61 protein-coding genes, 5 tRNA genes, 1 pseudogene and 1 CRISPR repeat array (2 of these 68 running past the window's edge) are annotated in these 57,671 nt (G+C 36.8%); of the genes and pseudogenes, 46 read left to right on the top strand and 21 right to left on the bottom strand.

Annotation, left to right across the window (positions count from 1 at the left end):
• The 3 genes from asnB to DYE60_RS08245 all read left to right on the top strand — a co-directional run.
• Window positions 1-122: the final stretch of an asparagine synthase B gene (gene asnB, locus DYE60_RS08255; RefSeq protein ID WP_115316127.1), read on the top strand. It extends 1,462 nt beyond the left edge of the window; only the last 122 of its 1,584 coding nucleotides appear in the window; its start codon lies off the left edge, out of view; the stop codon is at window positions 120-122.
• 176 nt (window positions 123-298) lie between these two features.
• Window positions 299-1,696 (top strand): nicotinate phosphoribosyltransferase, encoded by a 1,398-nt coding sequence (locus DYE60_RS08250; RefSeq protein WP_115316126.1) that lies wholly within the window; start codon window positions 299-301, stop codon window positions 1,694-1,696.
• A 21-nt stretch (window positions 1,697-1,717) separates the two neighbouring features.
• Window positions 1,718-2,938 carry a DUF711 family protein gene (locus DYE60_RS08245; RefSeq protein WP_115316125.1) on the top strand — a complete coding sequence of 407 codons (1,221 nt, stop codon included), beginning with the start codon at window positions 1,718-1,720 and terminating at the stop codon, window positions 2,936-2,938.
• Between the two features lie 78 nt (window positions 2,939-3,016).
• Here the strand turns inward: DYE60_RS08245 and tehB are convergent, their stop codons facing one another.
• Complete coding sequence (gene tehB, locus DYE60_RS08240; protein ID WP_115316124.1) at window positions 3,017-3,874, bottom strand: SAM-dependent methyltransferase TehB; 858 nt, start codon at window positions 3,872-3,874, stop codon at window positions 3,017-3,019.
• Between the two features lie 258 nt (window positions 3,875-4,132).
• A complete protein-coding gene (locus tag DYE60_RS08235; protein WP_115316452.1) occupies window positions 4,133-4,468 on the bottom strand; it encodes a helix-turn-helix domain-containing protein in 336 nt (111 codons plus the stop codon).
• Between the two features lie 87 nt (window positions 4,469-4,555).
• Here DYE60_RS08235 and DYE60_RS10240 point away from each other — a divergent pair, with 87 nt between their 5' ends.
• The 3 genes from DYE60_RS10240 to DYE60_RS08220 are packed head-to-tail and all read left to right on the top strand — an operon-like array spanning window position 4,556 to window position 5,559.
• Window positions 4,556-4,855, top strand: a complete 300-nt coding sequence (locus DYE60_RS10240; protein ID WP_115316123.1) for a hypothetical protein — start codon at window positions 4,556-4,558, stop codon at window positions 4,853-4,855.
• A 13-nt stretch (window positions 4,856-4,868) separates the two neighbouring features.
• Window positions 4,869-5,240, top strand: coding sequence for an outer membrane protein assembly factor BamE domain-containing protein (bamE, locus tag DYE60_RS08225; protein ID WP_172460393.1), 372 nt, complete (start codon window positions 4,869-4,871; stop codon window positions 5,238-5,240).
• Window positions 5,241-5,250: 10 nt separating this feature from the next.
• Window positions 5,251-5,559, top strand: a complete 309-nt coding sequence (locus tag DYE60_RS08220; protein WP_115316121.1) for a hypothetical protein — start codon at window positions 5,251-5,253, stop codon at window positions 5,557-5,559.
• Between the two features lie 51 nt (window positions 5,560-5,610).
• Here DYE60_RS08220 and hrpA read toward each other — a convergent pair whose 3' ends face one another.
• From hrpA to grpE, 5 genes are all read right to left on the bottom strand, one after another.
• Window positions 5,611-9,534, bottom strand: a complete 3,924-nt coding sequence (gene hrpA, locus DYE60_RS08215) for an ATP-dependent RNA helicase HrpA (RefSeq protein WP_172460392.1) — start codon at window positions 9,532-9,534, stop codon at window positions 5,611-5,613.
• Between the two features lie 248 nt (window positions 9,535-9,782).
• Window positions 9,783-10,220, bottom strand: coding sequence for a transposase (locus DYE60_RS08210; protein WP_245942693.1), 438 nt, complete (start codon window positions 10,218-10,220; stop codon window positions 9,783-9,785).
• Window positions 10,221-10,227: 7 nt separating this feature from the next.
• Window positions 10,228-10,629: a DUF423 domain-containing protein gene (locus tag DYE60_RS08205; RefSeq protein WP_115316120.1), complete on the bottom strand. Its 402-nt coding sequence runs from the start codon at window positions 10,627-10,629 to the stop codon at window positions 10,228-10,230.
• 1 nt (window position 10,630) lies between these two features.
• Window positions 10,631-11,083: a DUF441 domain-containing protein gene (locus tag DYE60_RS08200; protein ID WP_115316119.1), complete on the bottom strand. Its 453-nt coding sequence runs from the start codon at window positions 11,081-11,083 to the stop codon at window positions 10,631-10,633.
• A gap of 61 nt (window positions 11,084-11,144) precedes the next feature.
• Window positions 11,145-11,747 (bottom strand): nucleotide exchange factor GrpE, encoded by a 603-nt coding sequence (gene grpE, locus DYE60_RS08195; protein ID WP_115316118.1) that lies wholly within the window; start codon window positions 11,745-11,747, stop codon window positions 11,145-11,147.
• A 193-nt stretch (window positions 11,748-11,940) separates the two neighbouring features.
• On the opposite strand from grpE, the gene DYE60_RS08190 reads away from it, so the two are divergent.
• Entirely contained in the window at window positions 11,941-13,299 is a 1,359-nt protein-coding gene (locus tag DYE60_RS08190) for an Nramp family divalent metal transporter (protein WP_115316117.1), read from the top strand.
• Window positions 13,300-13,342: 43 nt separating this feature from the next.
• Here the strand turns inward: DYE60_RS08190 and recG are convergent, their stop codons facing one another.
• The 6 genes and pseudogenes from recG to DYE60_RS08160 all read right to left on the bottom strand — a co-directional run.
• Window positions 13,343-15,436: an ATP-dependent DNA helicase RecG gene (gene recG, locus DYE60_RS08185; protein WP_115316116.1), complete on the bottom strand. Its 2,094-nt coding sequence runs from the start codon at window positions 15,434-15,436 to the stop codon at window positions 13,343-13,345.
• A gap of 204 nt (window positions 15,437-15,640) precedes the next feature.
• Window positions 15,641-17,122 carry a C69 family dipeptidase gene (locus DYE60_RS08180; protein WP_115316115.1) on the bottom strand — a complete coding sequence of 494 codons (1,482 nt, stop codon included), beginning with the start codon at window positions 17,120-17,122 and terminating at the stop codon, window positions 15,641-15,643.
• 266 nt (window positions 17,123-17,388) lie between these two features.
• A CRISPR array of direct repeats spans window positions 17,389-19,536; the repeat unit is 36 nt; unit sequence GTTGTAGCTCCCTTTCTCATTTCGCTATGCTACAAT.
• Window positions 19,537-19,704: 168 nt separating this feature from the next.
• Window positions 19,705-20,031 (bottom strand): CRISPR-associated endonuclease Cas2, encoded by a 327-nt coding sequence (cas2, locus tag DYE60_RS08175; RefSeq protein WP_115316114.1) that lies wholly within the window; start codon window positions 20,029-20,031, stop codon window positions 19,705-19,707.
• On the bottom strand, window positions 20,024-20,938 hold the full coding sequence (gene cas1, locus DYE60_RS08170) for a type II CRISPR-associated endonuclease Cas1 (RefSeq protein WP_115316113.1): 915 nt from the start codon (window positions 20,936-20,938) through the stop codon (window positions 20,024-20,026). Before cas1 ends, cas2 begins: the two co-directional genes overlap by 8 nt.
• A gap of 57 nt (window positions 20,939-20,995) precedes the next feature.
• Window positions 20,996-24,175, bottom strand: a complete 3,180-nt coding sequence (gene cas9, locus DYE60_RS08165) for a type II CRISPR RNA-guided endonuclease Cas9 (protein WP_115316112.1) — start codon at window positions 24,173-24,175, stop codon at window positions 20,996-20,998.
• Between the two features lie 217 nt (window positions 24,176-24,392).
• Window positions 24,393-24,782: pseudogene (locus tag DYE60_RS08160) on the bottom strand (YchJ family protein); the annotation flags it as partial.
• A 115-nt stretch (window positions 24,783-24,897) separates the two neighbouring features.
• Here DYE60_RS08160 and prfA point away from each other — a divergent pair.
• On the top strand, window positions 24,898-25,974 hold the full coding sequence (prfA, locus tag DYE60_RS08155; protein WP_172460391.1) for a peptide chain release factor 1: 1,077 nt from the start codon (window positions 24,898-24,900) through the stop codon (window positions 25,972-25,974).
• 184 nt (window positions 25,975-26,158) lie between these two features.
• Here prfA and DYE60_RS08150 read toward each other — a convergent pair whose 3' ends face one another.
• The 3 genes from DYE60_RS08150 to DYE60_RS08140 all read right to left on the bottom strand — a co-directional run bounded on the left by DYE60_RS08150 (window position 26,159) and on the right by DYE60_RS08140 (window position 27,717).
• Entirely contained in the window at window positions 26,159-26,785 is a 627-nt protein-coding gene (locus DYE60_RS08150; RefSeq protein WP_147285454.1) for a TfoX/Sxy family DNA transformation protein, read from the bottom strand.
• 197 nt (window positions 26,786-26,982) lie between these two features.
• Window positions 26,983-27,059: transfer RNA gene (locus DYE60_RS08145), tRNA-Ile, on the bottom strand.
• Window positions 27,060-27,150: 91 nt separating this feature from the next.
• A complete protein-coding gene (locus tag DYE60_RS08140; RefSeq protein ID WP_115316108.1) occupies window positions 27,151-27,717 on the bottom strand; it encodes an elongation factor P hydroxylase in 567 nt (188 codons plus the stop codon).
• 196 nt (window positions 27,718-27,913) lie between these two features.
• On the opposite strand from DYE60_RS08140, the gene DYE60_RS08135 reads away from it, so the two are divergent.
• The 8 genes from DYE60_RS08135 (at window position 27,914) to rlmB (ending at window position 35,818) form a co-directional block, all read left to right on the top strand.
• The gene (locus DYE60_RS08135) at window positions 27,914-28,588 is read left to right on the top strand and encodes a 7-cyano-7-deazaguanine/7-aminomethyl-7-deazaguanine transporter (protein WP_115316107.1); all 675 of its coding nucleotides are present in this window, start codon (window positions 27,914-27,916) and stop codon (window positions 28,586-28,588) included.
• A 171-nt stretch (window positions 28,589-28,759) separates the two neighbouring features.
• Window positions 28,760-29,071 carry a 50S ribosomal protein L21 gene (rplU, locus tag DYE60_RS08130; RefSeq protein WP_115316106.1) on the top strand — a complete coding sequence of 104 codons (312 nt, stop codon included), beginning with the start codon at window positions 28,760-28,762 and terminating at the stop codon, window positions 29,069-29,071.
• A 20-nt stretch (window positions 29,072-29,091) separates the two neighbouring features.
• On the top strand, window positions 29,092-29,349 hold the full coding sequence (rpmA, locus tag DYE60_RS08125; protein ID WP_115316105.1) for a 50S ribosomal protein L27: 258 nt from the start codon (window positions 29,092-29,094) through the stop codon (window positions 29,347-29,349).
• A 70-nt stretch (window positions 29,350-29,419) separates the two neighbouring features.
• Window positions 29,420-30,346 carry a DMT family transporter gene (locus DYE60_RS08120; RefSeq protein WP_115316104.1) on the top strand — a complete coding sequence of 309 codons (927 nt, stop codon included), beginning with the start codon at window positions 29,420-29,422 and terminating at the stop codon, window positions 30,344-30,346.
• Window positions 30,347-30,360: 14 nt separating this feature from the next.
• Complete coding sequence (gene cgtA / locus DYE60_RS08115) at window positions 30,361-31,527, top strand: Obg family GTPase CgtA (RefSeq protein ID WP_115316103.1); 1,167 nt, start codon at window positions 30,361-30,363, stop codon at window positions 31,525-31,527.
• Between the two features lie 275 nt (window positions 31,528-31,802).
• Window positions 31,803-33,113, top strand: a complete 1,311-nt coding sequence (locus DYE60_RS08110; RefSeq protein WP_115316102.1) for a SulP family inorganic anion transporter — start codon at window positions 31,803-31,805, stop codon at window positions 33,111-33,113.
• Window positions 33,114-33,239: 126 nt separating this feature from the next.
• Window positions 33,240-35,081 (top strand): AMP-dependent synthetase/ligase, encoded by a 1,842-nt coding sequence (locus DYE60_RS08105; RefSeq protein WP_115316101.1) that lies wholly within the window; start codon window positions 33,240-33,242, stop codon window positions 35,079-35,081.
• Entirely contained in the window at window positions 35,081-35,818 is a 738-nt protein-coding gene (gene rlmB / locus DYE60_RS08100; protein WP_115316100.1) for a 23S rRNA (guanosine(2251)-2'-O)-methyltransferase RlmB, read from the top strand. The genes DYE60_RS08105 and rlmB overlap by 1 nt, the downstream gene beginning before the upstream one ends.
• 72 nt (window positions 35,819-35,890) lie before the next feature.
• Here the strand turns inward: rlmB and DYE60_RS08095 are convergent, their stop codons facing one another.
• Window positions 35,891-36,568 carry a phosphoribosyltransferase family protein gene (locus tag DYE60_RS08095; RefSeq protein ID WP_115316099.1) on the bottom strand — a complete coding sequence of 226 codons (678 nt, stop codon included), beginning with the start codon at window positions 36,566-36,568 and terminating at the stop codon, window positions 35,891-35,893.
• A 118-nt stretch (window positions 36,569-36,686) separates the two neighbouring features.
• On the opposite strand from DYE60_RS08095, the gene DYE60_RS08090 reads away from it, so the two are divergent.
• Window positions 36,687-37,493, top strand: a complete 807-nt coding sequence (locus DYE60_RS08090) for a Cof-type HAD-IIB family hydrolase (RefSeq protein WP_115316098.1) — start codon at window positions 36,687-36,689, stop codon at window positions 37,491-37,493.
• A 90-nt stretch (window positions 37,494-37,583) separates the two neighbouring features.
• Here the strand turns inward: DYE60_RS08090 and DYE60_RS08085 are convergent, their stop codons facing one another.
• Window positions 37,584-38,315, bottom strand: coding sequence for a glutathione peroxidase (locus DYE60_RS08085; RefSeq protein WP_115316097.1), 732 nt, complete (start codon window positions 38,313-38,315; stop codon window positions 37,584-37,586).
• A 109-nt stretch (window positions 38,316-38,424) separates the two neighbouring features.
• Between DYE60_RS08085 and oxyR the strand changes: the two genes are divergently transcribed.
• The 6 genes from oxyR to xerC all read left to right on the top strand — a co-directional run bounded on the left by oxyR (window position 38,425) and on the right by xerC (window position 44,531).
• Entirely contained in the window at window positions 38,425-39,312 is an 888-nt protein-coding gene (gene oxyR, locus DYE60_RS08080; protein WP_115316096.1) for a DNA-binding transcriptional regulator OxyR, read from the top strand.
• Window positions 39,313-39,353: 41 nt separating this feature from the next.
• On the top strand, window positions 39,354-41,096 hold the full coding sequence (locus tag DYE60_RS08075) for a chloride channel protein (RefSeq protein ID WP_115316095.1): 1,743 nt from the start codon (window positions 39,354-39,356) through the stop codon (window positions 41,094-41,096).
• A gap of 115 nt (window positions 41,097-41,211) precedes the next feature.
• On the top strand, window positions 41,212-41,802 hold the full coding sequence (pth, locus tag DYE60_RS08070; protein ID WP_115316094.1) for an aminoacyl-tRNA hydrolase: 591 nt from the start codon (window positions 41,212-41,214) through the stop codon (window positions 41,800-41,802).
• Window positions 41,803-41,849: 47 nt separating this feature from the next.
• Window positions 41,850-42,941, top strand: a complete 1,092-nt coding sequence (gene ychF / locus DYE60_RS08065) for a redox-regulated ATPase YchF (protein ID WP_115316093.1) — start codon at window positions 41,850-41,852, stop codon at window positions 42,939-42,941.
• A 154-nt stretch (window positions 42,942-43,095) separates the two neighbouring features.
• The gene (locus DYE60_RS10235) at window positions 43,096-43,437 is read left to right on the top strand and encodes a hypothetical protein (RefSeq protein WP_172460390.1); all 342 of its coding nucleotides are present in this window, start codon (window positions 43,096-43,098) and stop codon (window positions 43,435-43,437) included.
• Window positions 43,438-43,616: 179 nt separating this feature from the next.
• Window positions 43,617-44,531 carry a tyrosine recombinase XerC gene (gene xerC / locus DYE60_RS08055; protein WP_115316091.1) on the top strand — a complete coding sequence of 305 codons (915 nt, stop codon included), beginning with the start codon at window positions 43,617-43,619 and terminating at the stop codon, window positions 44,529-44,531.
• A 30-nt stretch (window positions 44,532-44,561) separates the two neighbouring features.
• On the opposite strand, the gene aroQ is transcribed toward xerC, so the two are convergent.
• From aroQ to coaA, 3 genes are read right to left on the bottom strand one after another with little or no spacing between them, the layout of a single operon-like run.
• Window positions 44,562-44,999, bottom strand: coding sequence for a type II 3-dehydroquinate dehydratase (aroQ, locus tag DYE60_RS08050; protein WP_115316090.1), 438 nt, complete (start codon window positions 44,997-44,999; stop codon window positions 44,562-44,564).
• Window position 45,000: 1 nt separating this feature from the next.
• Complete coding sequence (gene prmA / locus DYE60_RS08045; protein ID WP_115316089.1) at window positions 45,001-45,885, bottom strand: 50S ribosomal protein L11 methyltransferase; 885 nt, start codon at window positions 45,883-45,885, stop codon at window positions 45,001-45,003.
• 47 nt (window positions 45,886-45,932) lie between these two features.
• A complete protein-coding gene (gene coaA / locus DYE60_RS08040; RefSeq protein WP_115316088.1) occupies window positions 45,933-46,871 on the bottom strand; it encodes a type I pantothenate kinase in 939 nt (312 codons plus the stop codon).
• A 230-nt stretch (window positions 46,872-47,101) separates the two neighbouring features.
• Here coaA and DYE60_RS08035 point away from each other — a divergent pair.
• The 23 genes from DYE60_RS08035 to rpsD all read left to right on the top strand — a co-directional run.
• Window positions 47,102-47,177 (top strand) — tRNA-Thr (locus DYE60_RS08035).
• 31 nt (window positions 47,178-47,208) lie between these two features.
• Window positions 47,209-47,293 (top strand) — tRNA-Tyr (locus tag DYE60_RS08030).
• 38 nt (window positions 47,294-47,331) lie between these two features.
• Window positions 47,332-47,406 (top strand) — tRNA-Gly (locus DYE60_RS08025).
• A gap of 5 nt (window positions 47,407-47,411) precedes the next feature.
• A tRNA-Thr gene (locus DYE60_RS08020) sits at window positions 47,412-47,487 on the top strand.
• Between the two features lie 116 nt (window positions 47,488-47,603).
• Entirely contained in the window at window positions 47,604-48,788 is a 1,185-nt protein-coding gene (gene tuf / locus DYE60_RS08015) for an elongation factor Tu (RefSeq protein WP_115316087.1), read from the top strand.
• Between the two features lie 188 nt (window positions 48,789-48,976).
• A complete protein-coding gene (radC, locus tag DYE60_RS08010) occupies window positions 48,977-49,642 on the top strand; it encodes a RadC family protein (RefSeq protein WP_115316086.1) in 666 nt (221 codons plus the stop codon).
• Between the two features lie 165 nt (window positions 49,643-49,807).
• Window positions 49,808-50,044 (top strand): 50S ribosomal protein L28, encoded by a 237-nt coding sequence (gene rpmB, locus DYE60_RS08005; RefSeq protein WP_078238985.1) that lies wholly within the window; start codon window positions 49,808-49,810, stop codon window positions 50,042-50,044.
• An 11-nt stretch (window positions 50,045-50,055) separates the two neighbouring features.
• The gene (rpmG, locus tag DYE60_RS08000) at window positions 50,056-50,226 is read left to right on the top strand and encodes a 50S ribosomal protein L33 (RefSeq protein ID WP_090921417.1); all 171 of its coding nucleotides are present in this window, start codon (window positions 50,056-50,058) and stop codon (window positions 50,224-50,226) included.
• Between the two features lie 684 nt (window positions 50,227-50,910).
• Window positions 50,911-51,282 carry a 50S ribosomal protein L14 gene (gene rplN, locus DYE60_RS07995; RefSeq protein WP_115316085.1) on the top strand — a complete coding sequence of 124 codons (372 nt, stop codon included), beginning with the start codon at window positions 50,911-50,913 and terminating at the stop codon, window positions 51,280-51,282.
• Window positions 51,283-51,292: 10 nt separating this feature from the next.
• Window positions 51,293-51,604: a 50S ribosomal protein L24 gene (gene rplX, locus DYE60_RS07990; protein ID WP_115316084.1), complete on the top strand. Its 312-nt coding sequence runs from the start codon at window positions 51,293-51,295 to the stop codon at window positions 51,602-51,604.
• A gap of 17 nt (window positions 51,605-51,621) precedes the next feature.
• Window positions 51,622-52,161, top strand: a complete 540-nt coding sequence (gene rplE, locus DYE60_RS07985; RefSeq protein WP_115316083.1) for a 50S ribosomal protein L5 — start codon at window positions 51,622-51,624, stop codon at window positions 52,159-52,161.
• Between the two features lie 11 nt (window positions 52,162-52,172).
• Complete coding sequence (rpsN, locus tag DYE60_RS07980) at window positions 52,173-52,478, top strand: 30S ribosomal protein S14 (protein ID WP_115316082.1); 306 nt, start codon at window positions 52,173-52,175, stop codon at window positions 52,476-52,478.
• Between the two features lie 36 nt (window positions 52,479-52,514).
• Window positions 52,515-52,907 (top strand): 30S ribosomal protein S8, encoded by a 393-nt coding sequence (gene rpsH / locus DYE60_RS07975; protein ID WP_115316081.1) that lies wholly within the window; start codon window positions 52,515-52,517, stop codon window positions 52,905-52,907.
• 15 nt (window positions 52,908-52,922) lie between these two features.
• Window positions 52,923-53,456, top strand: a complete 534-nt coding sequence (rplF, locus tag DYE60_RS07970) for a 50S ribosomal protein L6 (protein WP_115316080.1) — start codon at window positions 52,923-52,925, stop codon at window positions 53,454-53,456.
• A gap of 12 nt (window positions 53,457-53,468) precedes the next feature.
• Window positions 53,469-53,822 (top strand): 50S ribosomal protein L18, encoded by a 354-nt coding sequence (gene rplR / locus DYE60_RS07965; protein ID WP_115316079.1) that lies wholly within the window; start codon window positions 53,469-53,471, stop codon window positions 53,820-53,822.
• Between the two features lie 14 nt (window positions 53,823-53,836).
• Window positions 53,837-54,337, top strand: a complete 501-nt coding sequence (rpsE, locus tag DYE60_RS07960) for a 30S ribosomal protein S5 (protein ID WP_115316078.1) — start codon at window positions 53,837-53,839, stop codon at window positions 54,335-54,337.
• 6 nt (window positions 54,338-54,343) lie between these two features.
• A complete protein-coding gene (gene rpmD, locus DYE60_RS07955; RefSeq protein ID WP_115316077.1) occupies window positions 54,344-54,523 on the top strand; it encodes a 50S ribosomal protein L30 in 180 nt (59 codons plus the stop codon).
• A 4-nt stretch (window positions 54,524-54,527) separates the two neighbouring features.
• On the top strand, window positions 54,528-54,962 hold the full coding sequence (gene rplO / locus DYE60_RS07950) for a 50S ribosomal protein L15 (protein WP_115316076.1): 435 nt from the start codon (window positions 54,528-54,530) through the stop codon (window positions 54,960-54,962).
• A 3-nt stretch (window positions 54,963-54,965) separates the two neighbouring features.
• Window positions 54,966-56,288, top strand: a complete 1,323-nt coding sequence (secY, locus tag DYE60_RS07945; RefSeq protein WP_115316075.1) for a preprotein translocase subunit SecY — start codon at window positions 54,966-54,968, stop codon at window positions 56,286-56,288.
• A gap of 32 nt (window positions 56,289-56,320) precedes the next feature.
• Window positions 56,321-56,434, top strand: coding sequence for a 50S ribosomal protein L36 (gene rpmJ, locus DYE60_RS07940; RefSeq protein ID WP_090920061.1), 114 nt, complete (start codon window positions 56,321-56,323; stop codon window positions 56,432-56,434).
• 145 nt (window positions 56,435-56,579) lie between these two features.
• On the top strand, window positions 56,580-56,936 hold the full coding sequence (gene rpsM, locus DYE60_RS07935) for a 30S ribosomal protein S13 (RefSeq protein ID WP_115316074.1): 357 nt from the start codon (window positions 56,580-56,582) through the stop codon (window positions 56,934-56,936).
• Window positions 56,937-56,951: 15 nt separating this feature from the next.
• On the top strand, window positions 56,952-57,341 hold the full coding sequence (rpsK, locus tag DYE60_RS07930; protein WP_115316073.1) for a 30S ribosomal protein S11: 390 nt from the start codon (window positions 56,952-56,954) through the stop codon (window positions 57,339-57,341).
• A gap of 28 nt (window positions 57,342-57,369) precedes the next feature.
• Window positions 57,370-57,671 carry the 5' end (the start) of a 30S ribosomal protein S4 gene (rpsD, locus tag DYE60_RS07925; RefSeq protein WP_115316072.1) on the top strand. Its footprint extends 325 nt past the window's final position, so 302 of the gene's 627 nt are visible here — the first part of the coding sequence; it begins with the start codon at window positions 57,370-57,372; its stop codon lies beyond the right edge, outside the window.

Here is a 57,671-nt window from a genome sequence, read left to right as displayed (position 1 = left end):
TCTATCCAGGTCAAGCCGAGTGGATCAAAGATTTCTGGATGCCAAACAAAGAGTGGGAAGGTTGTAATGTTGATGATCCTTCTGCTCGTGTACTGAAAAACTATGGTGACAGTGGTAAGTAAGCGGTCATATTTTTATTAAAAATTACAAATAAATAAAATGATAGAATTCTTCGAATGATTCGGAGGATTCTTTTTTTATATCATTTTCTCGGTAAAACCACATTTTTTATTCCAATTTAGTAAAGTATATGCAACAATATGCGCTATCTTTTCTATTCTTTAATGAGAAATAAAAAATGTACACATCAAATCTAAATAACCTTATCTTAAATACCGACAGTTACAAAGCGTCCCATTGGGTGCAATATCCGCCACAAAGTGAATATGTGTCTAGCTATATTGAATCCCGTAAAAGTGATTTTGATGTAGTCTTTTTTGGGCTACAAGCCTTTATTAAAGAGTATTTGAGTAAACCTGTTACGTTACAAGATATTGAAGAGGCGGAAATTGTTTTTACGGCTCACGGCGAGCCTTTTAATAAGCAGGGCTGGTTAAAAATCGTTGAAAAATATCAAGGTTATTTACCGATAAAAATTGAGGCGATACCAGAAGGAAGTATTATTCCAGCAAGTAATGTGGTATGTCAGATTATCAATACTGATCCTGAATTTTATTGGTTACCAAGCTACTTAGAAACGGCATTATTGCGTGCGATTTGGTATCCAAGCACGGTTGCGAGTATCTCTTATTATTGCAAAAAAATCATCAAACAAGCCCTAGAAAAATCAGCGGATAATTTAGCGAGTTTGCCTTTTAAATTACACGATTTTGGGGCGAGAGGGGCGAGTAGTTTGGAAACTGTCGCACTCGGTGGATTAGCCCATTTAGTTAATTTTAGTGGCACGGATAGCGTGAGTGCATTGCTCGCCGCTCGTCGTTGGTATAACGCAACGGAAATGCCCGCATTTTCTATTCCTGCGGCAGAGCATAGCACGATCACCAGTTGGGGGCGTGAAGGCGAGATTGCCGCTTATCAAAATATGCTCAACCAATTTGGTGGTGAAGGAAAAATCTTTGCGGTGGTATCCGACAGCTATAATTTGTGGGACGTAGTCAGCGAAGTGTGGGGCAGTCAGTTTAAAGAGCAAATTATCAAAATGGGGGGAACCTTAGTGGTTCGTCCTGATAGTGGTAAGCCGACCGAAGTGGTGTGCAAAACCCTTGAAATTTTAGAACAAAAATTCGGTTCAACCTTGAATAGCAAGGGCTACAAAGTGTTGCCTGATTGTATTCGTGTGATTCAAGGAGACGGTATCGATCAGGATTCTTTAAAAGAAATTCTTGATGAAATAATGGCAATGGGATTTAGCGCTGAAAATATTACCTTTGGAATGGGGGGCGGATTGTTGCAAAAAGTCAATCGTGATGTGATGAGCTGGGTAATGAAAACCTCTGCAATTCAAGTGGCAGGCGAGTGGCGAGATGTGTATAAAGATCCGATCACCGCTCATAGCAAGCGTTCTAAAAAAGGGCGTTTGGCACTGATCAAACAGGATAATCAATTTAAAACTATTCGTGAAGAAACCTTGCTAGACGCACAACAAAATTTACTGCAAGCGGTTTATCTAAATGGTAAGCTCTTGATTGAGGAAGAATTTACAACAATTAGAAATCGCACCAGTGCGACACTTTAATTTTTGATACAGGAGCTGATGATGAATTATAAAGATAAATCCCTTTGCCGAGTGCGAACCATTACGCTATTTCTCTCATTAACCAAAGACAAAAACCAATGGCAACAAGCGTTACAACAAGCCAAACAAGAATTTGATCTGCTGATTCCAACCATTCAAAATGCAGGCTATGAAATTCAAACTATTCGTATCGTCACCAATGCCTTTGGAGAATATTTAGATACCACGAGTATTGAAAATGCCAAAGCAGATTTAGGTTATCTGAAACAGTTACTCAATCAGTTAAATGACAGTGGATTGCGTATTCGTTTTGCGATTGGTGAGGCAAAAACCGAGCAAGAAATTCAGTTATTACCGGCACTGATTCAAGACTATGGCGATTTGTGCAATGCTTGCGTGAATGTGCCGTTAGATGAAAATGGTGTGTTGGATAATCGCTTGATCGAGCAATCCGCCCAAGCGGTTAAAATGATTGCTGAAACAACAGAACGTGGCGAAGGTAATTTTAATTTTACAGTGAATTTTAATTGCAAACCTTTCATTCCTTATTTCCCTGCGAGCTATCATTCAAGCAACTTGCCGAATAGCTTTGTGGTTGGTTTTGAAACACCTGATTTATTAGTGGCGGTGTTAGAAAATATTCCAAAAAGTGATCACAATAGTTTCTTTAATGATGCCTATATTCAGCTTTCCGAAGCCTTGCAATATCATATTGATCAAGTATTAAATGCCGTCAATTCGGTTACTTTATCGGGTAATTTTGAATTTGCAGGAATAGATAGTTCCGCTGCTCCATCTAAAAACTGCTCATCAATGGCAACGGTTTATGAATGCTTAAATGTCCCTTATTTCGGGGCAGCGGGAACCGTAGAGGCGTCGGCATTACTTACAAGAGTATTCAAATCTATTAAAAACGTGCCATTAGTTGGATTTTCAGGGCTAATGTTGGCTTTAACCGAAGATACAGGGCTAGCCAAAGGCTCTCAATTAGATCAGTTTGATATCCGAGCATTGCTGACATACAGTGCGGTTTGTGGCATTGGTTTGGATACCGTGCCTGTTTCAGGTAATGCAACCGTTGAGCAACTCTCCGCACTAATGCGAGATACTGGCACAATGGCATTTCGTTTGAATAAGCCTCTGACGGTACGCGTTTTCCCTATTCCAAATGCAAAAGCAGGTGAGATGACGGCATTTGAAAGTGATGATTTGTGTAACAGTAGAATTTTAGCCATTCCATAAAATGATAAAAAACAAGCGGTTATATTTGATCAAAAATTTGCAAAAAATCGATCAAATATAACCGCTTGTTGTTGAATGTTATTTCACTTTTTTGGCTAGCATCGTCGCGAATTGTAAGGAAATACGGTTGCCATTTTCATCAACACGGTGTAATTGCCCCACATTTTCATTATATTTAACTAATTCCCAATCTTGATAATAGGCTTTCAATTCGCCTTCTTTAAACGCAAAAGGAAAGAAAGTGCAAGGATAATTTTCCGTATTCATTGCACACACAATTAAATTATAACCATTGAGATTGGTTTGTTGTTGCATATTTTGGATAATAGCAGGAATGCGATCAGGTTGTAAAAACATCATCACAACAGTTGAAACAATAAAGTCGTAATTATCAGTTAATGAGGCTTGATTGATATCATAAACATCTGTTTTTAAAGATAAATTTTCTTGTTCAATAATGCGATGTAAAAAGTTGATACTTTCCACATTTTGATCAACAGAAGTGACATCAAAACCAAGTAAATTCAAATATAGTGAATTACGCCCACGTCCACAGCCTAAATCCAAGACCTTACCTTTTGGCACAAAATTAACAGCATTTAGCACTTCGGAATGGGTTTTGGTTAAACTATATTTCTTTGCATAAAAATCCTCAGTTTTGCAATAAAAAGCTAACTGGCATTCTAAATCATCAGAAACCGCTTCTACTTTATGCCATTGTTGTGGCGGTACAAAATCTGCTTGATTTTCAGGGGATAAAATTACTGATTTTACTTCCTCACCATTTTCCGTTAGTTCATAAAACTTTAATTCGCCCTTTAAAACGGTTAATTTTGCCCAAGTGCCTTCTTTAGTGTTATGTTGTTCTTGAAACATTTTTGGCAATGAATCTTTATTCCAAACAGGCATTATTTTATAGCAGATTAAATCTTGCATAGTCGTTTTCTCTCTTATAAAAATAAAAATTTATGAGGATATTGTATATGAAACGCACTAAAAAACCCAACTATTTTGGTCGGGTATCTGGCGGAGAAATATTTAATTAAATAATATTATTAACACTAAGATAGATAAAACATTGTAGGGACAAGGTATGCCTTGTCCTTTTTTATATTAACTAAATTCAAAAATTGTGAATCATTCTACATTCGTCAAAGCATACTCTGACACTACAAAACCCTTAAAATGATCTATTTAAGATTTTCGTAATTCTTTTAATAAATCAACAAAAAGTGCTTTTTGTTTTGAGGTAAGTTCTTGCCAATGGCGATCGAGTTCATCGCTGTTCCATTCTGATTTTTCCATACAGCCTGAAAAGAAATAGCTGATAGGTGTTTTTAAAAAATTGGCTATTGCGACCAAATGAGAAAGATTTATTTTATTTGCACCTCTTTCATAGCGAGAAAGCTGTGGCTGTGAAATATCAACATACTCTGATAATCGATCAGCAGAATATCCTAGTTCTTTACGTTTCTGCTGTATTTTTTGTCCAATAAGCCTATCAATTTCTGTTGTAGTCATCTTTGCCATTTTAAAGCCATTTTTAAATTTATGCGTATATTGCATATTTTTTGCTATTTTTAATCTTGACAAAAGAACCATAAAGGCATAAATTTAATGAATATTATTCATTTTTTAATTTTTAGGGTCTATATGAAAGTAAAATTTTATTTATTAACAACTATGCTGTTACTTATAGGGTGTAGTAATGAAACTGGTTATAATCGTTCTAGTCTATTAGAAAAAGGAATGTCAAAACAAGAGGTTATTAATATTCTTGGATATCCAGAAGGACGAAAAAGAGAAGGTAATAAAGGAACTCTTGAAGTTTATGATTACAAAGATATTGATGTTTGTTTTAATGAAAAAGGGGAAGTTAAAGAAGTTGATTCTTATGTTTGGTGTTCAGATGATTAATTTGGAGTTAAAAATGAAAAAATATTTAATAATTTTAATAAGTGCTATTATTTTAAGTGGTTGTACTCTCTCGGCTCCAACTAACTATGAAGATATAGCAAAAACATTAACCATTGGTATGACAAAATCAAAAGTTGTTGAACTATTAGGAGAGCCAACATCAAAAAAAATAGATTTAGATGGCTCAGAAGAATATAGATATAGAAGCGAAGGAAACCAAACGGCAAAAGACATAGGCAATATCTTATTAATACCTACACTTCCTCTAGCTGCTATCGGGATTGTTATTCCTGGGTCGATTAAAAGTGAATATTCAGATCTAGATTTAACTTTTGATAAAAATGGTTTTTTAGAAAGATTTAATAGTAATACTAGAGCTTACTAGGGAGCATATAATGAGAACAGCTATCTTTGTTTGTAAAGCAGAAACTCAACTAATTTGTAATGATTTAGGGCAACATAATCTTATTAAGAAAGTATTGTCTGAGAATAATTATGAATTTTTAAAGTATTATACTGAAAAAGTTGATAATGGTATTCGCAATATTTTAGTATTTACTAAATCATTTGAACTATCCGATAAAAATGAGACGTTATTAGCGAATACTGTAAAAAATGATATAAATAAACTTATTCCAAATTTATATTCTGATATAGATACGATTTTAATTAGCTCTGAAGGTAAAATTAAAAGATTATCATAAACTAAAAAACTCGTTAATTTTCTTTCAAAGATTAACGAGTTTTATTTTACTCTAAAACTCCCTAATCAAATTCAAAATCCTTTTATCTGAAATTGGGTAAGGCGTGCCTAGTTGTTGGGCAAATAAACTCACTCTTAATTCTTCAATCATATAGCGAATTTCTAAAATTTCATTAGGAATTGCCTTAGATTTTGGTAATTTTGCAAGCAGTTGCTGGTAGGCATTTTGTACTTGTTCGACACGTAACATTTTGGCACGATCTTGGTTTGGATCGATACCGAGTTTATCTAAGCGTTTTTCAATAGCGGTCAAATATCGGTGTAAATTTGCAAGTCGTTTGTAGCCCATCTCTGTCACAAAATTTGGGTAAATTAAGTGGTTGATTTGAGTTTTAATATCCGACATTGCGAACGCCATTGTGAAATCTAATTTCCCTTTTAAACGCTTGTTTAAATCAAAGGTCAGGGTTAAGATTTTTTCGACTTGTTGAGCGATTTCAACGGTAGTTTCGTTGAGATTTTGGCGTACAAATTCACGTAATTTTTCAAAATCATCTTCGTTCCACACAAAGCCACCGAATTCTTCAATTAGTTTATCTATCGCACAGGCGATGCAGTCGTCGATCAATTCTAACACTTTGCCAAAAGGGGCAAAATATAAGCCGAGCTTGGATTTATTCGGCAATTTTTCGTGTAAATATTTGATTGGCGATGGCACGTTTAGCAATAATAAACGGCGTAAACCCGCTTGCATTGCTTGGGCTTGTTCAAATTCCGTTTCAAATAATTTAATCCCGACCGACTCTTTTTCGTCCACAATTGCTGGGTAGGCTTTTACGCTGAAATGGCGTTTTCTCTGCTCGTAAAATTGTGGTAATTCAGCAAAATTCCATAAATGCACGCCACTTTGTTCAATGCCGTCATCAGCGATATTTGATAGGGTGTTTTGCACTTTATCTTTAAGCTCGAATTTCAGTTTGTCTAAGTCGTTGCTTTCAGCGATTTTTTTGCCCTTGTCATCAATCACTCGGAAGGTTATTTTCAAGTGTGGATCAAGGCTTTCGATATTCCATAAGTCAGGATCGACACTCACGCCCGTCATTCGTCGCAATTCGTAGGTTAAACTTTCAAGCAACGGTTTTTCAAAAGGCACGGCTTTTGCTAAAAATGCCTCTGTATAATTCGGTGCTGGTACGAAGTTACGGCGGGTGGCTTTGGGGAGTGATTTTATCAAGGCGATCACAAGCTCACGGCGTAATCCCGGAATTTGCCAATCAAATCCTTCTGGCTCAACTTGGTTGAGTAAAGGTAACGGAATATGCACAGTGACACCGTCCGCCTCTTTGCCAATTTCAAATTGATAGCTGAGTTTTAATTTGAGATCTCCCTGATGCCAGAAGTTCGGAAAATCAAGATCGCTCACGCTGTTGGCATTTTCGTTGATCAAGAAAGATTTTTCAAAATTCAGCAATTCAGGATCTTTTTTTCTGGCTTTTTTCCACCATGAATCAAAATGCTTACTCGATACCACTTCGGTGCCGATACGTTGATCGTAAAATTCAAACAATGTTTCTTCATCAACCAAAATATCACGGCGACGTGTTTTGTGTTCTAAATCTTCCACTTCTCGAATTAAGCGGTTATTTTGTTTGAAGAATTTGTAATTATTCAGCCATTCGCCCTCCACCAATGCTGAGCGAATAAAAATCTCACGGCTAACAACGGGATCAATGCGTCCAAAATTGACATTACGGCTCGCCACAATAGGTAAGCCATAAAGCGTCACTTTTTCAGAGGCAATTACCGCCCCTTTGGATTTTTCCCAATGAGGTTCGCTGTAATTGGATTTGATAAGATGTAAGGCTAACGGCTCAATCCATTCTGGTTCGATTTTTGCGACCATTCGCCCCCACAATTTTGAGGTTTCAACCAATTCCGACACCATAATCCATTTTGGTTGCTTTTTAAAGAGAGTTGAGCTTGGAAAAATGGAAAAATGGGAATTTCTTGCCCCTAAATAGGTCATTTTTTCAGGCTCTTTCATACCGATATGCGACAGTAAACCCGTCAATAAAGCGGTGTGAATTTGTACATAATTTGCAGGTTCGGTGTTGATCGGCATTTTCAATTCACGCACTGTTAAACGCAGTTGATGATAAATATCTTGCCACTCACGGACACGCAAATAGTTCAAATAATCCTGACGACATAAACGTCTAAATTTATTTTGAGTTAATTCCTTCTGATTTTTACGGATAAAATGCCACAGGTTCACAAAAGAGAGAAAATCCGATTCTTTATCCGCAAAACGGCGATGTTTATCGTCTGCCGATTGCTGTTTCTCTTGCGGTCGTTCTCTTGGATCTTGGATCGAAAGTGCAGAAACGATCATCATTACTTCGTGTAACGATCCATTTTGACTCGCGGCAATAACCATTCTCGCTAAACGAGGATCGATAGGTAACTGAGCAAGCTGACGACCGATTGGTGTGAGTTCACGCTTTTGCCCATATTTTGTTTGGCGGAACTGAAATGCCTGTAATTCTTCTAATAACTTAATTCCGTCTTGGATATTGCGAGAATCTGGTGCATCAACAAAAGGAAATGCTCCAATATCATCTAAACCAAGCGAGGTCATTTGCAAAATAACTGCCGCTAAGTTGGTGCGTAAAATTTCAGGATCGGTAAATTCAGGACGAGAATTGAAATCCTCTTCGGAATATAGACGGATACAAATTCCGTCACTAATACGCCCACAACGTCCTTTACGCTGATTGGCAGAGGCTTGTGAAATCGGTTCAATCGGTAAGCGTTGCACTTTGGTGCGATAGCTATAACGAGAAATGCGAGCCGTTCCCGTATCAATCACATATTTAATATTCGGAATGGTTAAAGAGGTTTCCGCCACATTGGTTGCTAAAATAATGCGGTTCAAATTACTTGGGTGGAAAATACGTTGCTGTTCGCTCGATGATAACCGTGCGTAAAGGGGCAAAATTTCGGTTAAATGTAAATTCTGTTTTTCGAGTGCATCGGCGGTATCACGAATTTCACGTTCGCCGTTCATAAAGATCAAAATATCGCCACGCCCTTCGGCTTGTAATTCATCAACTGCATTCAAAATACCTTGAAGTTGATCTTGATCCTCTTCTTCCAACACAGGGCGATAACGCACTTCCACTGGATAGGTTCTGCCTGACACCTCAATAATCGGGGCATTGTTAAAGTGCTTTGAAAAACGCTCAACGTCAATGGTCGCAGAGGTAATAATCACTTTTAAATCAGGGCGTTTTTTCAGTATTTGTTTTAAATAACCTAAAATAAAATCATTATTCAGACTACGTTCGTGGGCTTCATCAATAATTAAAGTATCGTATTGATTTAGGTAACGATCCGTTTGAATTTCCGCAAGCAGAATACCGTCCGTCATCAATTTAATCAGGGAATTATCGCTGACTTGATCGTTAAAACGGACTTTATAACCAACAATATCACCCAGCTCCGTTTCTAATTCCTCCGCTACACGATTTGCCACCGAGCGAGCGGCAATTCGGCGAGGTTGAGTATGACCGATTAACCCTTTGACACCACGCCCTAATTCCAAACACATTTTTGGTAGCTGAGTGGTTTTTCCTGAACCGGTTTCCCCTGCAATAACCACGACTTGGTTTTCTTGAATGGTTTTTAGGATTTCATCACGACGACTGCTGACTGGCAAATCAGGGTAGGTTATTTTTAGATTTTGTAATAGTGATTTTTTATGACTAAAAAAAGCCTGTGCCGTAGAAATTGCATTTTTTATTTCAGAAGTGACCGCTTGCTTGGTTTCTTCCTTATGGATATTCGCTAAACCACGAATACGCCCAGCCAAACGACGACTGTCACTAATCGTCATTTTTTGTAACTCTTTCATTAACGCTTTTTGTTCATCACTAAGCGGTCTGATTTTTTTGTCTTTTTGCAGATTTTTTTTCATTATATTTAATCATTCTAGGATTTATATTTACCGTAGGGGAGGATTGAATGAGCGTAGCGAATGGAATATCCTCTCGTTCACTATTGAAGAGCGGGAGCATATACGCAACAAGTTGCTAATGCTCCCCTACGATTTATTTAGTTGTATATCATATATTGGTAATTTATTCTTGCACATACAATTTGTCTTGTTTCCAATTATATGGATTGTGTTCTATGTAAGTTGCAATTTGTTGGTATGATTCTGCATTACGTATGATATGATTCTTCATTACGTATGATATGTTCATAAAAACTACGTTGCCATAATTTTTTATTAAATGGTTGCCAATTATTCTTTTTTACATTTTTAATATATTCATTTGTAGTCATAATTTTAAACCATTGAACGATAGCAATAATATTACTATCAGTTTTATCATTTGGACTATCAATATGTAAAATAAAATGAATATGGTTAGGCATAATAATAAAATCTAAACAAAAAATATCTTTAAATTTATCTTCTATATTTTGATACCATTTTTTAATCATATTCCCAGCGTCATTTAAAATAACCTCATTATCAATAATTTTACCGAATAAACATTTTTTCTCATTTATACAGATCGTAATAAAATATAAGCTGTTTTGATGATAATTATAATGTTGTAGTCTAATTGTTTTACGCTGTGGAAGTATGTTCATTTATTATTTATATCTTTAATCTAATACTCTTATAAATCAATAATCCCCAGCCAATCAAAAATAAAAAGCCACCTAGTGGTGTGATGTAAACGGTCATATCTGTTGAGAAACCTAACGCTCTTAAATATAAGTTACCACTAAAACATAAAATGCCTAACAGCCACATCCAGCTAATATTTGCAAAAGACCAACTTTTTTGTACCGCTTGATGAGCGAGTGTGAGATATTTTTCAAGTAGTAAGACACCAAACAAAGCAAGAGTGTGAAAAATTTGATATTTTAAGCCGACATCAATCCATTCTAGCTCTTTAACAGTTAATGTTTTTGATAATCCGTGTGATGCAAATGCACCAAAAGCGACACAAAAAAAGCCACTGAGTGCGATAATGAGTAATAGTCTGTTTTTCATTTTATCCTCTTCCAATAACTAATGATAAAATTCCTGCGGCAATTAAAGGTCCCACAGGAATACCTCTGAAAAAAGCCACGCCAAACACGGTGCCGATCATCAAACCTGTAATCAGAGGCGGATTTTTGGTCATTAGAGGGATGCCACGTCCACCTAGCCATGCCACAACAATACCAACAACAATTGCTGAGATCATTTTAAAGTTAAGAAATTCATTTAGTGGCGGTAAGGCGATTCGACCTGAAACAAGGGGGGCTAATACGCCAATAGTTAATAAAATAATCCCGATTTTTAAGCCGTATTTGTCCGCATAGGGAATATATTTAGAAAGTAAGGTTTGTTGCATAATTAACAAAACAGCCGCTGAAATAGTCACTGGGCTGTTTTGGCTAAATAATCCGAGAAAAATAAGCACCGCTAGAAGTAAAGCGATGGCATTAAGTTGTAAAGACATTTCCTATCCTTTTAAAAATACAAAAGCCCCCTTGCGGTGAAGGGGGCAGAAAAAATCAAATTTAAGGGGTAACCATTACCATTGCATCACGAATGACGCGGTCATTTAATTTATACCCTTTTTGTAATACAACGCTTACGCAATTTGATTCAATGCCTTCAGCAGGCTGTTGTGAAATTGCTTGGTGCATTTCAGGGTTGAAAGCCTCGCCCACTTCCCCAAAACCTTGCACGCCGTGACGATTTAATACAGAGGTCAATTCTTTATGAGTTAATTGTACACCTTCTGCTAAACCTTTTACGCTTTCATCCGCACCTTCTAAAGTAGTCAAAGCACGCTCTAAGTTATCTACTACATTTAATAATTCTTTTGAGAATTTTTCTAACGCAAACTTATGGGCTTTTTCAACATCTTGTTCTGCACGACGACGAATATTTTCATTTTCTGCTTTGGCACGTAATAAAATATCTCTTTCACGGCTATCAGCTTCTGCGATATAAGTTTCTAATTCAGCAATACGAGTCTGAGCAATGGTTAATTCATCAATTTCTAAGTTTGGTTCGTCTTGAATTTCAATGGTTTGTTCTGTTTGTAATTCTTCTTGAATGTCAGTTTCTTGCTCAACTTGGTTGTTTTCTTGGGTGCTTTCAGTTTTGTTGGTCATTTTATATCCTTTAAATTAAGTTTAAAATCTTATTCAATATAATAACAGATTTGAGGAATTCAAGGGAAAAGATAATAAATTGAACTGGTTTTTATTTGTTTATTTTGTCTATTTTATTGACAATAAATCCTAATCTAATTAAAATTCATTTCTCAATCAATAATCATTATCATTTAAGGGTGTGTAAACAAAAATGAATCAAAATGACAACTTTAATTTAAGTCTTGAAGAGATCAATAATACGGTTTCTATTCCAAGTCGTAAAAAAGGTTTCTTTTCAAACCTTATGGCATTTTCTGGACCTGGCGCATTAGTTGCTGTGGGATATATGGATCCCGGTAACTGGATTACCTCAATTCAAGGGGGATCGGTTTACGGTTATTTATTACTTTCTGTGATCTTGCTTTCAAGTTTAATCGCAATGCTGTTGCAAGCAATGTGTGCAAAATTAGGTATCGTAAAAGGGATGGATTTAGCCCAAGCAACCAAAGCAATGGTTGGTCCAAAAATGGCAAAAGTTTTATGGGTAACTACTGAGCTTGCAATTATGGCAACGGAAATTGCTGAGGTTATCGGTTCTGCTGTTGCGTTGAATTTATTATTTGATATTCCATTGTTAATGGGTGTGTTAATTACCATTGCAGACGTATTCTTACTCTTAGTGTTAATGCGTTTTGGATTTAGAAAAATTGAAGCTTTTGTCTTTATTCTTATTCTCACAATTTTCACTATTTTTGCGTATGAAGTTGCTTTGGCTCAGCCTGATTTAGCTGCAACCTTAAATGGCTTTATGCCAAAAACCAGTATCTTTACTGAACACGTTGCAGGGCAGGATTCAGCATTAGTAATTGCATTAGGTATCGTGGGTGCAACGGTTATGCCACATAACTTATATTTACACTCATCTATCGTACAAACAAGAAAATACGATAGAAATGACCCAGTAGATCTTAAACATGCACTTAAATTTGCAACTATTGACTCAAATATTCAATTAGGTTTCTCTTTCATTATTAACTGCTTACTCTTATTACTTGGTGCATCATTATTCTTCGGAAATGATCCGGAGCAATTGGGTAAATTCACACAGTTATATGATGCATTGAAAAATCCTGAAATTGTTGGCCCAATCGCAAGTGGTACATTAGCGTCATTATTTGCAGTGGCATTATTAGCATCAGGTCAAAATGCAACTATCACAGGGACGTTAACCGGTCAGATCGTAATGGAAGGCTTCATTAACTTACGTGTACCAATGTGGGTTCGTCGTATTGTCACTCGTTTAATTGCGGTGTTGCCTGTTATCATCTGTATTATGGTTTGGGGTGATCGTGGCGATGTGGTTGAGTCGTTACTTATTTACTCACAAGTCTTTTTATGTGTAGCGTTACCAATTTCTATGATTCCACTTATTAAGATCACATCAAGCAAGAAAGAAATGGGCGAGTATGTAAACTCAAAAATTGTGACTATTCTTGGCGTTATTTCAACGGTGGTGCTTGTTATCTTAAATATGCAGTTAATTTACGAAACGTTAGCAACGTTGTTCTAATATAATGCAATGAAGCGGTCAAATTTTTTCAAGATTTTACCGCTTATGCATTTCCGTAGTCGGTGCGATCATCAAGCCAGCGGTCAATCAGCTGTTGAGCAATCGCAGGATCTTGTAAAATAAGCTGTTTGGCATAATGTTGCACTAACGGAATCATTTTACGATCTCGCATTAAATTGGCAATTTTAAATTCAGCCACGCCCGTTTGTTTCGTTCCCAACACTTCGCCGGGGCCACGAATTTCTAAATCTTTTTCCGCGATAAGAAAACCATCTTGGCTATCTCGTAACATCTGCAAACGCTTTTTAGAAATTTTACCCAGTGGCGGTTTGTACATCAGCACACAGTGAGAGGCAGTTGCTCCACGCCCAACACGTCCACGCAACTGATGCAGTTGGGCTAAGCCTAAACGCTCGGAGTTTTCAATAATCATCAGGCTTGCATTTGGCACATCAACCCCCACCTCAATAACGGTTGTTGCCACCAATAAATCTAAATTTGCGTCTTTAAATTCTGCCATAATGGCTTGTTTTTCTTGGGGTTTCATTCGACCGTGAACTAAACCAATGCGTAAATCGGGTAAAGCTCGGATTAAATCTTCGGCGATAGATTCCGCCGCCTGAGCCTCTAATACTTCCGATTCATCAATCAAAGTACACACCCAATAGGCTTGGCGTTTTTCATTTTTACAGGCTTGATAAACACGCTGAACAATTTCCGCTCGGCGATCTTCGGAAATTGCCACAGTGGTAATTGGGGTTCGTCCCGGTGGAAGTTCATCAATTATTGAAGTATCCAAATCCGCATAAACCGTCATCGCTAAGGTGCGAGGAATGGGGGTTGCGGTCATAATTAGCTGGTGCGGATAGACATTTTCACCATTGATGGTTTTCGTGCCTTTTTCTCGCAAGGTAAGTCGCTGATGAACCCCAAAACGGTGCTGTTCATCGATAATCACAAGACTTAAATCAGCAAATTCAACTTCATCCTGAAACAGTGCGTGCGTGCCGACAATCATCTGAACTTCGCCATTTTTTATGGCTTCAAGTTGTGCTTTACGTGCTTTTCCTTTCACTTTTCCCGCGAGCCAACCGACTTCAACGCCAAAAGGATTGAGCCAATTCGCAAAATTGATGGCGTGTTGTTCTGCTAAAATTTCAGTCGGTGCCATTAACGCAACCTGTTTGCCATTATCAATCGCCAATAATGCTGCTAATGCGGCGACTAAGGTTTTCCCTGATCCCACATCGCCTTGTACCAATCTCATCATCGGTTGTGGTTTTGCCAAATCTTGTTCAATCTCTTGGGTGACGCGACTTTGGGCATTGGTCGGTGAGAAAGGCAGGCTTGCCAAAAATCGCTGTTTGAGATCACTTTGGTAATGTAAGCTCTCCGCTAAATGCTGTTTTGCTCCCACTTTAAGCTGTTGCATTGCCAAATTATGTGCCAATAACTCCTCAAAAATTAAGCGTTTTTGGGCAGGGTGTTGTCCTTTTTCTAACTCTTCGGCAGAGATACTTGGCGGTGGGCGGTGCAATAATTTCAGTGCTTCTTTTAAACTGTATTGGTGTGGATTAAATTGGTCTGGCAACAATTCGGATACTTTGACACGATCCAACAATGCCAATGCTTGATCCGTTAATTTCCGCAACGCATTTTGTTTTAATCCTTCGGTGGTGGAATAAACGGGGGTTAAACTTTCCGCAAGCACAACAGGTTGATTATTATAGATAATTTGATATTCAGGATGATGAATTTCTGCCATAAAACGTCCACGTTTTACTTCCCCAAAAGCTTTGACTCTTGCTCCGAGTGCAAAACTTGCTTTCATTCCCATATTAAAATTAAAGAATTTTAGGGTAATTTTACTGGTGCTGTCAGAAATAACGACGTTCAACATTCTGCGTCGTCCAAATTGAATTTCAGCCAGTTGAACATAGCCTTCAACCGTCACATAACTTTCAGGACGTGCGTCACAAATTGGTGTAATGCGAGTGCGATCTTCATAGCGAAACGGCAAATGAAATAACAAATCTTGCACGTTGTTAATTCCAATTTTACTCAATCGCTCCGCAATCTTCGCCCCCACTCCCGCTAATGCGGTTAAGGGAACACCGTCTAATAATTCATTATTCATTTTGCAAATTCTTATAAAAATTTAACCGCTTGTTGGGGGGGATTTTAAGGAAAATTAGGGGAATGTAAAAGGGGAAAGTGGTTTTATTTACAGTAATCTTTTAAAAAGTGGCGTAAGGAAGAGAATATTTCTATTATTGAATGCAAAGTAACGGCAATCATCTTGTTAGGGAAAGGCAACCAGAAGGTTGCCTTTGTGGGTGTTTTATTCTTTAGGCAGTGTCAAAATGGCTTTCTGTTCTTTTTCAGTATATTTTTTCCCCTCGCTCATTTTTGTTAAATCTGTCATTATTTTGGAATTTAATGATTTTGCAAAATCATAGGCGTGATTTAATTCTTTGACTGAAAAATCCGCTGATTTTGTCTTCATCATTGGTACGGCTTTTATTGCTGATAATTGTTTATCAACTTGATTAAAGCGTTCTATGATATCTTTTTGTTCCACAGCAAGATTTTTATGAATAAAAGGATAATATTTTTGAGCATTTGTATTTGCCAACGTGGTTAAACTACGGAATTGCCAATAGGCTGAATTTGGATCATATTGGTCTGTTCCCATCACAAATGAGTTAGGGTATTTCGTCATCGTTGAATAAAGTGGAACAACTAATGATTCGGATAAAACCCCTAAACTTTGCCAAGTGACGATCTGCAATGCTTTTGGTTTTTCTGGACGTATTTCAATAATATGGGTTTCTAATTGACGTTCGACTCTCATTGGTCGTTTACCATCCTTTTCAAGAATTGTACCGTTAAAATCAGCACTTAAAACCTGTTTTATTTTTGTAATATCAATCGGAGAATCGGGTTTTTGGAATAATGGATAGATAGCCTCATTTTCAGATTGTTTGATAGAAGGAGACAGCATTTTCTGACCTAACCAAACGCGGTGAGTGTTGTAAGTATCTCCTAATACACCAAAGGCTTTGGCAAAATTAAATGATTTTTTATTCGGATTATCGAGTAATTTATTTTTCTCCACAAATTCATATAAGCCTTCTGAATGTAAAACATCAGGCGAGTCTAAATCGACATTATGGATTCTTAACGCATTGGCAACCATCACATAAGCATCATCAGGCACTTTCACTGCGATCCAATGGTGTCCTGAGCCGATTTCCATCATCCATATTTCTTTTTCATCCGCAAAATAGAGAATATTTCCTTCGGATGCACCATAATCTTTAAGGTATTTTCCTAACAACTCAACGCCTTCTTTGGCGGTTTTGATTTGTGGCAAAATAATGCTCGGAATCAATGCTTCGGATAAGCCATTTTTAACAAGGGGATCAACTTTATTGGCTTTTTCATTAACGTCAGCACTGTTAGTTGCAGAAAGGGCGACATTAAATTCATTTACGCCACGCTCTTCAAAATATTTCCCTTCTTTATTTGATTCTTTGGCATCCCAGTCTGGCAGTGCGGAATAAGCGTAGAGCTTTTTAGGCATAGGGATAACTAAACCATCGCCAAGATTCCACTCTTTCGCTGTTGGCTCTTCTGAGGGATGATAAACCAAATGTTTTGCCCAGTTATTATCGCCAAAATCTTCATTCCTTGCGATAAACATACTGTGATTATTACTGGCAGATTTACCAACGATAAGAGCAGAGCAGGCTTCTGCGGAAGAGTTAAGAGCACCGATCAAAGAAAGTGAAATTAAATAGGATAATTTATTGATTTTCATAGATGAATCTCCCTTTATAATTTAAGTAAATTAAAAATTTTTTAGCACTAAAATTGGAATACACATTGATTTAAGCATGTATTTTCTGAAACTATTATGAAGAGTGTGATTATTTTATTGGAACGATATGTTTAGTTTAAAATATATACTATGCACAATAATATAAAGAAGCATAAAATACAATATTTATACTTGAATTTTTACAAGAGCTACGTTTTATTTCGCTATGCTACAATCTAGAGAGATAAGCGGATAGAATTGTGTTGGTTGTAGCTCCCTTTCTCATTTCGCTATGCTACAATCACCACCACCGGAGAAGATAGCGAACCACAGTTGTAGCTCCCTTTCTCATTTCGCTATGCTACAATGCCGAGCCTGTGGTGGCAATGGCTTCTATTGTTGTAGCTCCCTTTCTCATTTCGCTATGCTACAATGCCTAATTTCCCTAATGTATCATCAATCGCGTTGTAGCTCCCTTTCTCATTTCGCTATGCTACAATCGTAGCTGGTGCTGAAGGAACATCTGATTTGTTGTAGCTCCCTTTCTCATTTCGCTATGCTACAATATAAACCTTGATCCAAAAGGTGGCAGTAAGGTTGTAGCTCCCTTTCTCATTTCGCTATGCTACAATCGCCACTTTGGTCGATATGCTCAATGATTTGTTGTAGCTCCCTTTCTCATTTCGCTATGCTACAATCAAAAGCTATTGCTGATGCTCTTGGAAATAGTTGTAGCTCCCTTTCTCATTTCGCTATGCTACAATATATCAAAGGTATTATTGTTATTTGGTTCAGTTGTAGCTCCCTTTCTCATTTCGCTATGCTACAATCCAAACAAACGCCAACAAAACCGAAGTTACGTTGTAGCTCCCTTTCTCATTTCGCTATGCTACAATAGGGAGATGGTGTAATGCTCAATTCACAACGTTGTAGCTCCCTTTCTCATTTCGCTATGCTACAATATCTCAGATAAAAATAACGCCTTATTCAAAGTTGTAGCTCCCTTTCTCATTTCGCTATGCTACAATCCATCAACATTTGCATAAACAGGGTGATCAGTTGTAGCTCCCTTTCTCATTTCGCTATGCTACAATCTCGAATATTAACATAATCTATGATCACATGTTGTAGCTCCCTTTCTCATTTCGCTATGCTACAATTTACATTATGACAGCGTGCTAAACCGTACGGTTGTAGCTCCCTTTCTCATTTCGCTATGCTACAATTGGGACGATTGAGGGAAGACATATTCGAGCGTTGTAGCTCCCTTTCTCATTTCGCTATGCTACAATTGTACCTAACCACGCAGGGATTTATATTGGGTTGTAGCTCCCTTTCTCATTTCGCTATGCTACAATTAAAGCCATTTGGTATCCCTTTTAGTGTTTGTTGTAGCTCCCTTTCTCATTTCGCTATGCTACAATTCAAAATTACAACAATCGGAAATAGAGAAAGTTGTAGCTCCCTTTCTCATTTCGCTATGCTACAATTGTGGGTAAAACCAAAGCACTGCAACAATAGTTGTAGCTCCCTTTCTCATTTCGCTATGCTACAATTGATTGATAATGTAGGATGAGTGATCGAATGTTGTAGCTCCCTTTCTCATTTCGCTATGCTACAATCATTGGGTCATCGGATAGATGTAGTTTAGTGTTGTAGCTCCCTTTCTCATTTCGCTATGCTACAATTGCACTGCACGTATCCTGCAAGGTATCGAAGTTGTAGCTCCCTTTCTCATTTCGCTATGCTACAATGCTTCCAGTAATACTACGACTAAACCAGAAGTTGTAGCTCCCTTTCTCATTTCGCTATGCTACAATGCATTTAAGAAGCCTAAGAAAAGCAAAACCGTTGTAGCTCCCTTTCTCATTTCGCTATGCTACAATCCTACTTTCCCCAAAGAGCAGATGAAATACGTTGTAGCTCCCTTTCTCATTTCGCTATGCTACAATGAAATGCGCTCTCTATAGCGGTTTGCTTTCGTTGTAGCTCCCTTTCTCATTTCGCTATGCTACAATTTGTAACCGTGAACGAACTCTTTAAGCCCTGTTGTAGCTCCCTTTCTCATTTCGCTATGCTACAATTGTAAACCACAAAATACGGCTAAAAACTTTGTTGTAGCTCCCTTTCTCATTTCGCTATGCTACAATAAAATTCTGCTGAAATCGTATCAATGGCTTGTTGTAGCTCCCTTTCTCATTTCGCTATGCTACAATCCTTTAGGCCCTTCTTCGCCATGTGATATCGTTGTAGCTCCCTTTCTCATTTCGCTATGCTACAATTATAAAACATAGCAAAAACATAGCATTTTCGTTGTAGCTCCCTTTCTCATTTCGCTATGCTACAATTCATCTCTTGTCTCTTCAAATGATAATTGTGTTGTAGCTCCCTTTCTCATTTCGCTATGCTACAATATTATCGTGTTAAAACCTTTTAAAACAATGTGTTAATACGATTTTGATTCATAAAAAACACGAGTAAATCACTATTTATTCGTGTTTTTTTATGATTTTTTCTGATAAAAACTTTAATATTTAGCGATTAAAAAAACGTAAAAATAGTATTTTTGTAACGACAGCTGTTTAAAATAAAAGCATTTGATTCGCGTTTACCCTTTTTTCTTGAATTTTTAATTCTCCTAATAATAATTGCATACTTGCAAATTGTTTTTCTGTTACCTCTAAGCAACGAATAGAGCCTTCTTCAGGTAAGTTTTGACATAATCTTTTGTGATGTTTAATTAACGAATCTCTTCCTCTAACAATTCGAGAATAGACCGATAGTTGTAACATTTGATAGCCATCTTTTAACAAAAACTGACGAAATTGATTAGCAGCTCGGCGTTTCGATTTTGTGGTGACGGGTAAATCAAAAAAAACAATTATTCGCATAAATTTTGCCTCACTCATAATGATATTCCTCTAAAGGTAATATGTTAGGTAATTTTAACTGTTTGGCATTTTTACTGATAAATGCTATTTTTAAAGATGCAATTGTGCGATCTATTGCACTTAGAACACTTAATGTTTCATTTTGAAATTGTATTTGTTTGTGTAAAATTTTAATGAGTTGTTGTTTGGTATAAGGTGTTAAGCCTTTATCTAATTTATTTTGTTTCCATAATTCCCATACTAGTAAATCGACAAGCGGGCGAAAAGGTTCAATAAAATCGTCGGCAAGATTAAAGGCATTCAACTCGCTATGATGAAAAATTCCTAAGCTAGGTAACCAACCATAATAAACTAAACAACGTGCTACTGCAGAACGTAATACAGTGTAAGCATAATTTAAGTGGCTATTGATATTATCATCATCTGTCCTATGAAAAGTTTTTCCGAATAAAGTTTGAAAATAAAGTAATGCCGCTTGAGCCTCAATATTCTCTTTATCGCCTGATTTAACCTGTTTTGCCATAATGTGTAATTTAGCACTTTCTTTTTCACATTGGGCTTGTGATAAGACAAAGGCTTGATTCAGTACTTTTTGTTTTATAATTTCTTGCCATAGTTGTTTTTTCTGAGGAGTGGTTGCTTCGATTTGAAGCTTTAATATTTTTAATTGGCGATGATATTGTGAAAAGGGAAGCCATTGTCCACAAGGTAGAAACTGTTGATCACAGGTCAATAATGTCACACCATTGAGTGCAAGAGCAGAAAGTAAGGGGGCAGTAATAACCACTTCCTTACTTTCAACAACGATAATAGCAATATCTTCAATAGGAACGGTATATTCGGCCTCCTCTTGCCAAATACAAAGTTGATTCTGTTTTAATGATAATTTTCCACCCTTGCTAATTAAGATACTTCGCCAAGACATAATCTTATTACCTCTTAATAAAAACGCTCTATCTGTTAAACAAATAGAGCGTAATAATTAACGAATAGGTTGTCGAGCTTTCGGCTGACAAGGTCTGATATTTTTACCCAAAGGATCAATATCGTATTTTTCAAAAGAAAGAGCTGTTTTTACACCAATTCCTCTATGTAATCCATCTTTACCTTTGGATCTTTCTAAATCGGGCTCTCTGATATTTATTGCTGCAGTATGTCTGTCCATAGCTACATAATATCCAAAATAAACTTCCTTTTTCGTAGTTACTTTAATTAAATCATTAGGATGGATTGAGAATTTAAAGGTAAAAGATTCATCCATTTCTTGCCATTCATCTTCATTTTTGTTTGCTATAGCCGCTTTATTAGGCAGAATACCTTTAGCCACTTGCCAAGTGTAAATCGGAACAAGATAGAATTTGTTAGCTTTTTCAAATACATCAACACGAACCATAGAAGCATTATCTGCTACGCCATTTCCTTGATGGACGATTACCCCTGTTTTTTGAATTTGTTTAACTCTAATTTTTTTCACCTGCTGTCCCCCTTTTTTATAAAAAGGTTCAGCAAAGGCTTTTACAGGATCATTATTAAATTGTTCTAATCGTTCTTTTAATGCTTGATAAAGTGCTTTTTCTTTATCTTTATTGGCCATGTTTTCTAACGTATTTAATTTTAATGATGTGAGTGCAATACGTTGCACGCTTTCATTTTCTGCCAAGCGTTTTGCTGATTTAATCGTTTCCAAATGCCCTTGTCCTGTCATTTTTCGAGTCGGCATTCTTGATACAAATAATGGCGTAACATATTGATGTCGTGCTTCAGGACGACTTGGTAATTGCTGTTCCAATTCTAATAATGGATCATGACTAAATACACGAATCATCACTTCATTACGGAAATAGTTCCATGGTTCAGGGAAATGAATCTGTTTAATTTCACCGGTATTTCTATCTATAAATTCACCGCTGAAAATATTCATTTCCTTACTACGTACGAAATCAGTAATTTTATTTTGCATTGAAGGAGTTGTGCAGGCCACAACAATAGCATCTAAGGCGTGATGGCGGTCATTATCTCCTCTAACTTTCATCAATCCCCAACGAGCACGGAGTAATGCTGTAATTTGTCCATTAGAAGCAAAGACACGTCTTTTTCCTTTACCTGTTAATTGAATATGATCATTGATAAAATTCATTAAATAGCGAGCAACATATCGTGTGTCGTTAAGGTTTCTCTTCATAAAACCTTCAGGTAAATTTTTGAGCAACAGATGCTGTTTTTTATGGTAATTAAAGTGGCTTCCCCATACTAAAGCAACAAATTGTTGCCATTTAGTTGTATTATTTTTACCATCAAACCATTCATAAGGTGTTTGATTAGCTTTATTCTGATTTTCATTCGCTAATACGAGGACTTTATTATTAAAACTATCATCCCAAGTGCGAGAGAAAGGTAAAGCATGATCAATTTCAACATAACCTTTTTCAAGTAATCGATTGATATCGATAGTTTTTCCTGAATATAAACATTTTCCTTGTTGCTCATTGTATAAACGCATTTTTAGAATGTCTTTTGATTTTGGTTCCCCGATAAAGTAAGGGAATAAATCTTTAAATTCTTTTATTGCACGTTCTTTCTTTGCTTTATTTTCAAGCTGATTTTTTTCAATTTTTTGACGCTCTTTAAATGATTTGCCTACTTCTCGCCCTGTCTCAATATGAATTCTCGCAGGAGAGCCATATAAACGAATAACGGCATTGATAATTTTTCTTGTTTGAGAAAGGCAACGTAATACAACGGGATTACGTATTTCATCTTTATCAATTGAAGGTAAAAATAGATGTTCTTCTTTTGTTTTTACACCGTAATGATCACCATAAATAGAAGTGCAAGCTTCATCATAACGTTGTCCCTGCTCCATCAATGGAAGAATCTTGGAAAGTGCTACTAGAGATAGATTGATAAATTTATCAAAGTTTATACCTGATAATAATGCATTTAAAATTGGGGCTGATATTTTATCTTGTAACTGAGCAGTAATATCGGCATCTGTTTTATATAATGAAAATATCGTGCCAATTTCATCAAGTAATTCAGGTTTTGTCGCTAAACCTTGCCATTCTGTTTTTAAATTTGCTTTTTCCAGTACTTTGCGAATTTGATGAAATGCTTTTAATTCCATAAGCGTTTCTTTTTCAATCATTTTTTTATCTTCTACGTTTCCATAACGCAAGCCTTTAAAAATTTCTGATTCTGATAGTTCTAAAATATTTCTGACTTGTGTATAGGTTAATTTCGCTTTTTGATAAGGTTGATTTAATAATAATGCTCTTTCAGATTCTGTTAACCCTCTCTCTGATCCTTGAGTTAAAATTCTTAAATTATTTAACTTAGTTAACCAAATAAAACGCTCGGCACTATATGTATTTTTTGCACATTTATATTCTTGTGTTTCAAAAGAGCATTTGCCCAACATTTTTAGGATTGCTTCACCGGATAAAGCTGGTTTTTGATACATCAATAAATAATCCATTTTTTCTTCTAATTTGGCAGAAGCATAAGGATTATTAAATTGGCGTTGTTTTTCAAAGAGGAGATGCAATTCTGCTTGTAAATCTAATCGATCAAACGTATGGATATATTCACCATTTTGATTGCGAATATGTCCCTCTTCTTTTTCAAATTTACAAATAGCAAGCTCTGCTGGTGTTCTATATTTGTTTTCTTGTAATAGGGTATGATTTTCTTTTACGCCAGATAATAATGCACCGAGCTGTTTATCTGCTGTATCACTCTCATTTTTTCTTTGTGATAAATATCCCCTATGTTTAACTAAATGTAGCAATACCGTTGCCCATTCTTTTGAGGTTAATTTATGATCTAATCCTTTGGCTCTTAATTCCCAAGCATTGATAGGTAAATCTTTTATGATACTTTTAGTTAAAAAATCATTTTGGGTTAAAATACCTTCCTCTAAGAGTGCTTTTTTTGCTAATAATAAGCGTCTTACTCTGCGAGCGATTAGTCGTCTTATGCTTCTTGCTTCACGTCTTGATTTTGCTAATGACTCTCCTGTTTTTGGCACTTCAGCCTTTTCGAAAGTTCTAACGCCTAAATCTACTAATCTAATTGGCATTTCATTTTCATCAATCTCAATAACTGACCAACCAACAGATGCGACCCCTAAATCTAATCCTAAAATATATGACATTGTTGACATAAATCCACCTAAATTACCTAATAAAAAGAAACGGATATATTTTTAGCATAAATTGCATAAAAAAACATTGACTTTAATTTAAAATTTTTTATTATTATAAGTATTGTTGCATAGCGAAATGAGAAAACGTTGCTACAATAAGAGATTCAATAGAATTTCGTAAAGCTCTGCTCCTTAATACTTCGGTGTTAAGGAGCATCTTTTTATCTATTTCCTACACATTCGGATCAACAAAAAACCACTTTCCCTCTTTATAAACAAACAGCGATAATTCGTGGTGTTCAGCCATTCCTTGTTCGGTTTCAAAATAGGCTTTAAATTCCACTGTTGCTCTGTTTTTGGCAAATTTAGGATTATGGGCGATGACCTCTAAACCACACCATTTTGTACTTTCTGCCCACTGTTGCATTGCGGGTTTATCTAAATGTTTCTGCTGACTCGGTAGGGTGGTTTCTACAATATAATCAATGTTGATCAGCGTATAAGCACTGTAACGTGAACGCATTAGCTGTTCAGCGGTGAGTGGTGTCGCGGTGTGTTGATGAAAAGGTTGGCAACATTCGGCGTAACTTTTGTGTGATTGGCAAGGGCAAGGCTTATGGTTCATTTTCGATTTTATCCACAGTAAAAAGCAATATTATACAAGCAATTTAGATTATTTTCCGTTACAATAAGCGGTCATTTTTATATTAAATTTTACAAAAAATAGCTGAAATAAAATTATGAAACAATCAATTATTACAAAATTAGAAACCCTAACAGAACGCTACGAAGAATTACAAGCGTTGTTAGGCGACGCTGATATTATCAGCGATCAAGAGAAATTCCGTGCTTATTCAAAAGAATATTCACAGCTTGAAGATGTGGTTAAAACCTTTTCACAATGGCAACAATTACAAGAAAATATTGAAGAAGCAAAAATCTTGTTGGACGATCCAACAATGAAAGAAATGGCAGAAGAAGAAATTGCGGAAAGTGAAGCACAAATTCCTGAAATTGAACAGCAATTACAAATTCTATTATTGCCAAAAGATCCAAATGATGAATATAACTGCTACTTAGAGATCCGTGCAGGAACGGGTGGTGATGAAGCAGGGATTTTTGCGGGGGATTTATACCGTATGTATTCTCGCTATGCAGAAAGCCAACGCTGGCGTGTCGAAGAAATGTCGGCAAGTGAAAGTGAGCAAGGCGGATATAAAGAGATCATTGTGAAAATCAGTGGCGATAGCGTTTATGGTAAGTTGAAATTTGAATCGGGCGGTCATCGTGTACAACGTGTACCAAAAACCGAATCGCAAGGGCGTATTCATACTTCGGCTTGTACTGTGGCAGTTATGCCTGAATTACCTGAATCAGAATTGCCAGAAATCAATCCGTCTGATTTAAAAATCGATACTTTCCGTGCGTCAGGAGCAGGTGGTCAGCACGTTAATACTACCGATTCTGCGGTGCGTATTACTCACTTACCAACAGGTATTGTGGTTGAGTGCCAAGATGAACGTTCACAGCACAAAAACAAAGCCAAAGCGATGTCAGTGCTTGCGTCTCGTATCGTTCAAGCTGAGCAAGAACGCCAAGCGGCACAGCAAGCGGATACGCGTCGTAACCTGTTAGGTTCAGGAGATCGTAGTGATAAAATCCGTACTTATAACTACCCACAAGGACGCGTTACAGATCACCGTATCAATTTAACTTTATACCGTTTAGATGAAGTAATGAATGGCAAGATGGAAGAGCTAATCCAACCGATTATTACGGAATACCAAGCGGATCAGTTAGCAGCGTTGTCGGAGTAATAATTAACAATACAACGTTATTGATAAGCGGTCATTTTTTTCACTAAATTTGCAAATTTTCGATCAAATATGACCGCTTTGTTTTATCAAAAAATGGATAAAAATAACATTTTCCACAAACGGTATAATCTAGGGCTGTATCATTTCAACCTTCAATAAGACGACACTCTTTTATAATCTCATTTTAAGACTTTTTTATTTTTTGAGAAAAACGCTTTCTTAAACCAGCATCATATAATGCGGCATCAGTCTCTCGTAGCAAAGATTGTTTTTGCTCATCTTTAAGAATATAAACCAATTTGTTATGCAAAGCACCGTGTAACTTAAACAGAAACACTTCTGCAACATCCACGCCCTGTTCAATCAATTTTACAAATACTTGTATCTCGCCTAAATTATATAAATCATCAATGGTGTTGATGCCGTGTCGTTGTAATAATCTTTCTAAATTGATATTCATATTTGGCAAATGTCTAATTGATTTTTCTATTTTATTTGTTGCTTGCTTCTGTTTTAAATCAGTAATTAAATCAGATAAAAAATTATTTTGGGAGAATTGATAAAATCTATCTTTATCAAAAAAATGAAAATCACGTACTAGAATAGGGTTGCCTTTCGTAAAAGATATATTATATTTTTCAATCAAATCTTCCGTTATTTTTAAATAAAACTGACCGTCTTTATACAAACCAAACATGATATTATCGACAAACAAACCATAATAGGAAAAATACGTTTTTATGGCGATAAGTCCCACCAGTGGCTCTAATACATTTCTTATCTCTGCTGTATTTGCACTTACTTTATTCACTTTTGCTCTCCTAAACTCTAAAAAGTCTAAAATATACACTATAAGCAACTTATATATAAAAAATTCATTAAATTTTGCGATCTAGATCGTAAAAATGAACTAAATTTAGATTTTTTTCTAATGTTATAAATCAAAAAATGATAAAAATAGATATGTAATAATCGAAAAGAGCTGGAGTTTAAGAAAAGAATGGAAAATGGTCCCCCCAACCGGACTTGAACCAGTGACCAATCGATTATGAGTCGACTGCTCTAACCAACTGAGCTATGGGGGGATAATGCGAAAAGCGAAAGCATTATAGTGAAAAAAAGAGTGAAAAGCTATCTTTTATCGTGCGTTAGAATAAAAAATAGCCTTTAATTTAATTAGATTTTTTCCAAATAAAAGCGATTAAGATCAATATAATCAGGGGTTTGATAAAACTCGCTTAATGCGTGACGTAATTTTTCCGCTCTTTCTGATAAACCTTGCGAAGCATATTGTTTTACCTGTTCGTAGACGGCTTGTTTAAAAGCACTATTATCGCCTGTATTTCCACTTAAATTATCTGCACTAGCAAAATAACGAAATCCTGCGGCAACGGCTAAAATCCATTCGATTGCTTGTGGTTTCACTTCTACTTTTTCAAACTCTCTTTGACGCTCAGCTGAACGTCCATCAGGTTCATACCAATAGCCAAAATCTTCTAATTTATGGCGTTCTTTTCCAGCGATTAGCCAGTGAGCAATTTCGTGTAATGCACTGCTGTAATAGCCTCTTGCAAACAAAATGATATTATAATCACGCTCACTTGGTTTGCCCCCCTCATCTAAAAATGCGGGAAGATAGATAGGATAATTGCCTCCAAAATTAAGTTTTACATTATATTCTTCAAAAAAAGTATCATTAAAAATTTTGATCAGATCTTCAACATTATGGTTGTCTTGGTTCATGTTAAATCGTGAATTAAATTAAAAAAATCGGTCGCACATTATAGCTTAATTTTGAGGAAAAAATGGTAAATTTTTAATAAAATCACACCGCTTAATATTAAGGTTGTATTGTATTTTTAATCAAAATAAGTAAGATACGCACCTCATTAAATTTTGGGTTCCCTAACCCCAGCTCTTTTTATAAAAAGGATACAATATGTTTCTCAATATCGATTTTTCTGATCGTCAAAAGCGACGTTCGTTAATTTTACTTTCTTTATTCCATATTTTTATTCTCACTATAAGTAATTATTTGGTGCAACTGACTTTTGAAGTAAAAATTCCGTTAACGGACATTCAAATTCCAACCACGTGGGGCACATTTTCATTCCCTTTTATCTTTTTGGCCACAGATCTCACGGTACGAGTATTTGGCGTACAATTGGCTCGCAAAATTATTTTTGCAGTAATGTTTCCGGCATTAGTGATAAGTTATGTGATTTCAGTGATTTTTTTTGAAACCCAGTTTCAAGGATTTTCTGCACTGGGGGAGTTTAATTTCTTTGTTTTTAGAATTGCCTTAGCGAGCTTTGCCGCTTATGTTGTGGGGCAGTTTATGGATATCATCATATTTAATCGACTTCGCAAAACGGCAAAATGGTGGATTGCACCTACGTCGTCAACACTATTTGGTAGTTTAATTGATACCTTTGTTTTCTTTTGTATTGCTTTTTATCAATGTGCTGATCCTTATTTAGCAACGCATTGGTTTGGCTTAGGTGTAGTAGATTATTTAGTAAAAATTAGCGTAAGTATGGCGTTATTTTTACCACTTTATGGTTTATTATTAAGCTTCATCATTAAAAAATTTAATTTAGCAGTGACAAAATAACGTATCTTTCAGTTTCTTTGATTATTTTAGAGATTTACAAAAATAATTCAAAAACACGCTTGATCGTCAAGCATTTTTTGCGTAGAATTGGCGACCTATTTTAATGTATTAAAAATGTTAGTAGCAAAGTTAATTAGACAAAATGTGAACGCATAATTTAGCGGAGTATATATGTACGCAGTTTTCCAAAGTGGCGGCAAACAACACCGAGTAAGCGAAGGTCAAGTAATTCGTTTAGAAAAACTTGAAGTTGCAACTGGTGAAACAGTTGAATTCGACAAAGTGTTAATGGTCGTTAACGGTGAAGATATCAAAATCGGTGCACCAATCGTTGATGGTAGCAAAGTAGTAGCAGAAGTTGTTTCTCACGGTCGTGGCGATAAAATCAAAATCGTTAAATTCCGTCGTCGTAAACACAGCCGTAAACAACAAGGTCATCGTCAGTGGTTCACAGAAGTGAAAATCACTACGATCACAGCATAATTTCAGAGGAGATCAAGTAGATGGCAACTAAAAAAGCAGGTGGTTCAACTCGTAACGGTCGTGATTCTGAAGCTAAACGCCTTGGTGTTAAACGTTTCGGTGGCGAATCTGTATTAGCGGGTAGCATTATCGTTCGTCAACGTGGTACAAAATTCCACGCTGGTACTAACGTAGGTATGGGTCGTGACCATACATTATTTGCAACAGCAGATGGTAAAGTTAAATTTGAAGTTAAAGGCGACAAAAATCGCAAATACGTGAGTATTGACGCAGAGTAATTTTCAAAGTAAAGAATAAATGACCCCGCATCTTAGCGGGGTTTTTTTATAGGATTTAAGAAAAGATAATATGAAACAAAGACCTTTACTCGGCTTTTCATTAGCATTGCTTGCCACATCAATGTGGGGGGCTGTACCTATTGCAGTACAAAAAGTCTTAACTGTGCTGGATCCAACTACAATTGTATGGTATCGCTTTTTAGTCGCAGGTTTAGGCTTATTGGTTATATTAGGGCTAACAAAAAAATTACCTAAACTCACCAATCTATCATTTAGACAATATAAGTGGATTTTATTCGGTATTCTAGGGCTTTCTGGTAACTTTTTCTTATTCAGTTCCGCATTGCAATATATTTCCCCAACAACCACCCAAGTTTTAAGTCAATTGTCCCCTTTTATAATGATGATTGTCAGCGTATTATTATTCAGAGAAAGTTTTGGTTTACATCAAAAAATTGGGTTAATATTATTGGTTGTTGGTTTAGTTACTTTCTTTCATCAGCAGTTTGAAGAAATATTACAACTCGGCGATTATGCGTTAGGTATATTATTTGGCATAGGTGCATCGTCTATTTGGGTGCTTTACGGCATTTCACAAAAACTATTATTGGCTCGATTTAGCTCACAACAAATTTTATTTATTATTTATATTGGTTGTGCAATAGTATTCAGTGGTTTTGCCACACCAAGTCAATTTGGTGAATTAGATGGATTTACATTAGGGTGTTTTATTTTCTGCTGTATAAACACCTTAATCGGTTATGGTGCTTACGCAGAAGCACTAAATAATTGGGACGCCTCAAAAGTGAGTGCGATAACTGTGTTGATCCCAATCTTCACAATGTTATTTTCAAATATTGGGTATTATTCTTTCCCTGCAATATTTGAAAATCCTGAAATGAATTTTTTAAGTTATGTCGGTGCATTTATTGTTGTTTCAGGTACAATTTTATCAGTACTAGGACATAAACTAATCAAAAAGAATAGAATTAAATAATTTTAGGAGTAAAAATGAAATTTATTGATGAGGCTCTTGTAAGAATTGAAGCAGGAGATGGCGGGAACGGTTGTGTGAGTTTTCGCCGTGAAAAATTTATCCCAAAAGGTGGTCCTGATGGAGGCGATGGCGGTGATGGTGGTGATGTTTATTTAATTGCAGATGAAAACTTAAATACCTTAATTGACTATCGTTTCACAAAACGCTATGCCGCTGAACGTGGGCAAAATGGACGCAGTGCAAACTGTACGGGTGCTAGAGGTAACGATATCACATTACGTGTACCAGTAGGAACTAGAGCGATAGATAACGACACCAAAGAAGTGATTGGTGATTTAACCAGACACGGAATGAAATTATTGATCGCCAAAGGTGGTTTTCACGGTTTAGGAAACGCGCGTTTTAAATCATCGGTAAACCGTACTCCTCGCCAAAAAACCAATGGTACAGAAGGCGAGAAACGTGATTTAATGCTCGAATTGATGCTATTAGCTGACGTTGGTATGCTTGGCTTACCAAACGCAGGTAAATCAACGTTTATTCGTAGTGTCTCTGCTGCAAAACCAAAAGTGGCGGATTATCCATTTACGACCTTAGTACCAAGTCTAGGTGTGGCACGTGTTAGTGGCGATCGTAGTTTTGTGGTAGCAGATATTCCTGGTTTAATCGAAGGGGCGTCTGAAGGAACAGGGTTAGGTATCCGTTTCTTAAAACACTTAGAGCGTTGTCGTGTATTATTACATCTTGTCGATATTATGCCTGTTGATGAGACCGATCCAGCGGATAACATCGCTATTATTGAATCAGAACTATATCAATACAGCGAAAAATTAGCGGATAAACCACAATGGTTAGTTTTCAATAAATGTGACGTCATTGGCGAAGAAGAAGCCCAACAACGTGCTAAAGAAATCGTTGAAAAACTCGGTTGGGAAGGCGATTACTACATTATTTCAGCTGCAACAGGGCATAATGTATCAGCACTAACCAATAATATTATGGACTTTATTGAAGCTAACCCTCGTGAAGTTGAAGAAGAACAACAAGCGAAAACCGAAGTTGAATTCAAATGGGAAGATTATCATAATCAAGCAATGCAAAATCCTATCACTGAAGATGACTGGGACGATGATTGGTCTGAGGAAGATGAAGAAGGCGTAGAAATCATTTACAAACCTTAATATTTTCTCAGTATAAAATATAAAAAAACGTGTTAATCCAAATTGGAATTAACACGTTTTTTTATCCATTTTTTAATAAACTAAGCGGTCATATTTGATCGAAAATTTGCAAATTTAGTGGATTCTTACTGTTGAGGTAAAACAATTTATCTCGTTTTTATGTAAAAATCAGAAATACACTTTTTTTCATACTTTTTAAGCGTATAATACGCACTCTTGTGATTAAATTTCAATCTTTTCACTGTTCCTCATTTATTTTATAACATTTGACTATTATGAAACCTTTATCTAAAAATAATTTTTCAATTTCTGGTTTGTACACCAACATAATGGCTGCCCTTGTGGTGAGTTTTGTTGCGTTAAGTTTAGGTGCGTCTTTTGGTTTGTTATCTGGACGTGGTGCGTTATCAGGTATGATTGCGGCGGGCGTGATCGCTTTTGTTACTTCGTTATTTGGGGGAACACGTATTCAATGTTCTGGTCCGACTGCCCCAATGTCGGCGGTGGCGATTGCCGTATTAGTTTCAGCAGAGCAGTTGAGTGCGAGTCAGCTTGATGGAATGACAATCAATCAACTCTTTAATTTTACGGTGATTTTAAGCGGTTTAATGCTCGGACTCGCCGCATTGTTTCGTGCCGGTAATTTAATTAAATGGATCCCAAACAGTGTGATTTCAGGCTTTATGTCGGGGATTGCGATCTTAATTTGGATTGGGCAAATTAAACAACTTTTTGTGGTTGATGATCTTTGGACATTTGATAAAACAGCATTGCTGAATTCGGGTATTGCATTGCTTACCTTAGCGATTATCCTGTTGTTCCCTAAAATCAGAAATAAAACCTTTCAACGTATTTTAGCGTTCTTCCCAGCGACTTTAATGGCGATTATTATTGGGACGATTTTAGTGCATTTATTTAATATTCCAATTGAAACGATCAATATTGATAGTAATATCCTTTCGGTTTCTATCGGTGAATGGGTACAGTCGCAAATTCCAACCCATATCTCTTTTGAATTGTTGCTGTTTGCTGCGCCATTGGCGTTTCAGTTAGCCTTATTATGCTATTTGGATACCTTAATGACGGCATTGGTCATTGATAAAATCAGTGGCGAGGACACTCAGCGTAACCGTGAACTCGTCGCACAGGGTATTGCTAATGCGGCAGCCGCATTGCTTGGTGGTTTACCGGGGGCTCAGGCAACTATCCGTTCTGTGCTTATTTTAAAAGAGGGGGCAACCTCACGCTTTGCAGGGATTTTAGTTGGGGCCTTTGTGATTGTGGAAATCTTTGTATTCCTTGATTGGATCAGTTTAATTCCAAAAGCGGTCTTTATCGGCGTGCTGTTTAAAGTCGGCTATGATGTATTGGATCGTGTCGTGATCAGAGAGTTATGGAAAATTATGTTAGGGCGTAAAGCATTATTGTCTAAAAAAGATATTCCTTTGATTGTCTTGACCATTTTAGTGACGCTTTTTGTTGATTTAAGCGTTGCAGCGATTGGGGCAACGATTTTGTTCTATATCATTCAAAAATTAACGAATAACAGCTTGCCCGACCTCAATAAGTTATTAGTAAAACATTGATTCTATTGACTATTAAGCGGTAAGATTTATTTTGTTTTTTGCAAAAATAAATTCTTACTCGCTTTTTTTATAAGAAAAAGTTATATTGCAAACGTTTTTGTCCTTAATTTTAGTAGAAAGAACATTATGAATTTATTAGATCTCCATATCGTTAATCGTGTACGACAGCAAGCGGAAAGTCACCCGACGCGTTGTGCATTACGTTTTAAAGAAAACAACACGTGGCAAGATATTTCGTGGGCTAAATTTCAACAAAAATTAGATCAGCTTTCATTAGCATTACTGAATCAAGGCATTGGTATTCAGGATAAAGTCGGTATTTTTGCTCACAATATGCCAAATTGGACGATTGTAGATATTGCGACCTTGCAATTACGTGCGATTACCGTGCCAATTTATGCAACGAATACACCAAAGCAGGCAGAATATATCCTTAATAATGCTGATGTTGAAATTTTGTTTGTGGGGGATCAGCCACAACTCGATGCTATTTTAACGGTGGCAGAAAATTGCACTGCATTAACTAAAATTGTGTTGATGAAAGAAGGATTGCAATATGCTGAGAATGACTTGATTATTGAATGGCAAGATTTTATTGCATTAGGTGAAAATGCCGATCAACAGGAATTTGAGCAACGTCTTGCAACTAAAAATTTAGATGATCTTTTTACGTTAATTTATACATCAGGTACGACAGGCGAGCCGAAGGGCGTAATGCTAACGCATTCTAATCTTGCTCATCAATTCCAAAGCCACGATTTAGCCTTACTTCCTATCGATTATCACGATGTTTCCCTTGCTTTTTTGCCTTTCTCTCACGTTTATGAACGTGCGTGGTCTGCTTATATGTTGCATAAAGGGGCAGTAATTTGCTATTTGGAAGATACCAATGAAGTGCGTTCTGCATTGGCTGAAACTAAGCCGACCTTGATGTGTGCAGTGCCTCGTTTATATGAAAAAATGTATGCTGCGATTTGGGATAAAGTAGATAAAGCCTCACCATCTCGCAAAAAATTATTTAATTGGGCGATTAGCATTGGTGAACAAAGTTTACAAAAAGATCAACATTCGCTGTGGTTAAAAGCACGTTATAAACTTGCGGATAAATTGGTGCTTTCAAAATTAAGAGCATTACTAGGCGGACGGGTGAGAATGTTACCTTGTGGCGGTGCGAAATTAGAACCAACAATCGCTGAATTTTTCCATTCTATCGGTATTAACCTCATCACAGGTTATGGAATGACAGAAACCACCGCAACGGTATCTTGTTGGGAACAAAAGGGTTTTAAGAGTAATTCTATCGGCAAAGTTATGCCAAATGTGGAAGTCAAAATTGGTGAAGATAATGAAATTTTAGTACGTGGTGGCATTGTAATGAAAGGCTATTACAAAAAGCCACAGGAAACAGCGGAAACCTTTACCGAAGATGGTTTCTTAAAAACAGGGGACGCAGGCGAGATTGACGAGTATGGCAATTTATATATTACGGATCGCCTCAAAGAGCTAATGAAAACCTCAAACGGAAAATATATTGCACCACAATATATTGAAGGTAAAATTGGTAAGGATAAATTTATTGAGCAAATTGCCGTCGTGGCGGATGCCAAAAAATACGTTTCAGCCCTTGTTGTACCAAGTTTTGATGCATTGGAAGAACTGGCGGAACAGCTTAATATTAAATATCAAAACCGTTTAGAGCTAATAAAAAATTCTGAAATTGTGCATTTTTTTGAAAATCGTATCAATGAATTACAAAAAGAGTTGGCACATTTTGAACAAGTGAAAAAATTTACGTTACTTTCAGAAGAATTTAGTGCCAAAATGGAAGAAATCACCCCGACGTTAAAATTACGTCGTAAAGTCATTTTAGAGCGTTATAAACATCATATTGAAGAAATGTATAACGAATATATCGGACACAAAAAAGAAGAAAAAGAGACTTCTGAAAAAGAACAGGACAAAAAATAATGAGTGAACATATTTATGGTATCCACGCGGTGGAATCATTTTTAAAAAACGCCCCAGAGCGTTTGATTGAAGTTTTTGTATTAAAAGGGCGTGAAGATAAACGCTTACAACCGTTATTAAAACAGTTGAAAGATTATGGAATCACAACCCAATGGGTAAACCGCAACACCTTAGATAAAAAAGCCCAAGATGAAGTCCATCAAGGAATTATCGCTAAAATTGTACCAACTAAGGACTTAAACGAGCAAGATCTTGCCGCTTTAATCGAGCAAAAACCACAGCCGTTTTTATTGGTTTTAGATGGCATTACCGACCCGCATAATTTGGGTGCGTGTTTACGAACAGCAGATGCTGCGGGTGTTGATGCAGTGATCGTACCAAAAGATAAATCGGCTCAATTAACCTCAGTAGCACGTAAAGTCGCGTGCGGTGCAGCGGAAACCGTACCGCTAATTCGTGTGACTAATCTTGCTCGCACATTGCGAGAATTAAAAGAAAAGCACATTTGGATTGTTGGCACAGCAGGTGAAGCTACTGAAAATCTTTATCAAGCAAAATTAACAGGGGCGGTTGCCTTAGTAATGGGAGCAGAAGGCGAAGGAATGCGTCGTTTAACCCGTGAACATTGCGATCAGCTAATTAGTATCCCAATGGCGGGATCGGTTTCATCGCTGAATGTTTCTGTGGCGACAGGGGTTTGCTTGTTTGAAATTGTAAGGCAGAATTTGACACTCTAATTTTCTAATAAAATGATCGCTTTTAAGCGGTCATTTTTATTTTAAAATTTGCAAAAATATTATTTATACAAATCATGCTCGACACAACGCCCACACTTGAATTTCTTTCACTCCTTGTTTACGTAATTCACAGCAAATTGCGTTAATGGTTGAACCTGTGGTAACGACATCATCAATAACAGCAACACGGCGATAATGTTTAATCGGTTGATAACAAAACGCTTTTTTAAGATTATGGCGACGTTCTTTGGCGGATAATTCACGTTGTGGTTGGGTGTGACGAATACGCGTCAAACTTTGGGTATCACAAGGAATGTTTAGCCATTTTGCTAAAGGAATCGCTAATAATTCCGCTTGATTATAACCTCGCTTAAAATGACGTTTCCAGTGCAGTGGCACAGGGATTATTACTTCTGGTAACAGTAGAGAATGTTCTCGTTGCGCGTTTTTTACGGCAAGTAACAGTAATCTGGCTAATGCGTTATCCAAATCATATTTTTGATGAAATTTGAAGTCTGCAATCCAATGATTAAGCGGTGCTTTATACCAACAGATTTGCAAAAAACGATCCCATTTGGGTTCATCTTTAATGCAATTTCCACAGCCGATACTGTTTTCTAATAAGATTGAGCCACACTGTCCACAATAAGGCGTGATTGGGAGCTGTTGATAACAGCGACAACAAAATCCGTGCGAAGTAATCGCTAAGGGTTTTTCACAATGAAAACAACGAAATTGAGCGAAATTCATTTTGATACTCAATGAAAATGAAGCAATTTTACTAGAATGAAAATCAAAAAAGTCGCATATTTTTGTGATCTTGATCGAGAAAAAGCCTAAAATATCGCAGATTACACAAGGAGAAAGTATGAATTTAGAAAACCAGATAAAAATCGTTTTTTTTGATATTGATGATACCCTCTATTATAAAAAAGAAACACGTATTCCTGAAAGTATTATCAATGATGTGCTACCAAAATTAAAAGCAAAGGGTATTATTCCTGCGATTGCGACAGGGCGATGCTTTGGGGCATTTCCAAAACCTTTAAGACCTTTAGTGAATGATAATGGTTTTGAGCTTTTGGTAACCATCAACGGACAATATAATCAGTATAAAAATCAAGTGATTAGTAAATATCCAATGACAACCGAGCGTATTGAAGAGGTTATTGAGCAGCTTAAAGCATTAAATATTGAGTATGCATTTGTGTCGAATGAATGGATTGCTGTGTCCAAAGATACCCCAGAAGTTCAGCGTTCTGTTCCTCCAATTCAAGAAAATTATTTAGTCGATCCTGATTTTTATAAGCATAACGATATTATGCAAATGTTAGCGTTTTATCCACAATCTCAGGCAGAAGAAGTGCTAAATTCAGGTATTTTCAGTGATGATTTAAAAGAAGTGCGTTGGCACGCTGATGCAGTGGATATTTTAGTGAAAGCAAATTCTAAGGCAAAAGGCATTAGTGATGTATTGCAACATTTGAATATTGATATGAAAAATGCGATGGCATTTGGTGATGGCTTAAATGATCTTGAAATGATGAAAAGTGTTGGTTTAGGTGTTGCAATGGGCAATGGTGAGCCACAACTTAAAGAGTTAGCAGATTTTGTCACAAAAAATATTGAACAGGATGGTATTTTATTTGCGTTACAGGAGTTGGGGATAGTTTAGGCTATCTTACTTTTTTCTATGAAAAAATCTCAAATACTTATTAAGGTATTTGAGATTTTTAATTTTAAGTTATTACTTAATTATTATCGATTATGCAAAGTGTTTTGCTAAATCGTCATATCCACCGATGTGTTTTCCACCGATAAATACTTGTGGTGCTGTTGCACGACCAGTGATTGCACGAACAGAAGTCATAGTTGCATCACGACCTAAGATGATTTCTTCATAAGGAATGTTTTGCTCTTCTAATAACATTTTCGCTTTTGTACAGAATGGGCAACCTGGTTTAGTGATGATTGATGCAGACTCTTTTGCTTCCCAATCAGGTTTTAAGTATTTGATCATTGTATCAGCGTCAGATACTTTGAATGGGTCGCCTGGCTCTTGTGGTTCGATGAACATTTTTTCAATTACGCCATCTTTCACAAGCATAGAATAACGCCAAGAACGATCGCCGAAGCCTAAATCGTCTTTGCTTACTAACATACCCATACCTTTAGTAAATTCGCCGCTACCGTCTGGGATCACTTTGATGTTTTTTGCATCTTGATCTGCTTTCCAAGCATTCATTACAAAAGTATCATTTACTGATAAACAGTAGATATCATCAACACCTAATGCTTCAAATTCGCTCGCTAATTCGTTATAACGAGGTAAGTGAGTTGAAGAACAAGTTGGTGTGAATGCACCTGGTAATGAGAATACGATTACAGTTTTACCCGCAAAAATATCGTTAGTTGTTACATCAACCCAGTTGTCTTCTTGACGAGTGTGGAAGGTAACCTGTGGTACTTTTTGACCTGAAATATCTTGTAAAGACATAATTTTCTCCTAATTTATTGAGGTTTCTCATTAAAAACTGTTGACTATTTTACACTGATTTATGTCATAATGTCGCCTATTATATCAATAGGTTTTATAGAGGATTTCTATGAATATTCGTGATCTTGAATATCTAATTGCACTTTCAGAGTTTAAACATTTCCGTAAAGCGGCAGACGCTTGCAACGTGAGCCAGCCGACATTAAGTGGTCAAATTAGAAAATTAGAAAATGAGTTAGGTACTATACTACTTGAACGTACCAGCCGTAAAGTATTATTTACCCAAGCAGGATTGATGCTGGTTGAACAAGCTAAAGTGGTATTGCGAGAAATAAAAGTATTCAAAGATATGGCAAGTAATCAGGGCAAAGAGATGTCTGGGCCACTACACATTGGTATTATTCCAACACTAATGCCTTATTTATCGCCTATTGTTTTACCTTTTTTATCCAAAGCATTTCCAAAACTAGAGCTTTATTTGTATGAATTACATACATCAGAACTTGTTCAGCAATTAGAATCTGGACAACTTGATTGTGGTATTTCTGCTTTCTGCCACGAAACAGCCCCTTTTATTGAAGTCCCTATTTTTGATGAAAAAATTCAGCTCGCGGTTTCTAATAAACACAAATGGGCAAAAAAAGAAGAAATTGCATTATCCGATTTAGCAGAACAGGAAATGCTTCTACTTGAAGATGGTCACTGCTTACGAGATAAAGCATTGAGTTATTGCTTATCAGTAGGCGGAAAAGAAGATAAACACTTTAAAGCGAAAAGTTTAGAAACATTAAGAAATATGGTGTCAGCTAATATGGGAATAACCTTAATGCCTGAATTAGCGATTGAGCCAAATGCAGAGAACCAAGTGCATTATATTCCTTTTAAAGAGCCAAAACCTTTCCGTTCTATTGGTTTGATTTATCGTCCGGGTTCGCCATTAAAAATTAGATATGAGCGATTAGCCTCTGAAATCAAACAGATAATGAGCGAACGTTAATCTCAAATAAGCGGTTAAATTTTTTTCATTTTTTACACATTATGTTTAATGATTTTAGATTAAATAAACAAGATGTTTTTCACAGTATTGGCGTGATTATTTACGCCATTATACTGGGCGTTGTGGTGGCATTGATTGCCGCTGCCTATGAAAAAAGTTTCCACTTATTAGCTAATTATTGGCAGAAGGATAACCACTTACTTGCATTTATCCCCCAGTGGTTGCTTTTTGCTTTAGGGCCTATCATTGCTTGCCCTATTCTCTATTATATTCTGCAAAAAATTCCTGAACATCGTCAGCATAGTCCAACAGATTTGATTTCTGCGATCCATACTCGAAACGGTGAAATAGACGCAAAATCCTCTTTGTTTTCAACCTTTGCCTCAATTTTTTCTATCGGTTTTGGTTTTTCCGTTGGCTATTATTCCCCAACGGTTCAGCTTGGCAGTGGGGCTGGGGCATTATTTCATAAATTAAGTGGCGTTCGTCCGATACATCGTTATATCAGCATTGGTTGTGGGGCGGCGGCAGCGATTGCAGCGATTTTTCACTCGCCACTTGGTGCCGTTATTTTTGTGCACGAAGTTTTATTACGCTTTTTTTCTATTCGAGCCTTCGCACCTATTACAATCTCAGCCGTAACGGGTTATGTGGTGAGCAGTAAACTCTTCGATAAAGCGATTTTTTTCAATTTACCTAGCCACTATTCATTTAGCGTTAGCACCTATTTTATCGCCGCACTCGGGGGAATTATCGCCGCATTTATCGGTATTATGCAAATTCGCCACATAATGTGGGTGCAACGTTTTAACGCTAAAATCAAACTAGGAATGTTTTATCAACTGCTCATTGCAGGTGTTTTAACCTCTCTCATTATCGCAAATGTGCCAGAAGCTGCGGGCAGTAGTTTAAACGTAATGAATGCTTTAGTGACAGGGCATAACTATACCTTAATTGCATTATTTATTATTTTTATGGCGAAAGGGGCGGCAACCGTACTCACTTTTGGTTTTGGCATACCAGGTGGGATTTTTGGACCGACGATTTTTACAGGGGCGGCACTTGGCGGCTTAATTGCGGGGGCGGTGCAATTACTTTTCCCCTCACTTTATTTCTCCTCTGATATCATCATTATTACGACGATGGCTGCGATGATTTCTGCGGTTATCGGTGCGCCTATTGCAATGATTTTAATCACATTAGAAATCACAGGAGATTTTCAAATTGCCAGTGTGGTAATGCTTGCTGTGGTAATGGCGAATATTACTGCTTATCGCTTTATGGGAACCTCGTCCTTCTTTGATTTACAGCTTAAAGCACGTGGTTTAGATTTAGATCACGGACGAGATCGCCTTTATACTGAAACCCACAGCATCAATAATATTATCTCACAGGATTATTTAGCCATAATCAACACCACTGATTTAGACACCGCCGAACAGCAAATGTTATCGAGTTACAAAAATGTTGCCTGTGTGATTGACGAACATAATTACCTTGTAGGGCAAATTCGTTTGGTGGATATTGAGCTTTCTCGCCATACACCACAAGATCAAGCTACGCTTACTGTCGCGGATATTACCCAAAATAACCCCGAATTTGTTTACCGAGCCTCATCAATTTGGCGAGCAATGGAAACAATGCCACAAAATCATATCAATTTTATCCCCGTGCTAGACGGTGAAAATAACCCTAAATTGATCGGCGTGGTTTACAGCAACGACTTAATGTCTCACTACCTGAATTTCTTAAACCAACTACGCAATGAAGAAAATGTGGTTTAGCAAGCGGTAAAAAAATTTTTAAAATTTGCAAAAAATAATATAAATCAAATCACCTTGTTAAAATCCCCTATTTTCCATACAATATACCTTTGTTTGATTATTCAAAGAGAATGCTGTGTCAAAAATTAAATTGATTGTTGGTTTAGCGAACCCAGGGGCAAAGTACGAAGGTACTCGTCACAACGCAGGGGAATGGTTGGTCAGTGAGCTTGCACGTTTATTTAATACAAGTTTAAAAGAAGAAAATAAATTTTTTGGAAAAGTGGCGAAGATCAATACTTCACAAGGCGAAGTACGCTTGCTTGTGCCAACCACTTTTATGAATTTAAGTGGTAAAGCGGTTGGGGCGTTAGCGAATTTTTATCGTATTCAACCCGAAGAAATTTTAGTGGCACACGATGAACTTGATTTGCCTTGTGGCGTCGCAAAAATCAAGCAAGGTGGTGGACACGGTGGGCATAACGGTTTGAAAGATATTATTGCGAGTTTAGGCAATAGCAAAAACTTCTACCGTGTGCGAATTGGGATCGATCATCCGGGTGATAAAAATATGGTGTCTAATTATGTGTTAGGCAAACCATCGCCAAGCGATCAAAAGTTAATTGATGAAGCCGTTGATGAGGCAACTCGAGCGGTAGAAATTTTATTTAAAGACGGCGTAGAAAAAGCGATGAACCGTTTAAATGGGTTTAAAGCAACGCCGTAAATAGCGGTCAGATTTTAGTAAAAATTTACAAAAAGTAAGGAAAAATTATGGGATTTAAGTGTGGGATTGTCGGTCTTCCAAATGTAGGAAAATCAACCCTTTTTAACGCATTAACAAAAGCAGGTATTGAGGCGGCAAACTATCCGTTTTGTACTATTGAACCAAATACCGGTGTTGTACCGATGCCAGATCCACGCTTAGATGCGTTGGCTGAAATTGTAAAACCACAGCGTACATTACCAACTACAATGGAATTTGTGGATATCGCAGGTTTAGTGGCTGGGGCGAGTAAAGGCGAAGGGTTAGGAAATAAATTCTTAGCAAATATTCGTGAAACAGACGCAATCGGACACGTTGTGCGTTGTTTTGAAAATGATGATATTGTTCACGTTGCAGGAAAAATCGATCCAGCGGAAGATATTGAAATCATCAATACTGAATTAGCGTTAGCTGATTTAGAAAGCTGTGAGCGTGCGATTCAACGTTTAAACAAACGTGCTAAAGGTGGTGATAAAGACGCACAATTTGAATTATCAATTATGCAAAAAATCTTACCTGTGGTGTCAGAGGCGGGAATGATCCGTAGCATTGATTTAGACAAAGATGAGCTGTTTGCGATCAAAGGTTATAACTTCTTAACCTTAAAACCAACGATGTATATCGCAAACGTGAACGAAGACGGTTTTGAAAATAACCCTTATTTAGATAAAGTACGTGAAATCGCAGCCAAAGAAAACGCGGTTGTTGTACCTGTTTGTGCAGCGATTGAATCTGAGATTGCAGAGCTTGAAGATGATGAGCGTGATGAATTCTTAGCAGATTTAGGCATTGAAGAATCAGGCTTAGACCGTGTGATTCGAGCAGGTTATAAATTGCTAAATTTACAAACTTATTTCACTGCAGGCGTAAAAGAAGTACGTGCGTGGACAGTGGCAGTGGGTGCAACTGCTCCAAAAGCAGCCGCGGTTATCCACACCGACTTTGAAAAAGGCTTTATTCGTGCCGAAGTGGTTGCTTACGAAGACTTTATTCAATACAAAGGCGAAAACGGTGCCAAAGAGGCAGGTAAATGGCGTTTAGAAGGGAAAGAATATATCGTGCAAGACGGCGATGTAATGCACTTCCGTTTTAATGTTTAAATTTATTTTTAACCGATAAAGTATGAGCAATGCTGTTAGTGATAAAACTTTATTAAAAACCAAAAGGAATTATGTGATACTCACTTATATATTAGCTATATTGAGTATTGCTAATTTTTTGATAAGTTTTTTGTATGGCTTTCCGATTAGGATAGTGTTAATTCCAACAGTGATTGCTCTATTTATTGCCTATGCAAAATTAGATGAAAAAAATAAAACAATCTATGATAATCATTTAGATTATTTAATAAGAACTTTTTTGATTGTTTTTTGCATGGCTTTTCTTATTTTTATTTATTTTTGTATTACAATTTTACTTTCTCTTCAAAGTCTTTATGTTGATAATTACTGGGAGAATTTTTTATTATCTCTTCCTATTTTTATAACTCCTGTTTTTACAATTTCGTGTGTACTTTGGTGTATCATTCGAATATTAAACGGAATGATTAAACTTTATAAACAAAAAGATATAAATCCGATGACTTGGTTTATTTAAGCGGTCAAATTTTTTTAAGGTTTTGCAAAAATTTAATGTAGGGGCGGATTAAGAGAGCAACGCGAACGCATATCCGCCCGATAAATAGACAAGAGAGCGGGCGGATATGCACTTCGTTTAATCCTCCCCTACATTTTAATCATTAGATTTTGCGTATTGATTTCAATGTGGTTTATAAAATGCCAAACAAACTCCAAATTCAACAATTACTCGCTGAAACCCAACCTTATTGGGATTTTTTGCGTATTGAACGTCAGGCAAGCGAGCATACCATTAAAAATTATCAACGTCAGCTTAAAGCGATTACAGAATTATTGGTGCAAGCAGAAATTACCAAATGGCAGGACGTTGAGCCTAGTACGGTGCGTTGGATTTTAACCCAAAGCCATAAAGCAGAATTAAGTGCCAAAAGTATCAGTTTGCGTCTTTCCGCATTACGTCAATTTTTTAGCTATTTGATTAGCGTTGGTAAAATGACCGTCAATCCAGCACAGGGGATCAAAGCCCCAAAACAACCGAAACATTTACCTAAAAATATTGATGCGGAGCAACTTAGCCATTTGCTTGATACCACACCACAAACGCCAAATGATTGGCGGGATTTAGCGATGATGGAGTTGATGTATAGCTCTGGACTACGTTTAAGCGAGCTACAAACGATAGATTTAGGTGATATTGATTTGAATGCAAGGGAAGTGCGAGTGTTGGGTAAAGGAAGCAAAGAGCGAATTTTACCTGTTGGTTCAAAAGCGATAGAAGTATTGCAACAATGGTTGGTACAACGTCTTAACTATCAACCTAAAGATAATGCGTTGTTTTTAAATCAGCGTGGCGAACGTATTTCGGTACGATCCATTCAGCTGATTATGAAAAAATGGGGACAAAAACAAGGCTTAGATACCCATTTGCACCCCCATAAATTACGCCACTCTTTCGCCACACAAATGCTTGAAGGTAGTGGAGATTTGCGTGCGGTGCAAGAGTTATTAGGGCATAGTAGCTTATCCACCACACAAATTTATACCCATTTAGATTTTCAACATCTTGCAACAGTCTATGACGCGACGCATCCACGCTCTAAGCGTAAAAAATAAGCTGATATTTAGTATCAGCTTATTATTAACTTATGGATTTAATTTTGTTGTAGCAAAATCTAAGGCATATTCATAGCTTTTTGCTCCGCAGCCACAAATGACCGCTTGTGCGATATCACTAAAATAAGAGTGATGGCGAAATGGTTCGCGAGAATGTACATTCGACAAATGAATTTCCACAAAAGGAATCGCCACAGCAAGCAGAGCATCTCGTAAAGCAACACTGGTGTGTGTAAAGGCGGCTGGATTAAATAGGATAAAATCCACTTTTTCAAAACTCTGATGAATGCGATCGATTAACGCTTCTTCGCTATTTGCTTGAAAGCAATCAAGTGCCACACCTTTTTGTTGTGCTAAATGTTGCAGATTTTTTTCAATGTCAGTAAGGGTTAGCGAGCCATAAATTTCAGGCTCACGTTTTCCTAACATATTCAAATTTGGACCATTTAATAAAAGGATTTTTTTCATTTTACCCTCTTTTAATACCTGTAATGCGACACCATTCTTCTTTTTCTGCTACAGGATCTAATTGATAATCTTGCTGATATGCCTCACAAACTGATTCCGCTTGAGTGGTTAAAATCCCTGAAAGCCCTAATAGACCTTGTGGCTTCACTAAGTTAATAATCAATGGAGCAAGCTCTTTTAATGGACCTGCAAGAATATTGGCAACGACGACGTCAGCTTGTAAATCTTGTGGTTGATCTTCTGGCAAATATAATTCCAATTTATCCGAAACACCATTTTGTTCTGCATTCATTTTACTTGCCGTGATTGCTTGTGGATCAATATCAATCCCAATTACTGATTTAGCCCCTAATTTTAAGGCAGCAATCGCTAAAATACCTGAACCACAACCAAAATCAATCACTGTTTTGCCTTCTAAATCTAGGCTGTCTAACCAACGTAAACACAATTCTGTGGTTGGGTGTGTACCTGTTCCGAAAGCTAAACCAGGATCAAGCATCACATTTACCGCATTTGGATCAGGCACTTCACGCCAGCTTGGACAAATCCATAAACGCTCGCCGAATTGCATTGGATGGAAGTTATCCATCCATTCACGTTCCCAATCTTTATCTTCAATTTGTTCGATTTTATAGGCAAAATCAGGCTCGATAATGCCACTTTGTTGTAGAGCAGTGATGATTGGTTTCATCTCCATTTCTGCGTCAAATAATGCCACCACATCGGTATTGCCCCATAAACGCGTTTCACCGGGTAAAGGTTCAAAAATAGGGGTGTCTTGGCTATCCATATAAGTGATAGATACCGCACCCCATTCTTCAAAAAACTCACTGATTTGCTCTGCTTTATCGTCTGTACTATTTAAGCGAATTTGAATCCACGCCATTTTATTATTCCTTTTATTTTTGTAAATTTTAGTAAAAAAGTGACCGCTTACTTACGTAATTTTACGGTTTCTACTTGATGATTGATGCCTTTTGTCAAAATAAGATTTGCTCTTTCTCGTGTTGGTAAGATATTTTTATGTAAATTTAAGCCGTTGATTTCATCCCATATTCTTGATGCTGTTTCAATGGCTTCTTTTTCTGATAATTGAGAGTAGTGATGAAAATAAGAATTTGGATCCGCAAATGCCCCACGTCGGAATTTTAAAAAGCGATTGACGTACCATTCTTTTAAATATTTTTCATCAGCGTCCACATAAATAGAGAAGTCCACTAAATCTGAAACAAAGACGTTATTTGATTTTATCCCTGTTTGTAGCACGTTTAGCCCTTCTAAAATGAGAATATCAGGTTGATCCACTGTTTCAAAAGTATCAGGAATAATATCATAGGTAAGGTGCGAATAAACTGGGGCTGTAACCTTAGGTTTGCCTGATTTTACGTCAGAGACAAACTGAATTAAGCGTTGTGTATCATAAGATTCTGGAAACCCTTTTTTGTTTAAAAGATTTTTTTCTGTTAATTTTGCAAGAGGGTATAAAAAACCATCAGTTGTAACAAGTGAAACCTTTCTTTCTTGAGGCCATTGAGAGAGAAGTGCTTGTAAGATACGAGCTGAGGTACTTTTGCCTACTGAAACACTTCCAGCAAGGCTAATGATATAAGGAAACTTCTGTGATTCGACACCAAGAAAACGATGTAGTACTGCCTGACGCTGAATATTTTCATCAATGTAGTAATTGATTAAACGTGCTAAGGGCAAATAGATTGTACTCACCTCAGTTAAAGAAAGATCTTCATCAAAACCGAGTAAGGGTTTTAAATCTTGTTCTGTTAATTTTAGGGGAACGGATTTTCTTAATTCAGCCCATTGCTGGCGATTAAAAGTTAAAAAGGGAGTCAAATTGTTGGTTTCTTTTGAATACATAATTTTTTGTTATAAAAAAGTCTGTGTTAAATTGTATATTTAATAAGATTTAAAAGAAAGAATATTACAGAATAAAAGGGGCAAATTTATCAAAAAAGCCAAAAAATAGTCAAAAATTCAACATTTGGTTTATTAAATCAGCAAAAGATCAAAAAAATAGAAAATTTTTAAAAAAAACACTTGCACACTTTTTTAAAATTCCTATAATACGCACCACTTGCTTACGCAATGCCGACTTAGCTCAGTAGGTAGAGCAACTGACTTGTAATCAGTAGGTCACCAGTTCGATTCCGGTAGTCGGCACCATTTAATTCTGTAAACAAGTATCTTTAATCGTGGAGGGGTTCCCGAGCGGCCAAAGGGGGCAGACTGTAAATCTGTTGGCTCAGCCTTCGAAGGTTCGAATCCTTCTCCCTCCACCATTTCTATTTACGCTAATAGGACAGATAAATTTTACGATGCGGGCATCGTATAGTGGCTATTACCTCAGCCTTCCAAGCTGATGACGCGGGTTCGATTCCCGCTGCCCGCTCCAGTGTCGCTGATATGGCTCAGTTGGTAGAGCACACCCTTGGTAAGGGTGAGGTCGGCGGTTCAAATCCGCCTATCAGCACCATCTTCTTTTTACTTTCCTTATTTTAGTGTTATAATAGAAACTCAGCGAATTTATTTTTATTTGGTTAATGTGGTAACTACCATTGTAACCGTGTTTGTTTTTAGAGGGACTTTATAATGTCTAAACAAAAATTTGAACGTACAAAACCGCACGTAAACGTGGGAACAATCGGCCACGTTGACCACGGTAAAACAACTTTAACTGCTGCAATCACAGCAGTACTTTCTAAACAGTTTGGTGGAGAAAAACGCGATTTTTCACAAATCGATAACGCACCAGAAGAAAAAGCACGTGGTATTACTATCAATACTTCACACGTTGAATATGATACAGAAACTCGTCACTATGCACACGTTGACTGTCCAGGACACGCGGACTATGTGAAAAACATGATCACAGGTGCTGCACAAATGGACGGAGCAATCTTAGTAGTAGCTGCAACAGATGGTCCAATGCCACAAACACGTGAGCACATCTTATTAGGTCGCCAAGTAGGTGTTCCTTACATCATCGTATTCTTAAACAAATGTGATATGGTAGATGATGAAGAATTATTAGAATTAGTTGAAATGGAAGTTCGTGAACTTCTTTCAGACTATGACTTCCCAGGTGATGATACACCAATCGTTCGTGGTTCAGCGTTAAAAGCGTTAGAAGGCGAAGCAGAGTGGGAAGAAAAAATCTTAGAATTAGCAGCACACTTAGACAGCTACATTCCAGAGCCAGAGCGTGCAATTGACCAACCATTCTTATTACCAATTGAAGATGTATTCTCAATTTCAGGTCGTGGTACAGTAGTAACAGGTCGTGTTGAGCGTGGTATCATCCGTACTGGTGATGAAGTAGAAATCGTTGGTATCAAAGAAACAACAAAAACAGTTGTAACTGGTGTTGAAATGTTCCGTAAATTACTAGACGAAGGTCGTGCTGGTGAGAACGTAGGTGCATTATTACGTGGTACAAAACGTGAAGAAATCGAACGTGGTCAAGTACTTGCTAAACCAGGTTCAATCACACCACACACAGACTTCACATCAGAAGTTTACGTATTAAGCAAAGATGAAGGTGGTCGTCACACTCCATTCTTCAAAGGTTACCGTCCACAGTTCTACTTCCGTACAACTGACGTAACTGGTACAATCGAATTACCAGAAGGCGTAGAAATGGTAATGCCAGGTGATAACATCCAAATGGTAGTAAGCCTAATTCACCCAATCGCGATGGACGAAGGTTTACGCTTCGCAATTCGTGAAGGTGGACGTACAGTAGGTGCGGGTGTTGTTGCTAAAATTATTAAATAATTAGATTATTTAATTAAAGCAAAATGCTAGGAAAAGGCGTGTCGAAAGATACGCCTTTTTTCATATTTAAAATAATCTATTCTTATTTCTATTTTGCGATCACGATCGATAAATCATAGCTTTTCTTTTGTACCTTTTTATTATCAATATTATTCTTTGTTATATAAAATATTTTAAGGTAATAAAAGATGGAATATATAGAAGAGCTAATGCCTCGAGAAAAATTATTGAAATTTGGTGCAGAGTCTTTAAGTGATGTAGAGTTAGTGGCTATTTTTTTAAGAACAGGCATTAAAGGAGTTCCTGTAATGCAATTATCAGCTGAGGTATTAGATAATTTTGGATCATTAAGGGGGCTGCTTGCTGCTAATTTAACAGAATTTTGCCATATCAAAGGATTAGGACAAACCCAATTTATTCAGTTACAAGCAACTAAAGAAATGACTAAGCGTTATTTGAATCAAAAAATAAAACTTTCTGATGTGGTTAGCGATCCTATAATGGCTATTCTATATTTTCAATCAGAGCTTGAAAGCTGTGAGCGAGAAGTTTTTATGGTTATTTTTTTAGATAATCAACACCAAGTTATCAAGTCTGAAAAAATGTTTTATGGTACAATAAATCAAGCAACAGTTTATCCTAGAGAAGTGGTAAAAGAGGCATTAAAATGTAATGCGGCAGCGATTATTCTTGCACACAATCATCCTTCTGGAAATTGCACACCTAGCCAATCAGATTATAGCTTAACGGATAAAATTAAATTAGCATGTGACTTAGTAGATATTCGTCTTATAGATCATATTATTGTAGGTAAAGGGGATTATTTCTCTTTTGAGGAGGAAAAATCCACTTAAAACGTGAACAATACTTGAATACAATACATAAACAAAGTATAATCGCGATTCTTTATAGTAGTCTGTGGATTGGGTGTATGCCTGACGAGGTAACAAAAATATATTGTATGTTTTTGATACCCGAACCATTTAACTTAAGCTTAAGTAAATTATTGGAGAATAACAATGTCTAGAGTCTGTCAAGTAACAGGCAAGCGTCCTGCAGTGGGAAACAACCGCTCACACGCAATGAATGCGACTCGTCGTCGTTTCTTACCAAACCTTCACACTCATCGTTTTTGGGTTGAGAGTGAAAAACGTTTCGTAACTTTACGCTTAACAGCGAAAGGTATGCGTATTATTGATAAAAAAGGCATCGATGCAGTGTTAGCTGATATTCGTGCTCGTGGCGAAAAAATCTAAGGAGCTAAACAATGGCAGCTAAAGGTAATCGTGAAAAAATCAAGTTAGTATCAAGTGCTGAAACAGGTCACTTCTATACTACTGATAAAAATAAACGTAATATGCCAGGCAAAATGGAGATCAAAAAATACGATCCTGTTGTGCGTAAACACGTTATGTATAAAGAAGCAAAAATTAAATAATTTGTTTTATAATTAGAATTTAGTTTCTTATAAAAGACCTAGTACAATGTATTAGGTCTTTTTTTTATTTGCCCTCCAATAACTGTTTAGCTATTTGATAAGCGGTTATTTTTTATCAAAAATTTACACTATCCTTTTTCTTAAATGTTGAAAATTATAAGAACTATATTTTTTGATAATTTAATTCCTTAAATTGATTTTGAGTTGGAAGCAAATACTAAAAGAAAGAAAATATCTTACTAGCTTAATAATAGAGATGGGAAAAGGACGCTTATTTCAAATGATAGTACCATTGTTATCTGGCTAGTAGCGCTAAGTAGCATGAGCTAAAAAGCAGGATAACAGCTAGTAAAATAATAATGAAGGTAAACTTAGGTATTTGTTAGGCTAATAGAAAAGATGTAGCTTGATATTTGATATTGCAGTAGTAGAAACTGTTTTATAAGGATCATTGAAAATTTGGCTATTTATTTTTGTATTAGGGAAGTAATACTCTATTAGTATTGTTTTCATTTTGTATTTCTTTGAAATTAGCTTAAAAGCTAAGCGGTCATATTCTCAATACTTTTTGCAAATTTAGGTTGTTATTAGTTCAAAACTAATGCTATAATGCACCACCTTATCCTATTTGTGGGATAAGTTTTCGTCCCGAAAGGGTTTTTTTTAATTTAGCGGAGCACTAATATGATCCAAGAACAGACTATGCTTGATGTTGCTGATAATTCAGGAGCTCGCCGCGTAATGTGTATCAAGGTTCTAGGTGGATCGCACCGTCGTTACGCTGCAGTAGGTGACATCATTAAAATTACCGTAAAAGAAGCAATTCCTCGTGGTAAAGTAAAAAAAGGTGATGTGTTAAAAGCAGTTGTGGTGCGCACCAAGAAGGGTGTTCGTCGCCCAGATGGCGCAGTTATTCGCTTCGATGGTAATGCTTGTGTATTATTAAATAATACAACAGAGCAACCTGTCGGTACTCGTATTTTTGGTCCTGTGACTCGTGAACTTCGTTCAGAGAAGTTTATGAAGATCATCTCTTTAGCACCAGAAGTACTGTAAGGAGAATAAAATGGCTGCAAAAATCCGTCAAAATGATGAAGTTATTGTTCTTACCGGAAAAGATAAAGGTAAGCGTGGTAAGGTAACAAAAGTGTTACCAAACGGTAAAGTATTTGTTGAAGGGATCAATATGATCACTAAACACGAAAAACCAGTCCCAGCTTTAAACAAAGAGGGTGGTATCGTGAAAAAAGAAGCTGCAATTGAAGTATCAAATGTTGCTATCTTTAATCCAACAACAAATAAAGCTGACCGTGTAGGTTTTAGATTCGAAGATGGCAAAAAAGTGCGTTTCTTCAAATCTAATAATGAAATTATTTAACTAATTGGAGTAATGTGATGGCGAAACTGCATGATTATTACAGAGAACAAGTAGTTAATGAATTGAAAGAAAAATTCAACTACTCGTCTGTCATGCAAGTCCCACGAATCGAAAAGATAACCCTGAATATGGGTGTGGGTGAAGCATTGACCGATAAAAAATTGTTAGAGAATGCGGTAGCAGATCTAACAGCAATTAGCGGTCAAAAACCTTTAATTACTAAAGCTCGCAAATCAGTTGCAGGCTTTAAAATCCGTCAGGGATATCCAATCGGATGTAAAGTGACCCTACGTGGTGAACGTATGTGGGAATTCTTTGAAAGATTGATTACGATTGCTGTTCCTCGTGTTCGAGATTTCCGTGGTTTAAGTGCGAAATCTTTCGATGGACGTGGTAATTACAGTATGGGTGTTCGTGAACAAATCATTTTCCCAGAAATTGATTATGATAAAGTTGATCGTGTACGTGGTTTAGATATCACTATCACTACAACTGCGAATAATGATGAAGAAGGTCAAGCGTTATTAGCTGCCTTTAATTTCCCATTCCGTAAATAAGGTAGGTTATCGTGGCAAAAAAATCAATGATTGCACGTGATGTTAAACGTGCTAAATTAGCTGAGAAATTCTACGCAAAACGTCAAGAATTAAAAGATATTATTTCTAATATCAATACTTCTGATGAAGAGCGTTGGGATGCAGTATTAAAATTACAAGGTCTTCCTCGTGATTCTAGTACAAGCCGTCAGCGTAACCGTTGTCGCCAAACTGGTCGTCCTCACGGAGTACTTCGCAAGTTTGGTTTAAGCCGTATTAAGGTTCGTGAAGCAGCAATGCGTGGAGAAATCCCAGGCCTTAAAAAAGCTAGTTGGTAATCACCTCTTTTATATTGGAATCATGGGAGTAAATACATGAGCATGCAAGATCCAATCGCAGATATGCTAACTCGTATTCGTAACGGGCAAGCTGCGAACAAAGTTGCTATCAGTATGCCTTCATCCAAGCTAAAAGTTGCTATTGCTAACGTTTTGGCTGAAGAAGGTTTTGTTGAGAGCTTCAAAATTTTAGAAGGCGTTAAGCCTGAATTGGAAATCACTTTAAAATATTTCCAAAATAAACCAGTTGTAGAAAAAATTCAACGTGTGAGTCGTCCAGGTCTTCGTATTTACAAACGTAAAGACGAATTGCCAAAAGTAATGGGTGGCTTAGGTATCGCTGTTGTTTCTACATCAAAAGGTGTTATGACTGACCGTGCTGCTCGTAAAGCAGGATTGGGCGGTGAAATCATCTGTTATGTAGCTTAATAAGGGGTAGGAAGAATGTCTCGTGTCGCAAAAGCACCTGTTAATATTCCTGCCGGCGTTGAGGTAAAACTTGACGGACAGTTATTAACAGTGAAAGGAAAAAATGGTGAATTGTCTCGTACAATTCACAATGCAGTTGAAGTAAACCAAGATGCTGGCGTATTAACATTTGTACCAAGAGAAGGTATTGTTAATGCAAATGCACAAGCTGGTACTGCTAGAGCATTAGTTAATGCTATGGTTATCGGTGTTACAGAAGGCTTTACTAAAAAATTGCAATTAGTGGGTGTTGGTTATAGAGCACAAGTAAAAGGTAACACTGTTGCACTTAGCTTAGGTTTCTCACATCCGGTTGATCATCAGTTGCCTGAAGGTGTAACAGCTGAATGTCCATCACAGACAGAAATTATTCTGAAAAGTGCAGACAAACAGTTAGTTGGCCAAGTTGCCGCTGATATTCGTGCATATCGCCGTCCTGAGCCTTACAAAGGTAAAGGTGTACGTTACTCTGATGAAGTAGTACGTACAAAAGAGGCTAAGAAAAAGTAAGGTAGGGTAACTATGGATAAGAAAACAGCTCGTATCCGTCGTGCCAGCCGTGCACGTCATTTAATGAGAGAGCAAGGTGCAACCCGTTTGGTTGTATATCGTACACCTCGCCATATTTATGCGCAGGTAATTGCACCTAATGGCTCAGAAGTACTAGCAGCAGCTTCAACTGTTGAAAAAGTAATTAAAGAGCAAGTAAAATATACTGGAAACAAAGACGCAGCAGTAGTAGTTGGTAAACTAGTCGCTGAGCGTGCGTTAGAGAAAGGTATTAAAGCGGTTGCATTTGATCGTTCTGGTTTTAAATACCACGGTCGTGTGCAATCATTGGCAGACGCTGCTCGTGAAGCTGGTCTTCAGTTCTAATAGAGGAATTTGAGATGTCAAACATCGAAAAACAAGCTGGTGAACTGCAGGAAAAGCTAATCGCGGTTAACCGTGTATCAAAAACCGTAAAAGGTGGTCGTATTATGAGTTTCACTGCTTTAACAGTAGTGGGCGATGGTAACGGTCGTGTAGGTTTTGGTTACGGAAAAGCACGTGAAGTTCCAGCAGCAATCCAAAAAGCGATGGAAAAAGCCCGTCGCAATATGATCAATGTAGCTTTAAATGAAGGTACATTACAACACCCTGTTAAAGGTTCTCATACTGGTTCTCGTGTATTTATGCAACCAGCAAGCGAAGGTACAGGTATCATCGCAGGTGGTGCAATGCGTGCAGTATTAGAAGTCGCAGGTGTTCATAACGTACTTTCTAAAGCGTATGGTTCAACAAACCCAATTAATGTTGTTCGTGCAACTATTGATGCTTTAGAAAACATGAAATCTCCAGAAATGGTTGCCGCTAAACGTGGTAAAACTGTTGAAGAAATTTTGGGGTAATTGAATATGGCAAAAACAATTAAAGTAACTCAAACTCGTAGCTCAATCGCTCGTTTACCGAAGCATAAAGCAACGTTAAAAGGTTTAGGCCTTCGTCATATTCGACACACAGTGGAACTAGAAGACACTCCATCAATTCGTGGAATGATCAACCAAGTTTCATATATGGTTAAAGTTGAGGAGTAATAGAATGCGTTTAAACTCTCTATCTCCAGCAGAAGGTTCTAAACATAGCAGTAAACGTTTAGGTCGTGGTATCGGTTCTGGTTTAGGAAAAACTGGTGGCCGTGGTCACAAAGGGCAAAAATCTCGTACTGGTGGCGGTGTTCGTCGTGGGTTCGAAGGTGGTCAAATGCCTTTATACCGTCGTTTACCAAAATTTGGTTTTACATCATTAAAATCTTTACGTACTGCTGAAATTCGTTTAGATGAATTGGTAAAAGTAGAAGGTGATGTTGTAACATTAGACACACTTAAAGCTGCTAATTTAGTAACAAAAGATATTTTAGCTGCAAAAGTAATTTTGTCAGGTAAAATTGAAAAAGCAGTAACAGTTAAAGGTTTACGTATCACTAAAGGTGCAAAAGCTGCTATTGAAGCTGCTGGCGGTTCAATCGAGGAATAATCAATGGCAAAGCAACCAGGATATCAAGGAAATAACATACAAAAGGGATCTGGTGAATTAAAATCTAGACTATTATTTGTTTTCTTTGCACTAGTAGTTTTTAGAATCGGATCTTTTATTCCTGTTCCTGGTATTGATGCTTCTGTTTTATCCGAATTAATTCAACAACAACAAGGTACCATCATTGACATGTTTAACATGTTCTCTGGTGGTGCGTTGAGTAGAGCATCTATTTTTGCATTAGGTATAATGCCTTATATCTCTGCTTCAATTATTATTCAATTATTAACTGCCATTCATCCGGCGTTAGCTGAGTTGAAGAAAGAGGGAGCAGCAGGACAACGCAAAATTAGTAAATATACAAGATACTCTACTCTTTTATTAGCATTTATTCAGTCTGTTGGTATTTCATTTGCTTTACCAAACATGATTCATGGGCTTGTACCTAATCCTGATATGCTGTTTTATATTACAGCAGTTATTAGCTTAGTGACAGGTACTATGTTCTTAATGTGGTTAGGTGAACAGATTACAGAGCGTGGTATTGGAAATGGAATTTCTTTAATTATCTTAGCGGGAATCGTTGCTGGATTACCAGGCACTATAGGACAGACAGTAGAACAGGCTCGTCAAGGTGAAATATCCTTAATAGTTCTACTTTTAATTGCAGTTGTTGCTTTTGCAGTAACATATTTTGTTGTGTTTGTTGAGCGTGGACAAAGAAGAATCGTAGTAAATTATGCAAGTCGTCAACAAGGAAGAATGATGATGCCTGCGAAATCTTCTCATTTACCGTTAAAAGTAAATATGGCTGGTGTAATTCCAGCTATCTTTGCATCAAGTATTATTCTTTTTCCTGCAACTGTTGTACAGTGGTTTGGTGAAAATGAAGGTTTTGAATGGTTGTCTGATATTTCATTATTATTACAACCGGGTCAGCCATTATATATTGTATTATTTACAGTGGCTGTAATATTCTTTGCTTTCTTTTATACTAGTATGCAAAATAATCCACGTGATATCGCGGATAATTTGAAAAAATCAGGTGCGTTTGTACCAGGTTATAGACCAGGTGAACAAACATCTCGTCATATTGACAAAGTAATGACTCGAATCACGATGATTGGTGGTTTGTATATTGCATTTGTTTGTTTGGTTCCTTATATCGTAACGTCATTGTGGAAAGTGCCATTTAATTTAGGTGGTACATCGCTATTGATTGTTGTGGTAGTAATTATGGATTTTATTGCACAGGTTCAAAGTCATTTAATGTCTTTACAATATGATTCTGTGTTGAAAAAAGCCAATTTGAAAGGTTCAAGATAATAACTCTTGCCTTAAAAAAGAAAGGATAAGCAATGAAAGTTCGTGCTTCAGTTAAGAAATTATGCCGTAATTGCCGTATTGTTAGACGTTCAGGTGTGGTTCGAGTAATTTGTTCTGAACCTAAACACAAGCAACGTCAAGGTTAATTAAGCATTATTTCTTGCAAAAAATCAGCTGAGTGGTTATACTACTCAGCTCATTTAGACCTGATATACTGTTTGAGTATCCTGAAACGGGCTTTTCAAGATCAGTATATCAATAAATTTTAATATTAAAAAATAGGAGTGCATAGTGGCCCGTATTGCAGGCATTAACATTCCTGATCAGAAACACACTGTAATCGCATTAACTGCTATTTACGGTATCGGTAAAACAAGAGCAAAAGAAATTTGTGCTTTAACAGGTATTGCCGAAGACGTTAAGATCAGAGAATTGTCTGAAGAGCAGATTGAAAAACTGCGTGAAGAAGTTGGTAAATTTACTGTTGAAGGTGATTTACGTCGTGAAGTAACTTTAAGCATCAAACGTCTTTTAGACTTAGGTTGTTACAGAGGTTTACGTCATCGTCGTAGCTTACCAGTACGTGGTCAACGTACTAAAACAAATGCGCGTACTCGTAAGGGTCCACGTAAACCGATCAAGAAATAGTCGGAGTAAATTATAATGGCTAAAACACCAGTTCGTACACGTAAACGTGTAAAAAAACAGATTGCAGATGGCGTAGCACATATCCACGCCTCTTTCAATAATACAATCGTAACTATTACTGACCGTCAAGGTAACGCTCTAGCTTGGGCTACTGCAGGTGGTTCAGGTTTCCGTGGTTCTCGTAAATCAACTCCATTTGCAGCGCAAGTTGCAGCTGAGCGTTGTGCTGAAACTGTTAAAGAGTTCGGTTTAAAGAATTTGGAAGTTATGGTTAAAGGTCCGGGTCCAGGTCGTGAATCAACAATCCGTGCATTAAGTGCAGCAGGATTTAAAATCACGAATATTACAGATGTGACTCCGATTCCTCATAACGGTTGTCGTCCACCTAAAAAACGTCGCGTTTAATTGACGTTAGGATAATTGGAGAAAGAAAATGGCAAGATATTTGGGTCCAAAGCTCAAGCTAAGCCGTCGTGAAGGTACTGACTTATTTTTAAAGTCAGGCGTTCGCACGATTGAATCAAAATGTAGAAATAGACTTGATGTAGCACCTGGACAGCATGGTGCACGTAAGGCACGTTTATCTGACTATGGTAGTCAGTTACGTGAAAAACAAAAAGTTCGCCGTATTTATGGTATTTTAGAACGTCAGTTCCGTAATTACTATAAAGAAGCTAATCGCTTAAAAGGTAATACCGGTGAGAACTTATTAGTATTATTAGAAGGTCGTTTAGA

The organism is Phocoenobacter uteri (genome assembly GCF_900454895.1).
Lineage (GTDB): Bacteria > Pseudomonadota > Gammaproteobacteria > Enterobacterales > Pasteurellaceae > Phocoenobacter > Phocoenobacter uteri.
Note: the sequence above shows the minus strand (reverse complement) of the source record. Positions and strands in the feature narration are given on the sequence as shown.

Coding starts and splice junctions, on each gene's coding strand:
- DYE60_RS08250 (WP_115316126.1), top strand. CDS start 299: ATGTACACATCAAATCTAAATAACCTTATCTTAAATACCGACAGTTAC.
- DYE60_RS08245 (WP_115316125.1), top strand. CDS start 1,718: ATGAATTATAAAGATAAATCCCTTTGCCGAGTGCGAACCATTACGCTA.
- tehB (WP_115316124.1), bottom strand. CDS start 3,874: ATGCAAGATTTAATCTGCTATAAAATAATGCCTGTTTGGAATAAAGAT.
- DYE60_RS08235 (WP_115316452.1), bottom strand. CDS start 4,468: ATGGCAAAGATGACTACAACAGAAATTGATAGGCTTATTGGACAAAAA.
- DYE60_RS10240 (WP_115316123.1), top strand. CDS start 4,556: ATGAATATTATTCATTTTTTAATTTTTAGGGTCTATATGAAAGTAAAA.
- bamE (WP_172460393.1), top strand. CDS start 4,869: ATGAAAAAATATTTAATAATTTTAATAAGTGCTATTATTTTAAGTGGT.
- DYE60_RS08220 (WP_115316121.1), top strand. CDS start 5,251: ATGAGAACAGCTATCTTTGTTTGTAAAGCAGAAACTCAACTAATTTGT.
- hrpA (WP_172460392.1), bottom strand. CDS start 9,534: ATGAAAAAAAATCTGCAAAAAGACAAAAAAATCAGACCGCTTAGTGAT.
- DYE60_RS08210 (WP_245942693.1), bottom strand. CDS start 10,220: ATGAACATACTTCCACAGCGTAAAACAATTAGACTACAACATTATAAT.
- DYE60_RS08205 (WP_115316120.1), bottom strand. CDS start 10,629: ATGAAAAACAGACTATTACTCATTATCGCACTCAGTGGCTTTTTTTGT.
- DYE60_RS08200 (WP_115316119.1), bottom strand. CDS start 11,083: ATGTCTTTACAACTTAATGCCATCGCTTTACTTCTAGCGGTGCTTATT.
- grpE (WP_115316118.1), bottom strand. CDS start 11,747: ATGACCAACAAAACTGAAAGCACCCAAGAAAACAACCAAGTTGAGCAA.
- DYE60_RS08190 (WP_115316117.1), top strand. CDS start 11,941: ATGAATCAAAATGACAACTTTAATTTAAGTCTTGAAGAGATCAATAAT.
- recG (WP_115316116.1), bottom strand. CDS start 15,436: ATGAATAATGAATTATTAGACGGTGTTCCCTTAACCGCATTAGCGGGA.
- DYE60_RS08180 (WP_115316115.1), bottom strand. CDS start 17,122: ATGAAAATCAATAAATTATCCTATTTAATTTCACTTTCTTTGATCGGT.
- cas2 (WP_115316114.1), bottom strand. CDS start 20,031: ATGAGTGAGGCAAAATTTATGCGAATAATTGTTTTTTTTGATTTACCC.
- cas1 (WP_115316113.1), bottom strand. CDS start 20,938: ATGTCTTGGCGAAGTATCTTAATTAGCAAGGGTGGAAAATTATCATTA.
- cas9 (WP_115316112.1), bottom strand. CDS start 24,175: ATGTCAACAATGTCATATATTTTAGGATTAGATTTAGGGGTCGCATCT.
- prfA (WP_172460391.1), top strand. CDS start 24,898: ATGAAACAATCAATTATTACAAAATTAGAAACCCTAACAGAACGCTAC.
- DYE60_RS08140 (WP_115316108.1), bottom strand. CDS start 27,717: ATGAACCAAGACAACCATAATGTTGAAGATCTGATCAAAATTTTTAAT.
- DYE60_RS08135 (WP_115316107.1), top strand. CDS start 27,914: ATGTTTCTCAATATCGATTTTTCTGATCGTCAAAAGCGACGTTCGTTA.
- rplU (WP_115316106.1), top strand. CDS start 28,760: ATGTACGCAGTTTTCCAAAGTGGCGGCAAACAACACCGAGTAAGCGAA.
- rpmA (WP_115316105.1), top strand. CDS start 29,092: ATGGCAACTAAAAAAGCAGGTGGTTCAACTCGTAACGGTCGTGATTCT.
- DYE60_RS08120 (WP_115316104.1), top strand. CDS start 29,420: ATGAAACAAAGACCTTTACTCGGCTTTTCATTAGCATTGCTTGCCACA.
- cgtA (WP_115316103.1), top strand. CDS start 30,361: ATGAAATTTATTGATGAGGCTCTTGTAAGAATTGAAGCAGGAGATGGC.
- DYE60_RS08110 (WP_115316102.1), top strand. CDS start 31,803: ATGAAACCTTTATCTAAAAATAATTTTTCAATTTCTGGTTTGTACACC.
- DYE60_RS08105 (WP_115316101.1), top strand. CDS start 33,240: ATGAATTTATTAGATCTCCATATCGTTAATCGTGTACGACAGCAAGCG.
- rlmB (WP_115316100.1), top strand. CDS start 35,081: ATGAGTGAACATATTTATGGTATCCACGCGGTGGAATCATTTTTAAAA.
- DYE60_RS08095 (WP_115316099.1), bottom strand. CDS start 36,568: ATGAATTTCGCTCAATTTCGTTGTTTTCATTGTGAAAAACCCTTAGCG.
- DYE60_RS08090 (WP_115316098.1), top strand. CDS start 36,687: ATGAATTTAGAAAACCAGATAAAAATCGTTTTTTTTGATATTGATGAT.
- DYE60_RS08085 (WP_115316097.1), bottom strand. CDS start 38,315: ATGTCTTTACAAGATATTTCAGGTCAAAAAGTACCACAGGTTACCTTC.
- oxyR (WP_115316096.1), top strand. CDS start 38,425: ATGAATATTCGTGATCTTGAATATCTAATTGCACTTTCAGAGTTTAAA.
- DYE60_RS08075 (WP_115316095.1), top strand. CDS start 39,354: ATGTTTAATGATTTTAGATTAAATAAACAAGATGTTTTTCACAGTATT.
- ychF (WP_115316093.1), top strand. CDS start 41,850: ATGGGATTTAAGTGTGGGATTGTCGGTCTTCCAAATGTAGGAAAATCA.
- xerC (WP_115316091.1), top strand. CDS start 43,617: ATGCCAAACAAACTCCAAATTCAACAATTACTCGCTGAAACCCAACCT.
- aroQ (WP_115316090.1), bottom strand. CDS start 44,999: ATGAAAAAAATCCTTTTATTAAATGGTCCAAATTTGAATATGTTAGGA.
- prmA (WP_115316089.1), bottom strand. CDS start 45,885: ATGGCGTGGATTCAAATTCGCTTAAATAGTACAGACGATAAAGCAGAG.
- coaA (WP_115316088.1), bottom strand. CDS start 46,871: ATGTATTCAAAAGAAACCAACAATTTGACTCCCTTTTTAACTTTTAAT.
- tuf (WP_115316087.1), top strand. CDS start 47,604: ATGTCTAAACAAAAATTTGAACGTACAAAACCGCACGTAAACGTGGGA.
- radC (WP_115316086.1), top strand. CDS start 48,977: ATGGAATATATAGAAGAGCTAATGCCTCGAGAAAAATTATTGAAATTT.
- rpmB (WP_078238985.1), top strand. CDS start 49,808: ATGTCTAGAGTCTGTCAAGTAACAGGCAAGCGTCCTGCAGTGGGAAAC.
- rpmG (WP_090921417.1), top strand. CDS start 50,056: ATGGCAGCTAAAGGTAATCGTGAAAAAATCAAGTTAGTATCAAGTGCT.
- rplN (WP_115316085.1), top strand. CDS start 50,911: ATGATCCAAGAACAGACTATGCTTGATGTTGCTGATAATTCAGGAGCT.
- rplX (WP_115316084.1), top strand. CDS start 51,293: ATGGCTGCAAAAATCCGTCAAAATGATGAAGTTATTGTTCTTACCGGA.
- rplE (WP_115316083.1), top strand. CDS start 51,622: ATGGCGAAACTGCATGATTATTACAGAGAACAAGTAGTTAATGAATTG.
- rpsH (WP_115316081.1), top strand. CDS start 52,515: ATGAGCATGCAAGATCCAATCGCAGATATGCTAACTCGTATTCGTAAC.
- rplF (WP_115316080.1), top strand. CDS start 52,923: ATGTCTCGTGTCGCAAAAGCACCTGTTAATATTCCTGCCGGCGTTGAG.
- rplR (WP_115316079.1), top strand. CDS start 53,469: ATGGATAAGAAAACAGCTCGTATCCGTCGTGCCAGCCGTGCACGTCAT.
- rpsE (WP_115316078.1), top strand. CDS start 53,837: ATGTCAAACATCGAAAAACAAGCTGGTGAACTGCAGGAAAAGCTAATC.
- rpmD (WP_115316077.1), top strand. CDS start 54,344: ATGGCAAAAACAATTAAAGTAACTCAAACTCGTAGCTCAATCGCTCGT.
- rplO (WP_115316076.1), top strand. CDS start 54,528: ATGCGTTTAAACTCTCTATCTCCAGCAGAAGGTTCTAAACATAGCAGT.
- secY (WP_115316075.1), top strand. CDS start 54,966: ATGGCAAAGCAACCAGGATATCAAGGAAATAACATACAAAAGGGATCT.
- rpmJ (WP_090920061.1), top strand. CDS start 56,321: ATGAAAGTTCGTGCTTCAGTTAAGAAATTATGCCGTAATTGCCGTATT.
- rpsK (WP_115316073.1), top strand. CDS start 56,952: ATGGCTAAAACACCAGTTCGTACACGTAAACGTGTAAAAAAACAGATT.